The 55244-nt window shown below is 65.9% G+C and carries 54 protein-coding genes (2 of these 54 running past the window's edge); 26 read left to right on the top strand and 28 right to left on the bottom strand.

The features are described 5' to 3' along the window. On the bottom strand, positions 1 to 1456 hold the 5' portion of the coding sequence (locus AC3WON_RS04745) for an acyl-CoA synthetase (protein WP_492351239.1). The gene continues 98 nt to the left of window position 1, outside the view; 1456 of the gene's 1554 nt are visible here — the first part of the coding sequence; it begins with the start codon at positions 1454 to 1456; its stop codon lies beyond the left edge, outside the window. A 348-nt stretch (positions 1457 to 1804) separates the two neighbouring features. Between AC3WON_RS04745 and AC3WON_RS04740 the strand changes: the two genes are divergently transcribed. After that, positions 1805 to 4015, top strand: coding sequence for a penicillin-binding protein 1A (locus AC3WON_RS04740; protein ID WP_492351238.1), 2211 nt, complete (start codon positions 1805 to 1807; stop codon positions 4013 to 4015). Between the two features lie 107 nt (positions 4016 to 4122). Here AC3WON_RS04740 and AC3WON_RS04735 read toward each other — a convergent pair whose 3' ends face one another. From AC3WON_RS04735 to dsdA, 5 genes are all read right to left on the bottom strand, one after another. Then, the gene (locus AC3WON_RS04735) at positions 4123 to 4329 is read right to left on the bottom strand and encodes a helix-turn-helix domain-containing protein (RefSeq protein ID WP_492320337.1); all 207 of its coding nucleotides are present in this window, start codon (positions 4327 to 4329) and stop codon (positions 4123 to 4125) included. A gap of 80 nt (positions 4330 to 4409) precedes the next feature. After that, positions 4410 to 5594 carry an IQM protein middle domain-containing protein gene (locus tag AC3WON_RS04730; RefSeq protein ID WP_492351237.1) on the bottom strand — a complete coding sequence of 395 codons (1185 nt, stop codon included), beginning with the start codon at positions 5592 to 5594 and terminating at the stop codon, positions 4410 to 4412. Between the two features lie 328 nt (positions 5595 to 5922). Beyond that, complete coding sequence (locus AC3WON_RS04725) at positions 5923 to 7449, bottom strand: M81 family metallopeptidase (RefSeq protein ID WP_492351236.1); 1527 nt, start codon at positions 7447 to 7449, stop codon at positions 5923 to 5925. A 33-nt stretch (positions 7450 to 7482) separates the two neighbouring features. After that, positions 7483 to 8805: an MFS transporter gene (locus tag AC3WON_RS04720; RefSeq protein WP_492351235.1), complete on the bottom strand. Its 1323-nt coding sequence runs from the start codon at positions 8803 to 8805 to the stop codon at positions 7483 to 7485. A 42-nt stretch (positions 8806 to 8847) separates the two neighbouring features. Next, positions 8848 to 10188, bottom strand: coding sequence for a D-serine ammonia-lyase (gene dsdA, locus AC3WON_RS04715; RefSeq protein ID WP_492351265.1), 1341 nt, complete (start codon positions 10186 to 10188; stop codon positions 8848 to 8850). A 98-nt stretch (positions 10189 to 10286) separates the two neighbouring features. Here dsdA and AC3WON_RS04710 point away from each other — a divergent pair, with 98 nt between their 5' ends. The 12 genes from AC3WON_RS04710 (at position 10287) to AC3WON_RS04655 (ending at position 20535) form a co-directional block, all read left to right on the top strand. Beyond that, positions 10287 to 11261 (top strand): LysR substrate-binding domain-containing protein, encoded by a 975-nt coding sequence (locus AC3WON_RS04710; RefSeq protein ID WP_492351264.1) that lies wholly within the window; start codon positions 10287 to 10289, stop codon positions 11259 to 11261. 317 nt (positions 11262 to 11578) lie between these two features. After that, a complete protein-coding gene (dapA, locus tag AC3WON_RS04705; protein ID WP_492351234.1) occupies positions 11579 to 12475 on the top strand; it encodes a 4-hydroxy-tetrahydrodipicolinate synthase in 897 nt (298 codons plus the stop codon). 98 nt (positions 12476 to 12573) lie between these two features. Continuing rightward, positions 12574 to 13086 (top strand): lysozyme inhibitor LprI family protein, encoded by a 513-nt coding sequence (locus AC3WON_RS04700; RefSeq protein WP_492351233.1) that lies wholly within the window; start codon positions 12574 to 12576, stop codon positions 13084 to 13086. A 4-nt stretch (positions 13087 to 13090) separates the two neighbouring features. Continuing rightward, the gene (locus AC3WON_RS04695; protein ID WP_492351232.1) at positions 13091 to 13870 is read left to right on the top strand and encodes an N-acetylmuramoyl-L-alanine amidase family protein; all 780 of its coding nucleotides are present in this window, start codon (positions 13091 to 13093) and stop codon (positions 13868 to 13870) included. 232 nt (positions 13871 to 14102) lie between these two features. After that, positions 14103 to 15041 (top strand): LysR family transcriptional regulator, encoded by a 939-nt coding sequence (locus tag AC3WON_RS04690; protein WP_492351231.1) that lies wholly within the window; start codon positions 14103 to 14105, stop codon positions 15039 to 15041. A gap of 62 nt (positions 15042 to 15103) precedes the next feature. Beyond that, positions 15104 to 16069 (top strand): Bug family tripartite tricarboxylate transporter substrate binding protein, encoded by a 966-nt coding sequence (locus tag AC3WON_RS04685; protein WP_492351230.1) that lies wholly within the window; start codon positions 15104 to 15106, stop codon positions 16067 to 16069. Positions 16070 to 16145: 76 nt separating this feature from the next. Further along, positions 16146 to 17381 carry a CaiB/BaiF CoA transferase family protein gene (locus tag AC3WON_RS04680; protein ID WP_492320331.1) on the top strand — a complete coding sequence of 412 codons (1236 nt, stop codon included), beginning with the start codon at positions 16146 to 16148 and terminating at the stop codon, positions 17379 to 17381. Continuing rightward, positions 17378 to 18193, top strand: coding sequence for an enoyl-CoA hydratase/isomerase family protein (locus tag AC3WON_RS04675; RefSeq protein WP_492351229.1), 816 nt, complete (start codon positions 17378 to 17380; stop codon positions 18191 to 18193). Before AC3WON_RS04680 ends, AC3WON_RS04675 begins: the two co-directional genes overlap by 4 nt. A gap of 314 nt (positions 18194 to 18507) precedes the next feature. After that, a complete protein-coding gene (locus AC3WON_RS04670; protein ID WP_492351228.1) occupies positions 18508 to 18981 on the top strand; it encodes a cupin domain-containing protein in 474 nt (157 codons plus the stop codon). Positions 18982 to 19340: 359 nt separating this feature from the next. Continuing rightward, positions 19341 to 19625 carry a hypothetical protein gene (locus AC3WON_RS04665; RefSeq protein WP_492320328.1) on the top strand — a complete coding sequence of 95 codons (285 nt, stop codon included), beginning with the start codon at positions 19341 to 19343 and terminating at the stop codon, positions 19623 to 19625. A 2-nt stretch (positions 19626 to 19627) separates the two neighbouring features. Then, positions 19628 to 20149, top strand: a complete 522-nt coding sequence (locus tag AC3WON_RS04660) for a helix-turn-helix transcriptional regulator (RefSeq protein WP_492320327.1) — start codon at positions 19628 to 19630, stop codon at positions 20147 to 20149. 224 nt (positions 20150 to 20373) lie between these two features. Beyond that, the gene (locus AC3WON_RS04655) at positions 20374 to 20535 is read left to right on the top strand and encodes a hypothetical protein (protein WP_492320326.1); all 162 of its coding nucleotides are present in this window, start codon (positions 20374 to 20376) and stop codon (positions 20533 to 20535) included. A gap of 58 nt (positions 20536 to 20593) precedes the next feature. Here the strand turns inward: AC3WON_RS04655 and AC3WON_RS04650 are convergent, their stop codons facing one another. Continuing rightward, entirely contained in the window at positions 20594 to 21142 is a 549-nt protein-coding gene (locus tag AC3WON_RS04650) for an ureidoglycolate lyase (RefSeq protein ID WP_492320325.1), read from the bottom strand. A gap of 347 nt (positions 21143 to 21489) precedes the next feature. Here AC3WON_RS04650 and AC3WON_RS04645 point away from each other — a divergent pair, with 347 nt between their 5' ends. Further along, the gene (locus tag AC3WON_RS04645; RefSeq protein WP_492320324.1) at positions 21490 to 22824 is read left to right on the top strand and encodes an MFS transporter; all 1335 of its coding nucleotides are present in this window, start codon (positions 21490 to 21492) and stop codon (positions 22822 to 22824) included. Between the two features lie 91 nt (positions 22825 to 22915). After that, a complete protein-coding gene (locus AC3WON_RS04640; protein ID WP_492320323.1) occupies positions 22916 to 23623 on the top strand; it encodes a FadR/GntR family transcriptional regulator in 708 nt (235 codons plus the stop codon). Positions 23624 to 23635: 12 nt separating this feature from the next. Here AC3WON_RS04640 and AC3WON_RS04635 read toward each other — a convergent pair whose 3' ends face one another. The 4 genes from AC3WON_RS04635 to AC3WON_RS04620 form a co-directional block, all read right to left on the bottom strand. Continuing rightward, a complete protein-coding gene (locus AC3WON_RS04635; RefSeq protein ID WP_492351227.1) occupies positions 23636 to 25138 on the bottom strand; it encodes a methyl-accepting chemotaxis protein in 1503 nt (500 codons plus the stop codon). A 225-nt stretch (positions 25139 to 25363) separates the two neighbouring features. Beyond that, complete coding sequence (locus AC3WON_RS04630) at positions 25364 to 26413, bottom strand: TauD/TfdA family dioxygenase (protein WP_492351226.1); 1050 nt, start codon at positions 26411 to 26413, stop codon at positions 25364 to 25366. Between the two features lie 36 nt (positions 26414 to 26449). Continuing rightward, complete coding sequence (locus AC3WON_RS04625; protein ID WP_492320320.1) at positions 26450 to 27220, bottom strand: class II aldolase/adducin family protein; 771 nt, start codon at positions 27218 to 27220, stop codon at positions 26450 to 26452. A 27-nt stretch (positions 27221 to 27247) separates the two neighbouring features. Further along, positions 27248 to 27550, bottom strand: a complete 303-nt coding sequence (locus AC3WON_RS04620; RefSeq protein ID WP_492351225.1) for a tripartite tricarboxylate transporter substrate-binding protein — start codon at positions 27548 to 27550, stop codon at positions 27248 to 27250. Between the two features lie 313 nt (positions 27551 to 27863). Here AC3WON_RS04620 and AC3WON_RS04615 point away from each other — a divergent pair, with 313 nt between their 5' ends. Further along, positions 27864 to 28763, top strand: coding sequence for a LysR family transcriptional regulator (locus tag AC3WON_RS04615; protein ID WP_492351224.1), 900 nt, complete (start codon positions 27864 to 27866; stop codon positions 28761 to 28763). A 23-nt stretch (positions 28764 to 28786) separates the two neighbouring features. Here the strand turns inward: AC3WON_RS04615 and AC3WON_RS04610 are convergent, their stop codons facing one another. Next, on the bottom strand, positions 28787 to 29779 hold the full coding sequence (locus tag AC3WON_RS04610) for a Bug family tripartite tricarboxylate transporter substrate binding protein (RefSeq protein WP_492320317.1): 993 nt from the start codon (positions 29777 to 29779) through the stop codon (positions 28787 to 28789). Positions 29780 to 30063: 284 nt separating this feature from the next. Between AC3WON_RS04610 and AC3WON_RS04605 the strand changes: the two genes are divergently transcribed. Beyond that, positions 30064 to 30507 carry a thioesterase family protein gene (locus AC3WON_RS04605; RefSeq protein ID WP_492320316.1) on the top strand — a complete coding sequence of 148 codons (444 nt, stop codon included), beginning with the start codon at positions 30064 to 30066 and terminating at the stop codon, positions 30505 to 30507. Between the two features lie 55 nt (positions 30508 to 30562). Here the strand turns inward: AC3WON_RS04605 and AC3WON_RS04600 are convergent, their stop codons facing one another. Further along, positions 30563 to 31462, bottom strand: a complete 900-nt coding sequence (locus tag AC3WON_RS04600) for a recombination-associated protein RdgC (RefSeq protein ID WP_492351223.1) — start codon at positions 31460 to 31462, stop codon at positions 30563 to 30565. 108 nt (positions 31463 to 31570) lie between these two features. Beyond that, positions 31571 to 32149 carry a BPSL1445 family SYLF domain-containing lipoprotein gene (locus AC3WON_RS04595; protein WP_492320314.1) on the bottom strand — a complete coding sequence of 193 codons (579 nt, stop codon included), beginning with the start codon at positions 32147 to 32149 and terminating at the stop codon, positions 31571 to 31573. Between the two features lie 204 nt (positions 32150 to 32353). Here AC3WON_RS04595 and AC3WON_RS04590 point away from each other — a divergent pair, with 204 nt between their 5' ends. Next, positions 32354 to 32776, top strand: a complete 423-nt coding sequence (locus AC3WON_RS04590) for a hypothetical protein (RefSeq protein WP_492320313.1) — start codon at positions 32354 to 32356, stop codon at positions 32774 to 32776. A gap of 22 nt (positions 32777 to 32798) precedes the next feature. Here AC3WON_RS04590 and AC3WON_RS04585 read toward each other — a convergent pair whose 3' ends face one another. The 3 genes from AC3WON_RS04585 to AC3WON_RS04575 all read right to left on the bottom strand — a co-directional run bounded on the left by AC3WON_RS04585 (position 32799) and on the right by AC3WON_RS04575 (position 35721). Continuing rightward, a complete protein-coding gene (locus AC3WON_RS04585) occupies positions 32799 to 33632 on the bottom strand; it encodes an aldo/keto reductase (RefSeq protein WP_492351222.1) in 834 nt (277 codons plus the stop codon). Positions 33633 to 33731: 99 nt separating this feature from the next. Beyond that, entirely contained in the window at positions 33732 to 35123 is a 1392-nt protein-coding gene (locus tag AC3WON_RS04580) for a GntP family permease (RefSeq protein ID WP_010813171.1), read from the bottom strand. A gap of 205 nt (positions 35124 to 35328) precedes the next feature. Beyond that, positions 35329 to 35721: a tautomerase family protein gene (locus AC3WON_RS04575; protein ID WP_492351221.1), complete on the bottom strand. Its 393-nt coding sequence runs from the start codon at positions 35719 to 35721 to the stop codon at positions 35329 to 35331. Between the two features lie 130 nt (positions 35722 to 35851). Between AC3WON_RS04575 and AC3WON_RS04570 the strand changes: the two genes are divergently transcribed. Beyond that, a complete protein-coding gene (locus AC3WON_RS04570; RefSeq protein ID WP_492320310.1) occupies positions 35852 to 36724 on the top strand; it encodes a LysR family transcriptional regulator in 873 nt (290 codons plus the stop codon). Between the two features lie 193 nt (positions 36725 to 36917). Further along, on the top strand, positions 36918 to 39041 hold the full coding sequence (locus tag AC3WON_RS04565) for a TonB-dependent receptor (protein WP_492320309.1): 2124 nt from the start codon (positions 36918 to 36920) through the stop codon (positions 39039 to 39041). A gap of 135 nt (positions 39042 to 39176) precedes the next feature. Here the strand turns inward: AC3WON_RS04565 and AC3WON_RS04560 are convergent, their stop codons facing one another. Continuing rightward, positions 39177 to 39641, bottom strand: a complete 465-nt coding sequence (locus AC3WON_RS04560) for a DUF2147 domain-containing protein (RefSeq protein ID WP_492351220.1) — start codon at positions 39639 to 39641, stop codon at positions 39177 to 39179. Between the two features lie 1527 nt (positions 39642 to 41168). Between AC3WON_RS04560 and AC3WON_RS04555 the strand changes: the two genes are divergently transcribed. Beyond that, complete coding sequence (locus tag AC3WON_RS04555; RefSeq protein ID WP_492351219.1) at positions 41169 to 41738, top strand: histone H1-like DNA-binding protein; 570 nt, start codon at positions 41169 to 41171, stop codon at positions 41736 to 41738. 287 nt (positions 41739 to 42025) lie between these two features. Here AC3WON_RS04555 and AC3WON_RS04550 read toward each other — a convergent pair whose 3' ends face one another. The 10 genes from AC3WON_RS04550 to AC3WON_RS04505 all read right to left on the bottom strand — a co-directional run bounded on the left by AC3WON_RS04550 (position 42026) and on the right by AC3WON_RS04505 (position 50870). After that, entirely contained in the window at positions 42026 to 42493 is a 468-nt protein-coding gene (locus tag AC3WON_RS04550) for an outer membrane lipoprotein (RefSeq protein ID WP_492320305.1), read from the bottom strand. Positions 42494 to 42530: 37 nt separating this feature from the next. Beyond that, positions 42531 to 43478 carry a carbohydrate kinase family protein gene (locus tag AC3WON_RS04545; protein ID WP_035817163.1) on the bottom strand — a complete coding sequence of 316 codons (948 nt, stop codon included), beginning with the start codon at positions 43476 to 43478 and terminating at the stop codon, positions 42531 to 42533. A gap of 144 nt (positions 43479 to 43622) precedes the next feature. Then, positions 43623 to 44123: a thiol peroxidase gene (gene tpx / locus AC3WON_RS04540; RefSeq protein WP_010813180.1), complete on the bottom strand. Its 501-nt coding sequence runs from the start codon at positions 44121 to 44123 to the stop codon at positions 43623 to 43625. Positions 44124 to 44222: 99 nt separating this feature from the next. Next, on the bottom strand, positions 44223 to 45716 hold the full coding sequence (locus AC3WON_RS04535) for a DUF3426 domain-containing protein (protein WP_492351218.1): 1494 nt from the start codon (positions 45714 to 45716) through the stop codon (positions 44223 to 44225). 9 nt (positions 45717 to 45725) lie between these two features. After that, positions 45726 to 46628: a 50S ribosomal protein L11 methyltransferase gene (gene prmA, locus AC3WON_RS04530; protein WP_492320303.1), complete on the bottom strand. Its 903-nt coding sequence runs from the start codon at positions 46626 to 46628 to the stop codon at positions 45726 to 45728. 43 nt (positions 46629 to 46671) lie between these two features. After that, entirely contained in the window at positions 46672 to 48024 is a 1353-nt protein-coding gene (accC, locus tag AC3WON_RS04525) for an acetyl-CoA carboxylase biotin carboxylase subunit (protein WP_010813183.1), read from the bottom strand. Positions 48025 to 48270: 246 nt separating this feature from the next. Then, positions 48271 to 48735, bottom strand: coding sequence for an acetyl-CoA carboxylase biotin carboxyl carrier protein (gene accB, locus AC3WON_RS04520; RefSeq protein ID WP_492320302.1), 465 nt, complete (start codon positions 48733 to 48735; stop codon positions 48271 to 48273). A 165-nt stretch (positions 48736 to 48900) separates the two neighbouring features. After that, complete coding sequence (aroQ, locus tag AC3WON_RS04515; RefSeq protein ID WP_492320301.1) at positions 48901 to 49398, bottom strand: type II 3-dehydroquinate dehydratase; 498 nt, start codon at positions 49396 to 49398, stop codon at positions 48901 to 48903. A 197-nt stretch (positions 49399 to 49595) separates the two neighbouring features. Next, positions 49596 to 50144, bottom strand: a complete 549-nt coding sequence (locus tag AC3WON_RS04510; RefSeq protein ID WP_492320300.1) for a TlpA family protein disulfide reductase — start codon at positions 50142 to 50144, stop codon at positions 49596 to 49598. A gap of 36 nt (positions 50145 to 50180) precedes the next feature. Then, on the bottom strand, positions 50181 to 50870 hold the full coding sequence (locus AC3WON_RS04505) for a UDP-N-acetylmuramate--alanine ligase (RefSeq protein WP_492320299.1): 690 nt from the start codon (positions 50868 to 50870) through the stop codon (positions 50181 to 50183). A gap of 202 nt (positions 50871 to 51072) precedes the next feature. Here AC3WON_RS04505 and mpl point away from each other — a divergent pair, with 202 nt between their 5' ends. The 5 genes from mpl to AC3WON_RS04480 form a co-directional block, all read left to right on the top strand. Next, positions 51073 to 52458 (top strand): UDP-N-acetylmuramate:L-alanyl-gamma-D-glutamyl-meso-diaminopimelate ligase, encoded by a 1386-nt coding sequence (gene mpl, locus AC3WON_RS04500; protein ID WP_492351217.1) that lies wholly within the window; start codon positions 51073 to 51075, stop codon positions 52456 to 52458. An 18-nt stretch (positions 52459 to 52476) separates the two neighbouring features. Then, the gene (locus tag AC3WON_RS04495; RefSeq protein WP_492320297.1) at positions 52477 to 53091 is read left to right on the top strand and encodes a YqiA/YcfP family alpha/beta fold hydrolase; all 615 of its coding nucleotides are present in this window, start codon (positions 52477 to 52479) and stop codon (positions 53089 to 53091) included. Further along, entirely contained in the window at positions 53088 to 53750 is a 663-nt protein-coding gene (locus tag AC3WON_RS04490; protein ID WP_492351216.1) for a chorismate--pyruvate lyase family protein, read from the top strand. Before AC3WON_RS04495 ends, AC3WON_RS04490 begins: the two co-directional genes overlap by 4 nt. Continuing rightward, positions 53747 to 54487 (top strand): 3-oxoacyl-ACP reductase FabG, encoded by a 741-nt coding sequence (fabG, locus tag AC3WON_RS04485; protein ID WP_492320296.1) that lies wholly within the window; start codon positions 53747 to 53749, stop codon positions 54485 to 54487. Before AC3WON_RS04490 ends, fabG begins: the two co-directional genes overlap by 4 nt. A gap of 252 nt (positions 54488 to 54739) precedes the next feature. Continuing rightward, positions 54740 to 55244 carry the 5' end (the start) of a ribonuclease catalytic domain-containing protein gene (locus AC3WON_RS04480; RefSeq protein WP_492351215.1) on the top strand. The gene runs 1598 nt beyond the window's last position, so 505 of the gene's 2103 nt are visible here — the first part of the coding sequence; its start codon is at positions 54740 to 54742; its stop codon lies beyond the right edge, outside the window.

Genomic DNA, 55244 nt, shown 5'->3' with positions numbered 1-55244 from the left:
CCACCGACTTCGGGCATTTATAGCCCGCGATGAACTGCCGGCAGTGCTCCCTGATCTCGCCTTCGCTCACCGCTGCACCTGGCTTGGCAACAACGATCGCATGCACGGACTCGCCCCATACCGGATGGGGGATGCCAATGGCTGCGCACATTGCCACGTCGGGATGGCGGCCAATGGCATTCTCGACTTCTGCCGAGTACACGTTCTCGCCGCCGCTGACGATCATGTCCTTCAGGCGGTCGACAATGAAGATATGGCCCTCTTCATCCATGTATGCGCCATCCCCGGTGTGGAGCCAGCCGTCGCGCAGGGCGCGGGCAGTTTCCTCGGGCTTGTTCCAGTAGCCACGGGTGACGCTCGGCCCGCGAACGATCAGTTGGCCCACCGAGCCGCGGGGCAGTTCTGCGCCATCGGCATCGACAATCTTTACGGCGAGTCCGTATGCCGGCCTGCCGACCGAAAGATGCAAGCCGCGTGTGCGGGCGGCCTCGCCATGGTTCTCGGGCGGATTCGTGCAGACAATCATGGTCTCTGTCAGCCCGTATGAGTGCGCAAAGTCCACACCCGGCAGCTTTGCCAATGTCTGCTCAAGTACCGATGCAATGATCGGCGATGCGCCATAGCCGATCCGGCGCAGGGTGGAAAGGTTGCGCTTGCCGAAATCCGGGTGCTGGATCAGCATCTGGATCATTGTCGGCACGAGGCCGAGATCCGTGATGCCCTCGCGTTCGATGGTCTCGAGCGCCTCGCCTGCTTCGAACGACGGCACGATGACGTGAGTCTCGCCGGCGATGAATTGCATCAGCAGCCGGTTCATCGCTGCGATATGAAAGAAGGGGCCGGAGTGCAGCACGCGGCCGTTCCGGATTGGCGGCGTATCGGCCATGCGCTGGATGCAGCCAGTCCACAGGCTCATGTGGGTCATCATGACGCCCTTCGGGAAGCCGGTGGTGCCGCCTGTGTACATCACAATGGCGAGGTCTTCGTAGCCGCGATGGGCATCGTTGGCCGGCGCCGCTTCTCGAATCAGCGTGTCGAACGACAGCATGCCGGCGGGCGCCTCGCCATCGCCGGCATGGATCAGAATCGGTGAGCGCCGGGCGGTCGTGCGGATGCCATCCGCCATGTGCAGGAAGTTGTCGTCGACGATCAGGATGCCGGTGTCGCAGTCATCGAGGGAATAGACCACTTCCGGCACGCTCCACCGCGAGTTGACCGGATTCAGCACACCGCCGCCCCACCAGACGGCCATCGCATATTCGAGATAGCGGTCGGAGTTGAGCGCAAGCATTCCGACCCGGTCGCCGCGCCCCATGCCCAGGGTCTGGAGCGCACCCGCCAGTCTGGCAACGCGGTCACCGAACTCGCGGAATGTGCGCTGGCGCCCGCGGAAGATCGTGGCCACTTTCTCCGGCGATTGCTGAAGGGATCGGTGCAGGGTATCGGTCAGGTTCACGGGAGATGCTCCGTCATGTCATGCTGCAAAGAGAAGCGATTGAACCTTCGGGCACGGACTTGCGGCACAGGGTTATCCCGGTAACGAAGGCTGCCCCACCCGATCCGGGTTGGGCGAGCGTGGCATGCGTTCGTGCCGCGGGACGCAAGCAACTCTGTCCTGATCGTCGACACGCCGACGTAGGCATACGCAGGCTCTCCCAGCTCGATGCTGCGATATGTCCAGAACCTTAGCCACCCGAAACAAATGTAATCGTCTGTTAATGCCACGTGCCACCGCTCTGCTTTGGTATCAAAAGCGCGCTTCCCCTTTGGTACGATCCCGCTCTTTCCGCCAGCGCCCGCCATCGTGAATCGCCGCCATGTATCGTTGTTTCGTGAATATTGCGCACGGTGGCTCGCACGCATCCCACCGCTCTGCGCCGCCGGCAGCACCATAGCCAGACGCGGTTTCAACGGCGCGATGCGCCGCCTTCGTCACCCGACGCGACGCGGCATCGTGCTGACGCTCGCCGCATTGCCGGCGCTGTTCCTGCTATATGTGCTTGCGCTCGTGCCATTCACGCCGGGCATCGGAGACATTCGCAAAGCCCGTGTCGACCGGCCAGCGTTGATTGTGTCGGCCGACGGCAGGCTGATAGACGAATTCAAACCGGCCAATCGCGAGTGGGTGTCGCTCGGGCGGATATCGCGGTACATGGTGGAAGCGTTGATCGCAACTGAAGACCGGCGCTTCCGTGAGCATTTCGGCATCGACTGGATGCGTACTGCGTCGGCTGCGCTGCATACGTTTTCCGGTGACCGGCAGGGCGGCTCGACGATCACGCAGCAGCTCGCGCGCAACCTGTATCCCGAGGAGATCGGCCGCGCACCGACCCTCGCGCGCAAGCTCAGGGAAGCGATCACGGCGTTCAAGATCGAAGCCGTGTACAGCAAGGATCAGATCCTCGAGACGTACCTGAATACAGTGCCGTTCCTGTATAACGCCTACGGCGTGGAAATGGCCGCACGCACCTATTTTGGCAAATCGGCCCATCAGCTCGACATTCTCGAGAGCGCAACGCTAGTCGGCATGCTGAAGGCCAACAGCACTTACAACCCTGTGCTCAATCCCGATCGCGCGGTGCAGCGGCGCAATACCGTGCTCGGGCAGATGAATAAGTATGGGAAGCTCAATCCCGATGCCTATAACTGGTTGAAGCGACAACCGCTCAACGTCAATTTCGCATTGCAGACCGCGCAACCGGGCGCCGCACCGCATTTTTCGGCGCAGCTGCGCAAGTGGCTGATCGCGTGGGCCGATCGCAACGGCTACAACATCTATGCCGACGGGCTGGTCGTGCGCACTACCTTGGATTTCCGTCTGCAGGCGATGGCAACGCAGGCGGTGGACTGGCAGGCGAACCAGTTGCAATGGATCGCGAACGAAGCCTGGAACGAACGCACGGGCTGCTGGCCGGGCAACGAACTGTTCCAGGCATTCATCCGGCAAACGCCCGACTATCGCGCTGCACGCGATGCTGGCCGATCGGACCTGGCAGCACTCAGGAAGCTCGCCACGAACCCTGCCTTTGTCCGCGCGCTTTGCCGGAGCAAGACTCAGGTCCAGGCCGGCTTTGTCGCGATCGATCCACGCAACGGCGATATCAAGGCATGGGTCGGCAGTCGCAATTTCAGCGATGCACCGTTCGATCATGTGCAGCAGGCACGGCGTCAGCCGGGTTCGACATTCAAGCCGTTCGTCTATGGCGCGGCGTTCGCGGACGGGGCGCGGCCGAGCGATACGATCGTAGACCGGAACGTCGTCATTCCACTGGCCGGGGATGCGGTCTGGCGGCCTACCGATGCGGAACCGCCCACCGGCCGGCCGATGACGCTGCGCGACGCGCTGGCGTATTCGCGCAACCGCGTCACCGCGCAGCTCATGCAAAAGGAAGGCCCCGAGAAGGTCGCACGGCTCGCGCGCGCGATGGGCGTGCGCGAGAGTCCGCTCGAAGCGGTGCCGTCGCTAGCGCTCGGCACCAGCCCGGTCACGCTCAAGGAAATGGTCTCCGCGTATAGCACGATCGTGAACCGCGGAGCCTATATCGAACCGCGCATGGTCACTCGCATCGAGGATCACGACGGCAAGGTGCTCGCCGAGTTCGCGAAGGCAGCGCCAGAGCAGGCACTGCCCGCCGGTGCAGCGCAAACGCTCGTCGACGTGATGCGCGACGTCGTCAGCCGGGGCACCGGCGCGGGTATCCGGACGCGCTTCGGGATTCGCGCCGACGTGGCCGGGAAAACGGGCACGACGCAGGACAACACGGATGGCTGGTTCATCCTGATGCATCCGCAACTGGTCGCGGGCGCGTGGGTGGGTTTCGACGATGGACGTGTGACGCTCGGCAACCATTGGGGCCAGGGCGCGCACAGCGCCCTGCCGATGGTGGGCGCGTTCTACGACATGGCGTTGCGCGCGCGGGCGATCGATCCCGATGCGCGGCTCGGCCCCGAGAGCCGGCCGTCTCGCACGGTCCGTGCGCAACGGCATCGGCAGTTCCTCTTCTGGAGGTTCTGATGTCGGGCGTTCGCAACGCTCAGAGAATGCTCTTGAACGCTTGCCGTTCGCGACGCGATATACGCGATCTGACGCCTGGACCAGCGCATGGCGATGCGTAATCACGATTAGCGTTGGTACCCGTTGCCGGACGCGTGCGAAGATTCGCGCCTCGCGTTCTGGGCCACGTAGCGCAGCACGGCTGCCTCGAAGACTTCTGCCTTGCCGGCAGAGCGGGTGTAGTAGGTTTTCTTGGAAATGCCGGCGGCGGCAATGGCCTCCACGCTGGTGGCGCCAAAGCCATGCTCGATGAAGAGCCGGGCGGCGTGAACCATGCACTACACCTCTGGCTGTGGCCGATCGCAAGCGGCTGTCCAGGGGCTTAGCCAGCTCTCAGCCATTTGTAGGCTCAACCTTACAATGGCCCGCCGTTGTCCCATCCGCGGCTCGGCTCGGCGACGGGCTCTGATTGAGGAGCGGTCGCTGGCTTCCTGCCACTCTTCCATCCGCGACTTGGCTCGGCTGCAGGCTCAAGTCGAGGCGGCGGGGCGTGGCGGTTCGCTCGCGGCCTGCCAGGCGGCGGGGTCGGAGCGGTCGCTTGCCCCGGCGCGCAAAGGGCGGCGACAGAATCGCGCTCGTCCCCTGTAGCCGTATGGACGATCGCTGTTGCTTCGTCCATGTTCAGGTCATCATCCGCTAGTACGCGCAGACATTCGATTAGATTTTCTCTGGTAGGGCGATAGTGCCCACTGGCGTTGGAGATTTCGCGAAGGATGCCATTTTCGACCACAATCTCGCCAGCGCAGATCACATTATTGCCAGCATTGAGCGACGAGTGATTGAATTGCGAGCTGACGTTGCCGACCAGGCGCCCGTTTTCGGTGCTGTTCTGCACGAACAGGTTTCCGTAGAGATCCATGGCATAGATCGTGATGCCCCTGGGCGTCGAATACCAGGCACCGTTGCGGCTAAGCCGCCCATTTGACACGGTAAGCATCGTTCCAAGGCGCTCATGCTTGCGCATATAGTGGACATACATGCTTTGGCTTGAGATGGGAGCCAGCTTCTCGTAGGCAGTGAAGTCCTCTGGCCTGAACTGATCGAACTGTCGACCTTGGACCAACGGAGATGGCTGCCTTGTGTGAGCATCATGGGCGAAGCTTCCGCCAACCGGCGAAATCGTCTGGTCCAATCCATACGTTCCCGCACGGCGAAACTGGTCCCTGGCTTGATTGAACAGCACTCGCTCGACGGAGTAGCCAGCTTGAAGGGGAACTCCTGTGCGGGGGCCGGAGAGTTGCTTCTTGCGTTCGAACTGCTCGTAGCTCATAAGTAAGAGCACCTGCTTGCGAAGGTCCCGCACAGCAATGCTTCGCAACGCGCTGTTCGTCGATTCTTTCCCCGCCTTAATCTTTATCCACTCGTCACACGCACCCAAGAGGGTGCCAAGATGCTGCATACGCCCATCTGCTGTCGGCGGTGGATTGGTCACCCATGCTTCCAGCAGCATGTCGATTTTCAGTAGCTTCCTCCTGCCTCGGAAGCCGGAAAGTTTGGTCTTACTCTTAAATGCCTCCAGGCTGATCAGGGTGGGTTTCATGTGGTGCCTCTTGTGGACTGGAATGATGAGCAGTGCGAGCGTCGGCTTTCGCGCAGCGCTATTGGCTCAGCGAAGGTAGTCCATCATGAGTCCGCGCCATGCCGTGTGCAATACCTGGAAACTGGTAATACTGAATGCACCCATTACCAGTGAGAGGACGGCAAGGCCGGGGATCAGGAGTCCGATGGCAACAAAAAGGCCGCGAGGCGGCGGGCTTTGATGGATGGGGCGCGGGTAGGGGCGTAAAAAGGGTCCATCGAGGAATTCTGCATTTCATCTACCCGGACACCTACCCGATTTTCGACATTCGAACGCTGGAAGCGCTCCGTTATCTTGGCGCGTCGGCATCGCCGTCGAACCGCACCTCATCCCACAAGGGCCAAAACTCTCCGACGAGCCTTTCACGCGGAAACGACGCTATCGCAGCCGTACTCAAGCCTTCACTGTCGACAGAAATGATTTGCCTGGCCACCGTCCGATATCCGGCACGGAAGTGGTTGGCGCCCTTGATTGCAATGAGCTTGTATCCATTGACATCCAGCCCGTGCAGCGCAAACGGCTCGACATCATAGATCTGCTCGGCGCGCGAAGCCACGATGACATCGACACCATGGATGATCAGGCGACACATCGCGCCCAGGTCGAAGCGAACGCCTTCGAACATCGCGCCGGAGCGATTGACGAAACGACCGTCCGTGATGCATTTCACATAGGCATCGGCCTCGATCGGCGCGCCCTGGAAGCGGCCTTGCTTGCCACCCAGCGAGACCCTGACCGTAGTGCCGACACCCGCACGCTGCGCTTGTGCAACCACGGCAGCGTCGTTGATCGACGCGAAGCAGCACGTGCCAGCGGGCGGATTGGCGTCTAGTAACGCGCGAAGCAAATGCGTGCCGTCTCCGGGTGTGCCGCCGCCCGGGTTGTCTGCGTACTCGTTGACAACGACAGGCCCCTCTGCTGCCGACAGGGCAAGGGCGACGCCCTGTGCGGGGGTCGGAAACGTCGGACGGAATTCCTCGCGATGCGACCAGATCCATTGCGCGACTTCGTCAGCGCAACGCTGCGCGAGTGCAGCGTCTCCGGTCGTAGTACACACGACCATCGGGCAGGGTGCCGCGATATCCGCGTAGGGGAAGCCATGGAACCACGAGCAGTCGATCACGCCCGGCTGGGCGGCCAGCTTCTGGCAAACGTCATTGACCTCCGCCGGGACAAATCCGTCTTGTGTCGTCACGATGTACGGCAGCATCGGCAGGCGTCGCGTTGCGGTGACCGGTGTGAGCCTTCCCCGAATCACCTCAAGCAGCAGCTCGACGGCTTCGACGCCCCGCTCATGGAAGTCGGTATGCGGATACAGCTTGCACGGTAACGTCAGGTTGCAGGCATCCCGCATCGCGTCCGTCATGTTGCCGTGCAAATCGTAGACCGCGGCAATCGGAACACCTGGCCCGACCAGCGCGCGAACGGCAAGCGCCAGATCGCCTTCGACGTCTTCAGTGCCGTCGGCGACACCGGCGCCATGCAGGGCTAGTAGCACGCCGTCAACCGGCAGCGCAGCGCGGATGCCTTCGAGGATGTCTTGCTTCATGGCGGCATACGCGCCGGCTTCGATCGTGCCCGACGGTGTCGCCTGCCCGACATAGGTGGGGATGAGCGTGGCGCCGGTCCTGCGCGCGCCTTCGATAAAGCCGCCGACCTGATGATTCGATTTGTCGAACGCCGCCAGGATTTCGTCGCCCCGATACTGCTCGAACGCGCGCAGTGATGTCATGCCCGCGAATTCGGCGGCGTACGTGTTGGTCTCGTGGATGAGTCCGGCAACAGCCAGGCGGACGGGCGATTGGTCTGAAGTCACGGGAATGCTCCGGAATGTAGGTTTCGCACGCGATCAGCGGTTGACCTTCTTTGGATCAAAGCTTAGGGCGATCAGGGCGCCGGCGACAAGTGCGCCGGCGATGATAAAGATGGCCGGCGCGGTGCTGTGGTACGTATCGCGGATCCAGCCGATCAGGTACGGGCTGACAAAGCCCCCAAGATTCGCCAGGCTGTTGATCGCGCCGATGCACGCCGCGGCCGTCGCTCCGCCGAGGAATGCCGTCGGCAATGTCCACATGATCGGCGAGAAGCTGATGATCCCCGCCGCCGCGATCGACAGTGAGATCACGGCGAGTACAAGGTTCTGTCCCGCGAAGACGCTCGCCACGAGCCCAAAGGCACCCACCAGCATGATGCCGGCAAGGTGCCAGCGCCGCTCTCCGTGCCGATCCGAACTCCGCCCCACCAGCACCATGGCTACCACGGCCACGCAATACGGAATCGCGCTGAGCAGGCCGATCTGCACGCCACTGACCGCACCTGCATCGTTGATCAGCGTGGGCAGGTAAAAGCCGAGCGTGTACAACGCCATCATCGCCGGAAACGTCATCAGGATGATCTTGCAGATCCGCATGTCGCGCAGAATGCCGGTCAGCGGCATGTGCTCCCGGCCATGGTCATCCTGCGCGATATCGTTCTCGATCAATTGGCGTTGCGCCGGTGTCAGCCATTTGGCGTCCTTGACGCGATCCGTCAGGATCCACAGCACGCCGATGGCCAGCGGCAGCGTCGGCAGGGCTTCGAGCACAAACACCCATTGCCAGCCGGCGTGACCTCCTACCAGGTGAAAGCGCTCCAGAATCCAGCCCGACAAAGGGCTGCCGAGCAGGCCGGCGATGGGAATGCCCGCCTGAAAGATGGCCGTGACCTTGGCGCGGCGGCGATTCGGAAACCAGTAGGTCAGGTAGAGGATCACGCCGGGGTAGAAGCCGGCTTCGGCGACGCCGAGCAGGAAGCGCACCGTGTAGAACTGCCCCGGCGTCGTGACAAATGCCATGAGTCCCGAGAGCAGGCCCCATGAGATCATGATCCGGGCAATCCAGCGTCGCGCGCCGACGCGATGCATGATGAGGTTGCTCGGTACCTCGAACAGCATATAGCCGATGAAGAACAGCCCTGCGCCGAGCCCGTAGGCCGCCTCGCTGAATTGCAGGTCGGACAGCATGTTGAGCTTGGCGATGCCGATGTTCACGCGATCGAGATACGCGACGACGTAGCACAGCATCAGGAACGGGATGAAGCGCAGGGCGACCTTGCGGTAGGTGGCGTCTGCGAATGCGTAGGTGTCCTCAGGCCGCGTCTGAATATCGGGCGAAAGCGTGGCGTGATGCTCCATGAAAGTGTCTCCTTGTTTGTTATGGGCGCGACGACGAGAGGGTCAGACTACTTGTTGCATCGCGCCGGACTCATGGCCTGCCAGCGTCTCTGCGTAAGCCTGGAACTTGCGAAGCTCATCACTCGGAACCAGCGAGCCACCGGTGGCCCAGATCACATGCGTTGCATCGCGCATGTCGAGGCCGTGATCGCGCACATACGCCTGGCCTTCGGCTGAGCCGCCCAACCAGCCTGGGCCACCTATGCCGGCCGCCGCTGAAGGTTCGACTTCCACGCCCATCGACGTCTTGAGCGCGAGCAACTGAACGTAGAGTTGATCGTCGGCGACGGTGAACACGCCGGCGAGCTGGGACGCCATCAACGGGCTGACCAGATGGGATGCCTGTCCGACGGCGAGGCCATCGGCATCGGTCCGGTTATCGAGGCCGATGTCGTAGACGGATACGGGCGTGTCCGCACCTGAGGCCAACTGCACCAGTACGCACGGCGAGGCCACGGGCTCGGCAAAGAAGCAGTGCACATGTTCGCCGAACAGCGCCTTGAGCCCGTAAGTGATACCACCCGGTGCGCCACCGACACCGCAGGGCAGATAGACGAAGAGCGGATGCGCGGCATCCACGACGCGGCCGGCTTCGGCCAGCTGGCGCGCCAGGTGGCGTGCCGCGGCAGCGTATCCGAAGAAGAGTAGGGGGGAGCGCTCGTCATCAACAAAATGGCAGCGCGGCGCTGCCAGCGCCTGCTCCCGGCCAGCTGCCACGGCTTCAGCGTAGTCGCCTTCATGTTCCACGACGCGTACGCCGCGTTTGCGCAGGCGATCCTTCTTCCACGCCTTGGCGTCCGCGGACATATGTACAACCGCATCGAACCCGAGAGCAGCCGCCATCACGCCGATGCTCAAGCCGAGGTTGCCCGTGCTGCCGACCGTCACCGAGTATTGCGAGAACAGCGCGCGCGCTGCCGGCGTCGCCAGCAGGCGGCGATCACCCTCCGGTTCGAGGACACCGTGCTCGATTGCGATGGATTCGGCAATCGCCAGCACTTCATGAAAGCCGCCGCGAGCCTTGATGGAACCGGCAATCGGCAGTTCGTCGTCCCGCTTGATGAACCATGCCCCCTCGGCGCCATCGTTGCCGACGATCGCGTGTTGGAGTGCGGTGGCCGGCATCAACTGCGATTCCACTTGCCCATGGCTTGAACCCAGTTCGGGAAACAGCGTCGCCATGAGCGGTTCACAGCGCGCCAGGCGCGCCTCGGCCGATGCGATCAGTTCCGTCGATGGGGCGGAAGCCGGCAGGGGTTGCCCCAGCCTCGGATTCAGCCAAAGCAGCGGCTGTCTCGATTGAAGTATTGCTAATAGATCACGAGTGAGCGGCAGGGTGGCCATCACGTCCTTCTCCAAGGAATTCCTTATGAACCGTGATCGTAGACGCTGTAATCGTGTAAAAATAGCGATCGTTTCTAACGCATGCATTAGTCAGGCTAATACGAATGCAGCTCGATTCCTCTGTTCTCGGCGCGCTGCGGTGTTTCGAAGCCGCGGGGCGCTTGCTGAGCTTTACCAAGGCCGCCGAATCGCTGAGCCTCACCCAAAGCGCGGTGAGCCAGCAGATTCGCCATCTGGAAGAGCGTCTCGGCTACATGCTCTTCGTGCGCCAGCCGCGCAACTTGAAACTGACGCCAAAGGGTGAGGCTCTGTTCGAGACGACCACGCGCGCACTGCACGAGATTCAGCAGACGATCCATCGACTCGGCCTGCCAAATGCGCCCTTGCAGGTCAATTGCCTGCCGTCGTATGCGCTGCAATGGCTGATGCCGCGCCTGACTGAGTTCCACCGCGAGCAGCCGGACGTATCCGTGCGCCTGAAAGCCGAGTTCCAGGCCCTGGACAGGCAATCGATGGAGGCGGAAGACATTGACGTGGCGGTGCGTTACGACCCCGTCCGCTACAGCCAGTTGCAAGCTGACGTTTTGCTGGACGAGTATCTGATTCCGGTGGCCACACCCGAGTATCTCACCCAGCATCCTGGGCTATCTGACGGGGCTTCGCTCGACGGCGTCGTGTTGCTGCATGACGCATCACCATGGGTCGGCGCAGCCGAGTTTGTGGAGTGGCGGACATGGCTTGAGGACTTTCACCCGACATGGATTGCGCATCTGGAGGGGCCGCAATTCAATCTGTCGAGCCTTGCCATCAGCGCGGCGTTGAACCACCAGGGGGTGGCGATGGGGCGTACGGCCCTGGTCTATGACGAGATCAGGAGCGGACGGCTGGTGAATGTCTTCGGCAAGCACGTACGCGCGCCGGCGCGCTACATGCTGCTTTCTCGTAATCCTGAGGATCGGCGCGTGGCCATTTTCTCGACGTGGCTCAAGGCAGAGTGTGCGCGCTTCAATACCGCGCGAATGGAACTGCTTTCACTGGATGGAGTACCGCGAAGAGCCGGGTTGGGGCGTTGATTCGGTAGCCCCTTGGAAGAGAGCCCTTCCAGGCCAGGCTTGACGAGCTTGCCGAGAAGCGGATAGATTGACGCAACCATGAGCCGCCGCCCAGCCTCCCTCTCTCTTGATCTCACTGCGAACCAGCCGCAGTGGGGCGCGCGCGCCAAATCCAAAAAACAGTCGCTCATCTGACCGGAGCGTGCTGTTCCGTCAGTTGAGCGACGGAACAGCATCAGTGTAGAAGACGGTCTGCCAATCCCCCCTTACTGTCTCGAGCGCCTCTTGCTCTGTCGCTTGCCTGTGCGGTTTCCGAATCGGTCGATCCGGAGCATGCAATGCAAGAAATGGAGTATCTCTATCGTGGTATCTGGCTACCCTTGGTCACCCCTTTTCACAACCATGAGGTGGATCACGTCGCGCTGCGGCGGCTAGTGGCTCATTACCGCAGCAGCGGCTTGGCGGGGTTGGTCGTGTGCGGCAGCACCGGCGAAGCCGCCGCGCTCGATGAGGCGGAACAGTTGGCCGTTCTGGATACCGTGCTGGACGAGGCCGGGGAGCTGCCGGTCATGATGGGCTTGGCTGGCAACAATCTCCGGCATGTGCTGAGCCGTCTGGACAGGATTGGCGAACGTCCACTGGCGGGGGTCTTAGCGCCTGCACCGTATTACATAAGACCGTCGCAAGAAGGATTGAAGGGATACTTTCGCGAGCTGGCCGATAGATCTCGGGCACCACTGGTGCTGTATGACATCCCCTACCGAACCGGTGTAACGCTGAGCACCGAAACGCTGCTCTCGTTGGCGAACCACGGCAATATTCGAGGTATCAAGGACTGCGGCGGTAACGCAGAAACTACACAGGCGTTGATCGCCGATGGCCGCCTGGATGTCCTCGCGGGAGAGGACCACCAACTGCTTGCCACGCTGTGCATGGGCGGTCAGGGCGCAATCATTGCGTCCGCGCATATTCGGCCTGATCTCTTCTCGGCGTTGTGGCGCGCAGTGGCTGAGCAGCGCTTGACCATCGCACGCCAGCTTTTCCATGCCTTAATGCCCCTGATTCGACTCATGTTTGCAGAACCTAACCCAGGTCCGGTCAAGACATTACTGGCCAGGCATGGCTGGCTGTCTGATGAACTGCGTTTGCCAATGACGTCGGCTTCAACCGCGCTCGCCGAGCAATTGGTGATGACGTATGAGTCCTTGGACTCGGTACACGCGAATGCGTTGTAATTGCGCAGGTTAAAGATAGGCGTACGGCCACTGCCGTATGCCTGCCATATTCAAGGCAGCAGGTCGGCAGAGACGTGTCTGAGTTGAGAGCTGCGCGTATGAAAGGCACCACAGCACCAGATGCGGCGGCAAGTTGCCGCAGATACACTATGCGCACCCGTTCAGCCAGCCAGGCGGTATCGCTCGGGTGCATGCAGGAAATCCAACCTTTTCTCCATACGAAACCGATGAAAGCCATCCTTTCTGCTCTGACTCTTGCTCTGCTGGCCCCGGTCGCTGCCCAAGCCGCCAACGAATGCGACAAGTACCGCACCAGCTACGACAAGACCTACTGCTTCGCCAAGCTGTTTCTGGAATCCGACAAGGAACTGAACGGGAGCTACAACGAACTGCGTGGCATGGTTGGAGACAGCGTGAAACAGAAGCTGAAGGACACTCAACTGGATTGGATCAAGTACCGCGACGCGTCATGCGAGTCGGGCGGCGCGATTGACGTGGATTGCAACTACCGCGTGAACCGCGAGCGTGCTGAATACCTGCGCGACCGGGTGCGCGAATGCAAGGCGGGCACCTGCCGCAACGACATGATCGCCAAGAAGGCCTGGAACTGATCCGATGGCGCCGGTGATCTCCGCCAGGCGCCGCGCGGTGCTGGCATGGCTGGCAGCTTGCCTGCCCGCCCTCGCCATCGCTTCGCCGCCAGCCATCGGCACGCGTCCGGCCCGCATCGTCATCGATCCCGGCCACACACTGGCGCAGGGCGGCGCACTGGGCGTGCGTGGTATCCGCGAGGTCCGCTACAACGACGGCCTCGCTTCGCTGCTGGTACAGGCGTTCACACAGGCCGGGTTCGACGTGGCGCTGACCCGCGGGCCGGGCGACAACGTGTCGCTGGAAGAGCGCGCCCGCTTCGCCAACGAGCGGCAGGCCGACCTGTTCCTGTCGATCCACCACGACTCGGCGCAGTTGCAGTACCTCGAAAAGGTCGCAGTCGGCGACCACGATGCATATCGGACCACCCGGCCCATTTCCGGCTATTCGATCTTCGTGTCGCAACGCAATGCGCACTACGCGCAAAGCCTCGCCGTTGCGCAGATGCTGGGGGCGGAAATGCACAAGCTGGGCCGGCCACCGACGCTGCATCATGCGGAGCCAATCGAAGGCGAGTCACGGGAGTTACTGGTGCCAGATCTCGGCATCTACCGCTTCGACGATCTGGTTGTCCTCCGAAAAGCCGAGATGCCCGCCGTGCTGTTGGAAGCGGGTGTCATTGTTGATCCCGCTGACGAGGGTTACGTTAGTGATCCGGGAAATCAGGCCCGCATTGCCCATGCCATCGTCACGGCGGTGCGGGGGTATCTAGCGACGGCTCGGATCGGCTACTCACAACAGTGACAAGGCAGCGGCTGCGGTTTTGGGGGATTTGGGCAACGACTCCGTCTTCGGCCTTCCGAAATGCGGCATCACGCCGCGGCCCTCATGGCTGTAAGGCGCCTGGCGGGGCATCGATTCGATAGCCGTTTTTGCTCGCGAGGTTACGTGGGAAATCCATAATTGTCTGCGTCGTTGGATAAGTGGAGAATCGCCATTGCCCCCCGCCACGCCGCCCACCTAAGCGCCGACCATCGTGACGTCCACCGCTCCTTCGCGCACTACCCGCCTGCACTTCGACCTCACCACCGTCCAGCTCTTCATCGCCGTATCCGACTTCGGCAGCATCACCCGCGGCGCCGAACGCCTCCATCTGGCCCCTGCAGCTGCCTCCCGCCGCATCCTCGAACTGGAAGCCCAACTGGGCGTCTCCCTCTTCGAACGCCTGCCCCACGGCATGGCCCTGACCGAAGCCGGCCGCGCATTGCTGGCCCACGCCCGCGGCATCACCCACACCGTCCAGCGCATGCAGGACGACGCCGCCTCCTTTGTCGGCGGCGACCTGGGCGTAGTGCGGGTAGCCGCGCCCAAATCCGCCGTCATCCAGTTCCTCCCCTTCGACATCCAACGCTGCGCCACCGCCTGCCCCGGCGTGCGCATCGACCTGCAGGAAATGAACAGCGCGGAAGTCCAGCAGTCGCTGCGCCGCGGCACCGTGGACATCGGCATTTACGACGGCAGCCTGGGCGTGATCGACCTGCCGACCGCGCCCTATCGCAATGATGAACTGGTGCTGGTGGTGGCGCGCGGCCATGCGCTGGCGCGGCGCCGCAAGGTCACGCCGGACGACGTGCTGGACTGCGACCTGATCGTGCTCAGCGAGAGTTCGGCGATCTCGATCGTGCTGGAGCGGCTGGCGGAAGAGGCCGGCCGCGTGCTGCGCATGCGCATGCGCGTGGGCGGTTTCGACAGCATGGCCGCGCTGGTGGCGCAGAACCTGGGCGGCGGGGTGATGCCGGAGGCGATCGCGCGCGAGGTGGCGGCCGGCAGCCGCTTTGTGCGGCTGCCCATTGCCGCGCCCTGGGCGCAGCGGCAGTTTGTGCTGTGCCATCGGCCCCATGGGGCACTTTCCTCGGCGGCGCTCAGCGTGCTGGCGGTGCTTGCGCAAAACGCGAAACCAGAATCCCCCAAATAGCGATAGCCCGCGGCGGGTGCATTGCGGATGATGGCTCCATAACTACAGGACGGAGACACGCAATGCAGCGCAGACAATTCATTGTGGCGGCAGCGGCCGGGCTGGCGATACCCAGCCTGGTGCGCGCCGCCGACATCGCCGGCCCGGTGCGCATTGTGGTGGGCTTCGCCCCCGGGGGCGGCACCGATGTGCTGGCACGCGTGATCGGGCAGAAGCTGGGGGTCATGTGGAACACCAGCGTGCTGGTGGAGAACAAGCCCGGCGCTACCGGCGCCATCGCCGCCGCCTATGTGGCCAAGCAGCCGCCTGACGGCACCACCTTGCTGATGGCGCATGTGAACAGCCACGCGATCGCCCCGGCGCTGCTGGACGTCAAGTACGATCCGCGCACCGACTTCACGCCGATTTCGATGGTGGGCGTCACGCCCAATATGCTGACCTGCCGTCCGGAACAGAAGGTGCGCAGCGTTTCGGACATCGTGGCGCTGTGCCGGCAGAAGCCGGGGAAGATCTCCTTTGGTTCGTCCGGTATTGGTTCGGCGCAGCACCTGGCGCTGGAGATGTTCCGGTTGCAGGCCAGGCTCGATGTGGTGCACGTGCCTTACAAGGGCTCGGGCCCGCTGGTCGCGGACCTGATCGGCGGCCAGATCGACTATGCGTTCGACACCATGACCGCCGCCACGCCGTTTATCCAGCAGGGCAAGGTGATCGCGATTGCGCAGACCCGCCTGAAGCGCGCGGCCAGCCACCCCAATGTGCCGACGCTGGCGGAGTCCGGCTTCCCCGGCCTGGACGCGGCGTCGTGGTACGGCCTGGTGGGCCCCAAGAACATGCCGCCGGCGCTGGTGCAGCGCATGAACGCCGACGTCAACCGCGTGCTGGCCATGCCCGATGTTGCCGAGCGGCTCAAGAGCTTTGGCGCCGAGGACTCAGGCGGATCGAACCAGCAGTTCGCCGCCTTCATCGCCTCTGAGTCCACCAAGTGGGCCAAGGTCGTGAAGGACGCCGGCGTAAAGGCCGAGACCTGAGCGCCGCAAGCCAATGGCCGAGAGCCGGCGCACGCGCGCACGCTGCCCCATCCATCTATCCAGGAAGAAGCATCCCATGACAGATTTCCGCGACTCGGGCGCACAGGCGCCTGCCTCCACCTTGCCGCTGGCCGGCGTGCGCGTGCTCGACGTCAGCCAGGTCATGGCCGGGCCCTACGCCTGCATGCTGCTGGCTGATCTGGGCGCCGACGTGATCAAGATCGAACCGCCCGATGGCGGCGACCAGACGCGCGGCGCGATGGGTTTCAAGATGAAGGGCTCGGACAGCATGGGCTTCCTCAACATGAACCGCAACAAGCGCAGCGTCACGCTGGATCTGAAGACCGATTCCGGCCGGCAGGTGCTGTATCGCCTGGCGGAAACGGCCGACATCCTGGTGGAGAACTACCGCCCCGGCGTGATGAAGCGCCTGGGGATCGACTATGAGACCCTCGCCAGGATCAATCCGAAGCTGGTCTACTGCAGCATCTCGGGCTTTGGCCAGAGCGGGCCGTGGGCCGCGCGGCCGGGCTTTGACCTGATGGCGCAGGCGATGTCGGGCGTGATGAGCGTCACCGGCTACCCCGGCGGCGCGCCGGTGAAGGCGGGCGTGCCGGTGGCCGATATCGGCTGCGCGCTGTTCGCCACCTACGGCATGCTGTCTGCCTACATCGGCGCCAGGGAGACGGGCAAGGGGCAGTATGTCGATGCGTCGCTGTTCGATTCCGCGCTGGCGTTCTCGGTGTGGGACACCTGCGAATACTGGGGCACGGGCCGCGAGCCCGAGCCGCTGGGCACGGCCAACCGCATGAGCGCGCCTTACCAGGCGATGAAGTCCGCCGATGGCTACTTCGTCATGGGGGCCACCAACCAGAAGCTGTGGCAACTGCTGTGCAACACGCTCGACCGGCCCGACCTGCTGGCGGACGAGCGCTTTGCCACCGTGGCGCTGCGCCTGGCCAACCGGCAGGCACTGATCGCGATGCTGGAGGAGAGCTTCGTCAAGGAGAGCAGCGACTACTGGATCGAGCGCCTGCTCGGCGTCGGCATCCCGGCCGGGCCGATCCTGACCTACCCGCAGGCCTTCGACAGCGAGCACGGCCGCCACCGCCAGATGCGCATCGAAATCGATCATCCGATCGAGGGCAAGGTGCCCAATATCGGCTTCGCGGTGAAGATGGGCGGCACGCCCCAGCAGGTACGGCGCCCGCCGCCGCTGCTCGGCCAGCACACGGAAGAAATCCTGGCGGAGCTGGGTATCCCGAAGGACGAACAACAGTCGCTGGCTGTAGCCGGCGCATTCGGATCATGAAGCCCGCGCTGCCGCCGGAAGGCGGTTCCGGCAACGACGGACAGGTCACACTCACGATGCAGGGGCAGGTCGCAACGCTGACGTTCGACCGTCCCGCCGCCCGCAATGCGATGACGTGGGCCATGTACGAGCAACTTGCCACGCATTGCCGCGCGCTTGCAGCGCAAGGCAATGGGGGTGCGCGCGTGGTGGTGCTGCGCGGCGCGGGCGGAGAGGCCTTTGTCGCAGGTACTGACATTGCGCAGTTCCAGCAGTTCTCCAGCGGCGAGGACGGGGTGGCCTACGAAGCGCGCATCGACGAAGGCGTCCGCCTTGTCGAGCAACTGCCGATGCCAACGGTAGCGGTTATCGAAGGCTGGGCGGTGGGTGGCGGCCTGGCCATCGCTACGGCGTGCGACTTCCGTGTCGCGACGCCCAAGGCCCGCTTTGGCGTGCCGATTGCGCGCACGCTGGGCAATACGCTGTCGGCGCAGAACCTTGCCAAGCTGCGTGCGGCCTGGGGGCTGCAACCGGTGCGCCGCATGCTGCTGCTGGCGCAGATCCTCGACGCCGAGACCGCGCTCGCGTGCGGGTTTCTTGAGGGTGTGTACGCTGCCGACGCGCTGGAGGCCGAGGTCGTCTCGCTATGCGACCGGCTTGGCGCGCTGGCGCCTGTCACGCAGACGGTGGTCAAGGAGGCGTTGCGGCGCCAGACCGTGCAGTCGGTGGCCGACACGGATGACCTGGTGCGGTTGTGCTACGGCAGCGGTGACTTCCGGGAAGGGGTGGATGCGTTCGTGAACCGGCGCCCGCCGGTATGGAAAGGCAGTTGAACGTCCTGGCCTTGTACGCCAGCCGCCGGTGTTTCACAATTGAAACCATCCGGCTGATTTACCGTGCAACCGACACATCGCGCGAGCGTCACGCGCCCGCTCGTCAGCCTCCCGCCACGGGTGGCCCGCGATATGCATCACATTATTGCTATGGGCGATAAAGACGCTCGAGCCTGCATGCCTGAACCTGTGCCATGCAGTGGGTGTCACCAGCGCGGCTGGCGGTGGAATCGGTGCAAGATGGCATCTGTAAGGTCTGTGCCATCGCCGCGCCGCTTCTACCGTCTGGTTGCCCTCTCAGGAAGGAGCGCGCCATGAAGAACAAGCTTCCCCCGATTGCCACACTGGCCTTCGGCGTCTGCCTGACGATGTCTGTGGCATCGGCTGCCCCGCCGGGCGACATGGTCATGGTCACCGCCGACGAGGTCAAATGGGCGGACCTGCCACTGATACCGGGTGCCAAACTTGCCGTCCTCGAGGGGAAAATGGACAAGAAAGCGCCGTTCACGGCCCGGATCAAGCTGCCCGCGGATGCCAAGGTGCCGGCGCACTGGCACCCAGGCGTGGAGCGGGTGACCGTGCTTTCCGGGACGTTCAACTATGGCATGGGCGACAAGCTCGAACCGGAAAAGACCTCGCCGCTCGGCGCCGGCAGCCTGATTGTCATGCCACCCAAGATGCGCCACTTTGGCTGGACCAAGGAAGAAACCATTATCCAGATCAATGCGTCGGGGCCCTGGGCTTTCAACTTCGTCAACCCGGCTGATGATCCCAGGAAGAAGAAGTAATGCCATGTTGCATGGGCTATGGATGTCTCTGCCATGACATGTGCGCGATTCAACGGCTGGCGGTGAGCCTTGCACACCGCCAGCTACTCGCGCAAGTTTGTCGAAGGCGCGAAATCCGAAGGCCTGGTTGAGGCGGCGCTCGAACGCGCCGCGTTGCGCGGAGTCGTTGCCACTCCGCGTGAATAGTATGCCCTGACACCTGCATCACCCGGCTACGACTTCGTTTCCGCCGTTTCCAGAGTCCTCTCAATGCCCGCTCGGGCACGTCCAAAGACAATGCTCCGATCCACTCGGATTGTGCTTAATTTCTGGTTGTCACTTGACAACCAGTCATTGCGCATCTAGTCTCGGAGACACGAATGACCCGCGCCAGGCACCCAAAGAAGGAGATTGAGGCCGCACTCAGGCATGCAGAGCTGCATGGCTGGCGTGTCGAGCAGGCGAAGGGCAACGGTCATGCGTGGGGCCGTATCTACTGCCCCGACAACGACAAGGAATGCCGCTGCGGCGAGTTCTGTGTATCCAGCGTCTGGAGCACGCCGAAGAATCCGGGCAACCACGCCAACGCCATCCGGCGGATCGTGGACAACTGCTCGCATCAGCGGGAAGTGACAACGCTGCGCGTGCTGCAATTCAGGACATGACCATGGAATACGCCTTCACCCTCAAATTTCACCTGTCGCAGGCGGACGGCGATACCGATGCGCTGGTCGAACGCCTGGCCGAGGCGGGGTGTGATGATGCGCTGGTGGGCACTGGCCTGCCGGGCCGCGTGGCGCTGGCGTTTGTCCGCGAGGCGGAGTCGGCGCGGGCGGCCATGGTGAGTGCTCTTGCCGATGCCCGCCGCGCCATGCCATCGGCCACGCTGATCGAGGCGGCGCCGGACCTGGTCGGGCTGACGGATATTGCCGAGATGGTTGGCGTGTCTCGCCAGAACATGCGCAAGCTGATGCTTGGCTACCCGGATTCCTTCCCGGTGCCGGTGCATGAAGGCAGCAGTTCGCTGTGGCACTTGCTGGACGTGATCGTGTGGCTGGGGCAGCGCGGCTACGACATCAAGCCGGAGCTCCTTGAAATCGCGGCCACGGCGATGCAGGTGAACCTGGCCAAGTGCGCCAGCCAGGTGGCACCGGCGACGGCGCGGGAGTTCCGGTCGCTGGTGGCTTAGCGGTCGGCCGTCGACTCCGCTTCCCGGCCCATCCTTTTCGGGTGGTGGTACGAATCCCGGCCTTTGGCCGAGATGCCCGGACAACCGCCCTAGCCGGGCACCACAACCAGAAGTGGAGACAAGATGGCCGAATCAGACGTGAAAGCAGTGATGGGCGAGTTCTTCGCCGTGATGAGTCCGTCTGGACCCTGCCCACCGGCGAATCCGACCCGCATGGACGGGTTGTGCGCGGCAAGGCTGCCGCCACGGCATACCTGAGGCAGCGCTTCTTTGAAGACAAGGCCAATGCGCCGGTGCTGTCCGGGGTCAAGCTTGAGTACACCGGTGATCTGATCCGCTCGAAGGAGGCCTACTGGAAGCAGGTCTCCTGGCCGGACGCCAAGTAAGCGCGACGGGCTGCAACGGCCCTGCTGCAACCGCGGCCTGTCGCGGTCGCCTCCACACTCACGCGGCGTGTAGCGCCGACGGGAGTTCCAGTAGCAACGGCTGCGCCAGCGTGCACTCCTCGCAGTTGTTGCCATCCCCGCCGCGATCGATCACGGCAAAGCGCGCCGGCGCGCCCACGGCCAGCAGCATGTGGTGCCAGACCCCGCGGCGGTAGTTGACGCCCTGCCGCCCGTTGGTGATGAAGGCGCGCAGCGAAGCGGGATCCAGCACGTCACCAGCTGGCGCCACCACTATCACGAAGGGCTGCTCCGATAGCGGGATAAAGGCCTGGCTGCCGAGCGGATGGCGTTCCAGTATTGCGATCTCCAGCGGATACGCGTAGGGCTTGGCCTCGAACAGGTTGATCAGGGCCCGGCCACCTTCCAGTTCCACGGCAGCCAGGTCATGGTGCCGCGTGACCATGCCGCCGTTGATCGGAAAGGCGCCGGGGTCGCCGGCGGGGCGCGCCTCGATCACGTCACCGAACGGCGCAAAGGCGGCCGCGCTCAGCGGCTGCGCAAGCAGGCGCACCAGGACTGATTCCATGAGCGGGGGCGTCGTATCCATCAAAGTCTCCTGAACTGAAGGTCGGGGCCGGCAAGCGGTGGTCTGTGCTGTGGCACGCATCATGCGGTCCATCCGTAACTGGTCAGACCAGTTTGGCCGGATTTTGCAGCAAGTCACGTTTCCGCACAAGTAGCTGTTGTCGGCAGGAACTCAGCCCCAACCGTGGCTTCCGCCCGAATTGTCATGCAGATTCGGGCTTTCCCCAGTCCAATCGATCCTTGACACCGGCTTGGTGCCTCCCTACCATTCGGCATCAACTGGTCAGACCGGTATGACTATATGGCTTCATGCCGAACGCGATCCAGGCCGTGCCATGCCGATGACTCGAACAAACCAAGGAGACTTCCATGATTCCGACTGAAACCGCCCATGCCGGGCCGGATGCGATTTCCGTGCCGCAGGCGCAGGCACAGGCCAGGGAGGACGCGGTGTACCGCAAGGTTGCCTGGCGGCTCCTGCCGTTCCTGATGCTGTGCTACGTGGTGGCCTACCTGGACCGGGTCAACGTGGGCTTTGCCAAGCTGAGCATGCTGGCCGACCTGCAGTTCAGCGAGGCGGTCTACGGGCTGGGCGCCGGCCTGTTCTTCATCGGCTATTTCTTCTTCGAGGTGCCCAGCAACCTGCTGATGCACCGCATCGGCGCCAAGGCCACGATCTCGCGCATCATGATCCTGTGGAGCCTGATCTCCGCGGCGATGATGTTCGTGCAGACCAGCACGCAGTTCTACGTGCTGCGCTTCCTGCTGGGCGCGGCGGAGGCGGGCTTCTATCCCGGCATGATCCTGTACCTGACCTACTGGTTCCCGTCGCACCGGCGCGCGCGCATGGTGGCGCTGTTCATGGCGGCGATTCCCATCTCTGGCATCTTTGGCGGGCCGCTGTCGGGCTGGGTGATGGAGGCCATGCATGGTGTCAACGGCCTGCGCGGCTGGCAGTGGATGTTCGTGATCGAGGCCGTGCCGTCGTTGCTGGTGGGCGTGGCCGTGCTCTGGTACCTGGACAACAACATCCAGTCCGCACGCTGGCTGACGGCCGATGAAAAGGCGCTGCTGGAGCGCAATATCGCCGCCGAGAATGCGCAGAAGTCCGCCCATATGTCGCTGCGCACGGTGGTGACGGACCCGCGCGTGCTGAAGATGACGATGATCTGCTTCTGCACGGTGATGGGCCAGTACGGGCTGACCTTCTGGCTGCCCTCGCTGATCAAGCAGACCGGCGTGAAGAGCGTGCTGGACGTGGGTCTGCTGACCGCGATCCCGTTTGGCGTGGCGGTGTGTTCGATGATCCTGGTCAGCCGCAGCTCTGACCGCATGCGCGAGCGCCGCTGGCACCTGATCGTACCGTTCTGCTGCGCGGCCACGGGCCTGGTTCTGAGCGCCGTGTTCAGCCACAACACCGCGCTGTCGCTGGCCGCACTGGCGCTGGCCGCCGGTGGCAGCCTGGCCACCTCGCCGCTGTTCTGGAGCCTGCCGACCTCCATCCTGTCGGGCGTGGGCGCGGCGGCGGGCATTGCGCTGATCAACTCGTTCGCCAACCTGGCCGGCTTTATCAGCCCGTACATGATCGGCCTGATCAAGGATGCCACCCAGAGCACGGACGCCGCGATGTTCGTGCTGGCGGCCGTGCTGCTGTGCGGCGCGCTGCTGACCTATTCGGTGCCGGCGAAGCTGGTCAACAAGTAAGGGGCGGGGCAGGCCGGTTTGTCGGCTAGAATTTCCGGCAACTGGCTTCGCGCCCCTTGTGCGTCACCTCTTACTGGTCACCCCCTCACGTATGACAGGATCTTCCACCTCCGTCGCCAACCAGGCTGTCAGCCTTATCCAGCAATGGGTGCGCGACGGCACGTTCCCCGCGGGCACGCTGCTGCCGGCGCAGCGGGAACTGGCGGAGAAGGTCGGCATCAGCCGTGCGTCACTGCGTGAGGCGATCTCTACCTTGCAGGGGATGGGCGTGGTGGTGTCGCGCCCGGGCAAGGGCGTCTACGTGACGGCCGCCGGCGACAGCGCCGCGGCCACGCCGCCCTGGCGTTTTGCTGCCACGCATTCGCTGATCGATATCTACCAGCTGCGCTTTGCGCTGGAAGGGCTGACCGCACGCCTGGCAGCGCTGGCCATCTCTGAAAAAGAGATCGAACAGCTGCGCCAGAACGCGGCCACGATGCAGCGCGCGATCGAGGCGGATGCGTATGACGAAGCCTCGCAGCTCGACTACGAATTCCACACGCTGATCGTCACGGTGTCCGGCAACCAGGTCATCCGCGAGATCCTGCGCGAAAGCGCCGAGGTGATGCGCGAGAGCCAGCGCCTGCCGTACTATCGGCGCGGCGCGCGCAATGCCACCTTCACCGAGCATAGCGCCATCATCGAGGCGCTGGCCGCGCGCCAGCCGGAGCAGGCGCAGCGTGCGATGGAGCGCCACATCATGCTGGCGGCGCGCCGTGCCGGCGTGCATTTCCCCACGGGGGACGAGAAAGAGGATTGAGGCGAGCGGGCGCTAGCCCAGTCGGAATACGCCCACCGCCCGGTTCAACCCCTCTGTCTGCTCCCGCTGCACCCGCGCAGCTTCGGCCGCACCGGCCACCAGTTCCGCATTTTCTTCGAACGCCGCCTGGATCTCCGCCACGCGCCGTGCCATCCCCTCGATGCCGCTGCGCTGGTCGTCGCCCAGCGTCGCAAGTTCTTCCACCAGCGTGGCGAGCCTGCCGATGCTGGCCACCACCTCGTTCATGGTGTCGCCGGTATGGCCGACCAGCTCGGTGCCGGCGTGGGCGCGTTCGACCGAGGTATTGATCAGGCCGCGGATTTCCTTGGCCGCGGCGCCGCAGCGATGCGCCAGTTGGCGGACCTCGCCGGCCACCACCGCAAAGCCCTTGCCGTGCTCGCCCGCGCGCGCGGCCTCCACGGCGGCGTTCAGCGCCAGGATATTGGTCTGGAAGGCAATGCTGTCGATCACGCCGATGATCTCGGTGATGCGCCCGCAGGCCTCGTTGATCTCGCCCATGGTGTGGATCACCGACAGGATCTCGCCGCTGCCGCGCGCGACCACGGTGCTGGAGGCCCCGGCCAGTTCGCAGGCGCCGCGGGCCTGGTCGGCGCTGGCGCGGGCGGCCTGGGCCAGCGCCTGCATGTCCTGCATGGTGTGCGCGACGGTGCGCGCCTGTTCGTCGGCCCGACGGGCCACGGTGGCGCTGGTGTCCAGGATGTTGCCAGCCGCGTCGGCCACGGTGCCGGCGGTGTTGCGCACTTGCAGCAAGGTCTGGCGCACGGTGTCCAGCGTCTTGCGGAAGGCGCGGGCGAAGTCGCTGTCCGGGTGGGTGCCGTCGGCGGTCAGCGTCAGGTAGCCGGGTTCGCGCTCGATGCCCGCGGCCAGAGCGCTCAGCTCATCGGTGGAATGGGCATCGCGCTCAAGCCGCCACGCGATCACGCACAGCACGCCGGTCTGCACGATGACGAAGGCGGCGTGGAACAGCACCATATTGAAACTGGGGTCGGTGAAGCAGATAGTGTTCCAGCCCCACTGCTGGAAGAAGTTGAAGCTCAGGTGATGCAACGCGATCACCGCGGCCGCCAGCAGGATCACGCGGAAGTCGCGGTAGGCCAGCAGCAGCGACAGCGAGACGAACACCAGGAAGTGGAATTCCACCTGCCCGTGCGCCTGGTGGATCAGCAGTGCGACGAAGAGCATCAGCAGCACGGCCAGCGCCAGCCGCGTCGCCAGGCGGGCGGGCAGGGTGACCGCCATCAGCGTGCCGAGCAGCGCCATCGGCAAGCCCAGCGTCAGCGTCAGCGCGGTCGACCCATAGTGATTGCCGACGATCAGCGACAGCAGGCCCAGCACCCACAGCATGGCCGTCATCAGCTGGTCTGCGCGATGATGCACGCCTTGCAGCAGCGGGGTGTGCGGCGCGGCTGGCGCAGAAACGGAACTGCCCGCGGCACGGCGGGCAGGGATGGTCGCGGACAGCCGTCCGGACAGGGCGTGGTCAGCGCTGGTCATGGTTCCCTCGCAGCGTAAGTCGAGAAGACGCTGCACCCCGTCCCGCCTGATGGCTTATTGTTTTAATGTCTTAATTTATGGTGTTGCGCGGCAGATTATATCGACGCCTGCCGGCTGGGACAGGCCATGGCGCAGCCACGCAACACTGCGGGCAAATTGCTGCAATTGAGTGATGTTCGGGGCCGGCGCCAGGCGCTACGATGTCCCGGCGCGGCCCGCGGCGCTTTAATCCAGCAGCGCCACCTGGACGTCGCGCGTGCCCTGGTACGGGTTGCGGCCGTGCCAGACCTGCAGGTTGTCCAGCACCATCACGTCGCCATCGCGCCAGGGCCAGCAGTAGGTGGCCTGGTCGCACAGCTGGTCGATATGCGCGCGTTCGGCATCGGTCAGGCGTTCGCCATTGCCCAGCGTGGCGCCGGTCGGGTACTTCTGGCGCTTGCGCCGTTCCAGGTCCTGCTCGGGGTTCTCCACCTGCGGCACCATATGCAGGATCGACCGGTACAGCTTGCGGCCGGTCTGCGGATGCACCACGAACGGCTCCAGCGCATTGAGCACGGTCAGGCTGCCGTCTTCATGCCAGACCGGTTCCAGCCCGCGCTCGGCGCACAGCCGGTTCACCTCGGCCGGGTCCTCGGTATGGAAGGACTGGTTCCAGCCGCGCTCGTCCATATGCGCGTAAGAGGCATCGTCGGCATCGCGCCGCGGGCCGAAGTTGATCGCGGTGCGGCTGCCCAGCGTGGCGAGCCTGCCGGCCAGTTCCGGATCCATGCGCTCGGCCAGGTGGCGCACATCGGTGATCAGGGTTTCGCCGCCCACCTCGGCGGTCTTGCGCGAGAAGAAGGCGATGCGGCGCGGGTAGTCGCGGCGGTAAGCCATTTCGGAATGCACCGCCAGGCGCACGCTGGCCGACAGCCGCGTGGCTTCCATCACGCGGCCGCTGATGGCTTCGCGCGGGGCGCGGCCGCCGGCGTAGCCACCGTCGAAGGCCGGAAACTGCTCGATGAAGTCGGCAAAGTCCTCGGTGCCGGCGGTCGGGAAGCCGCGCAGCACGATCCCGCCATGTTCCAGGATCAGCGCGTCCAGCGCCGGGCGCACCGTGCGCGACCACTGGCGGAACTGCGCGCGGTCCAGCAGGCGTTCGCCGGCCGGTTCGATGAACAGCGGCGGGCGGCCGGGCTGCAGCACGTGGCAGCGCACATCGGGGCCAAGGGCGGGAACGGCTACTGCGAAGGTTGCCGAATCGGCGGCGGCGGCGGCGGCGGTGGCTTGGGTCATGTTGTCTCCAGTCTTGTGATCAGGTCGAAGGCGGGGTCAGTGCCGGTAGGACGGGTCGATGCGATCCAGCTCGCGCCGCACCGCCGCCCATTCGCGGTCGCCGCGGATGGCAACGCGGCCGAAGGCCTTGCGGCTGGCTTCCAGCGATGCCTGCGACGGCATCACCAGTTCACCGCCGGCCATGGCATCGACCTGGATCTTGCAGGCCGATTCCAGCCAGTAGATATTGAAGAAGGCTTCGGCGATGGTGCGCCCGCATACCAGCAGGCCGTGGTTGCGCAGGATCATCGCGTTGTGCTGGCCCAGGTCCTGCACCAGCTGGCCCTGCTGGGCCAGGTCGACCACCGGGCCGGAGAAGTCGTGGTACGCAATGCGCCCGTAGAACATATGCGCGTGCTGCGACACCGGCAGCAGGCCGCAGGCCATCGCCGATACCGCCGACGATGCGCGCGTATGCGTGTGCAGCACGCACAGCGCGTCATGGCGCGCGGCGTGCACGGCGGTGTGGATCACGTAGGCGGCGGGGTTCAGGCCCAGCTCTCCGGCATCGCCCTCGGGCTGGTGGACGATGTCGCCGTTCAGGTGGATCTTGTACAGGCTGGACGCGTTCACTTCCTGGTACAGCAGCCCGTAGGGGTTCAGCAGGATGTGCTCAGGCTCGCCCGGAACGCGCGCGGTGATGTGGTTGTAGATCAGGTCGGTCATGCCGTACCGGTGGATGGCGCGGTAGAGCGCGGCCAGCTCGATGCGGGTGGCCCATTCGGCGTCCGAAATGGCGGCGGGACGGATGGGATCGGCTTCGCTCATGCGATGGCTCCTTTGCGTGCGTAGGGCTCAGTCCAGCCGGATGCCGAGTTCGGCCACCAGCCGCTTGTCGCTGGCGAATTGCGAAGCGGCGTAGTGCTGGTAGTCGGCGGTATTCATATGGCGGTTGGGCATCGATTCGGATTCGAGCGCGCGCAGGTAGGCCGGGTCCGATGTGGCCTGGCGGAAGGCATCGTGCAGCGTGGCGACCACCGCGGGGTCCAGCGCGCGCGGGCCGGCGATGCCGACTTCGGACTGCACCGTGATGTCGTAGCCCAGCTCGCGCAGCGTGGGCACGGCCTGCCAGCGCTTCAGGCGCTGCGGCTCGGCCACGGCCCGCGAGCGCGGCGGCCGGCATGGCCTTGAGCAGCGTGCGCCGGCGGGCGTCGGGTTGGCGGGGCATGTGGTCTCCTTGTTGGTCTACGGCAGTACAGGTGCCGGCGTGGTTGCCGGATGCGTTCGAGGTGTCCCGTGTGTCCGGGCTCTGATCGATCGCCGACTTGTGCGGCCGCGGAAAAGTCTATGGCGCAAGCCCGCGCGCATTGATGCCGGCGCCCGGCAAATCGATTCCGAACGGGAATCGCGGACTAAAATGCTCCCGCCATCGCGGCAACATCGCGCTATATCGGCCAACCACTGGAATCGCATGAAGACCGAAGACCTCAGACTGTTCCTGGCGGTGGCCGAGCACGGCAACCTGCACAAGGCTGCCGGCACGCTTGGGCTGACCCAGTCGTCGCTGTCCAAGGTATTGGCGCGGCTGGAGGGCGAGGCCGGACTGCAGCTGTTCGAGCGCATGCCGCGCGGCGTCATGCTGACGCCGGTGGGCCACAAGCTGCTGGCGCACGCGCGGCGCATCGTGCTGGCCAATGACGATATGGAGAACGAGATCAACGACGAGCGCCAGGCGCGCGTCGGCCAGGTACGCGTGGCGACGCTGCCGCACGTGGTGCCGTCGCTGTTCTCGCCGCTGCTGGAGCAGTTCCTGGCCAGCTGGCCGCTGGCCAGGTTCTCGATCAGCACGCACCTGAGCCCGCAGCTGATGGCCGCGCTGCAGGGCGGCGAGGTGGACCTGGTCTGCGCCGCCATGCCGGACGGCGAAACCGATGGCGTCGAGTACCTGCCGCTGGGCGCGCTGACGCTGCAGGTGGTGGCGCGCACGGGGCATCCGCGGCGGGCGCGCTTCCGCTCGCTGGCCGATCTGGTTGACGAGCACTGGGTGGCGCCCGCCACCTCGCTCTATGTGCGCAGCGGCTTCGAGGGGCGCTTCACCAGCCGGGGCTTGCCGCCGCCGCGCGTGACCGTGGAAAGCACCAGTTCGTCAGTGTCATTCGCGGACCTGCTGCGCAACACCGACCTGCTCGGCATCATGCCGCAGCGGCTGCTGGGCCAGGCGGTGGCGCAGGGCCTGGAAGCCGTGGAGGGCGACGGCATGTGCTGGCAGTATGAGCTGGCCGTGTTCTGGCGATCCAGCGCCTACCTGTCGCCGCTGTGCCGCGACTTCCGCGACGCGCTGGTGCGCTGGTGCGGGGAAGCCGGCATCTGAGCCGATGCCGGCAGCACCATGCCTCAATCCAGCCGGATATTGTTCTCCTTGATCACGTTGCCCCAGTAAGCCTGGTCCGCTCTGGCCGTTGCCGCGAACGCCGCCGGCTGCGTCGTCTTGACGATCAGCCCCAGCTCGGCCAGGCGCTGGCGGATGTCCGGCGCGGCCATCACCGTTTCCACATCGGCCGAGACCTTGTCGACGATGGCCTGCGGCGTGCCGGCGGTGGTGAACAGGCCCAGCCAGGCCGGGCCGTCCAGCCCCTTGTAGCCGAGTTCCTGGAAGGTCGGCACATCCGGCAGCATCGGCGCGCGGGTATTGCCGGTGACCGCCAGCGGCTGGAGCTTGCCGGTGCGCGCATGCTGGCGCACCGTCATCGGCGACAGCGTTCCCAGCGAGATCTGGCCGCCGATCAGGTCGGTGGCGATGGGGGCTTCGCCCTTGTACGGGACATGGACCAGTTCGGCGCCCGCTCCCTTTAGGAAGACCTGCATGTAGAGATGGGCGCCGGTGCCAATGCCATAGGTGCCATAGGAATACTTGTCGGGCTGGGACTTGGCCAGGCTGACCATCTGCGGCAGCGTGCGCGGCATGGCGCTGCTGGCGGTCAGCACCAGGCTCGAGGTGCACAGCTGGCAGATGGCGGTCAGGTCGCGCAGCGGATCGAACGGCGGCTTGGCCACCATATAGGGCGTCTGCACCAGGCTGGGCAGGCCCAGCAGCAGCGTGTAGCCGTCCGCCGGCGCCTTGGCGACCACGTCGGCGCCGATCATGCCACCCACGCCGGGGCGATTCTCGACGATCACCGGGCGCTGCCACAGCTTGCTGAGCGGATCCCCCAGCGCGCGCGCCAGCACGTCGGTGGCACCGCCGGGCGGGTAGGGCACCACCAGCCGCACCGGGCGCGACGGGTAAGCCTGCTGGGCCCACGCCCGGCTGATTCCAAGAGTCGAGGCGGTGGCTGCCAGGGAACCTGCTCCCAGCCAGTGCAGGGCTTTGCGGCGGTCGGCTTGCATGGTGTTTCCTCCAGTCGTTGACATCGTGTCGGTGCGCGGTACGGGTGCGCCAGGGCGCCAGTGACCACGGCAACCCGCAGCCTACGAGGCAGCGCCATGGCGGGGCATCGGCGGGATGGACGAAAAGAGTGGGGAGTACTTACCCGGGGACATGTGCGGGAGGGTTTATGCGGCAGTGCCGCAATCCGAGCCGGCATTTCCCTTATGATGGGCGCCGCCGCCGTCTCTGCCGCTTGCCTGCCTGATCCCGTGCGGCGTCCGATCCATTTCTTGCTTGATCCATCATGGCCCGCCTCAAACTCGACCTGCCTGCCGACCAGTTCTGCTACGCCACGCACCTGACCGTGCGCGTGACCGACATCAACTCGGCCAACCACCTTGCCAACGATTCGATGATCTCGATGATCTCCGAGGCGCGGGCGCGCTTCCTGTATGAATTCGGCAGCGAGGACGTGCGGCAGGAAGGCGTCGGCATCATCGTGACCGACCTGGCCACGATGTACCGCAACGAGGCGCATGCGCGCGACCAGCTGCAGTTCGAGGTGGGGGTGATGGACTTCAACAAGTACGGCGGCGACATCATCTTCCGCATCACGCGGCCGGCCGACGGCACGCTGATCGCGATGGCCAAGTCGGGCTTTGTCTTTTTCGACTACGTGGGGAAGAAAGTGGTGGCGATGCCGGCGGGGTTTGCCGGGCGGTTCCCGAAGGTGAACTGGGTGGAGTAAGCGCCTGCGTGGCGCTGTCCTTCAACAGCGCCACGGTTCCTGCAAGAGATTCGGCTTACGCCTTGCGCTCGCCGCCCAGCGCCTCGGTGAGGTCGCCGAGCATGCCGGAGAGTTCGCCGGCCATCATGGTGAAATCGGCGTCGAAGCGCTCGTCTTCATCGTGCGCCGTGCCGTCGGCCTGTTCCTTGATCACGTCCAGCGGCGCCACTTTCTTCACCACCAGCCCGTCCGTCAGCACGAACGAGACCCGGTCGTTCCACGTCATCGCCAGGCGCGTGCAGCGCTTGCCGGCGGCGATATGGCGGCGCAGGTCTTCCGGGTCCAGCGGATGGCGCACGTAACGCACGGTGGCCTTGCTTTCCGCGCCGGACTGCAGCTCGATTTCCTGGTCGACAGTGAAGCCGCCCGGTGCCGCATCGCCGGCCAGCCATTCGGTCATGGCCGCCACCGGCGACTGGTTGACGTGCAGGTTGATCAGCGGCAGCGGATCCAGTGCCTTGAACAGCATGCCGCGCACTTCATCGGCCTTGGCCGTGGCGGCGGCGTCGATGGCAAGCCAGCCGTTGTCCGGGTCGATCCACACACGCGTGTCGCGGCGGATGCTGAAGGCGCGCGGCAGCAGTTCTTCGGTGACCTGCTCCTTCAGTTCCTTCATTTGCTTGCGGCCCGGCTTGTAGCCTTGCTGCTCTTCGATTTCCGCGGCGCGGGCGCGCGTGACCTGGTTGACCACGGTGGTGGGCAGCAGCTTCTTTTCCGTGCGCAGCGTCAGCAGCATCTGGCGGCCGACGGTATGGACCAGCGGGCCGTTGTCACGCGGCGAGGCCCAGCCCTGGGTTTGCATTTCGAGGCTGGTACCGGGGAAGAAGGCGTGCTTCGCCAGGCTGGCTTCAACCTCGTCGGCGCTCAGCGACCACGGGGCGGAGAAGCGATGGACCTGCAGATTCTTGAACCACATGGGAATTCGGCCAAAGGGACGAATTCTATCCTCTCGCGGCGCACGGCCGCAAAAAAGGAGGGCGCCGCGCAGCACGCCGGCCGCGCGACGGTCACCGAGAGCCCGCCCTTACAGGTCGAGCTTGCTGATCTTGCTGCCCTCGAAGCTCAGGCCCGCCATCAGGCCGGCATTGGTCATGACGAAGCCGACGATGGGCTGCTGGCCGGTGTTGGTGTCCAGCACGCCGTTGGCGCCGACTGTCGCCAGGGCCACGGTGGCATCGACGCCGGCGGTCCAGCCGCTGCTGCGCACGAACTTGTCGTAGGCATCCGGCGTCAGGAACATCAGGATCACGGACTTGGACTGCGCACCGATCTGCCAGCCGACCGAGCCGGAAATCAGGCGGTAGTAACCGCGCGTGGCGCCGCCCGAGCGCAGGGCACCGTCGCCATACTCGCCGCCGACGATAAAGCCGGCCGACAGCGTCTTCGGGAACACCAGGATGCCGCGCGCGCGGTTGCCTAGCTCGCGCGAGCCCTGGACCGAGCCGTACAGGCGCGACAGCGTGGCGTCCACGCCGGAGTCCAGCTCGCGCCGGCGTGCGGCCTTGTCGGTGGGAGCATCGGGCTTGGTGGTGGTGCAGGCACCCATGGCCAGGCTGCCGAGGGCCAGACCCGCGCTGGCCGAAAGGAAGGTTCGACGTTTCATCTCGTCTCCTTGGTGTTGTTGTCGTCTTTGAAGCATAGGCGCCGGAAGCACCCGGGCAAATACCGGACCGCGCAGAGACGTTTCCATTTGTGACGAAGGTGGTGCCGGGAGGCCATTCGCGGCAAGAATAGCCAGTCTTGCGCCCGGAACGTCCCATGGCTACACATGGGACGGCCCAATGCGCCGTGACAGCATCATCCAGCCATGAAAAAACTCCTGACCGCCCTGCCGCTGGCCTTCCTGGCCGCGTGCGCTTCACATCCTTCGGGTTCTTCCAATGACGCCGGCGCCGCGGGTGCCGGATCGGCGTCGGCCGTCGACAGCAGCGGCTGGCAGGCGCTGCGCGCCAAATACATGGATTGCGCGCAGAAGAAGGCCAACGATAACCTGTCGGCCAAGGGCCAGCCCAAGGACGTGGCCAACCTGGCGCTGGCCGCGTGCGAGCCTGAGCTGGGCGCCATGCATGATTCCTTCCGCACCTACCTGGATGGGCAGATGTCGTCGTCGCACGGCAAGACCAGCGCGCGCCAGGCAGCGGCGCGCGTGACCACCGACACCCGCGAGAAGGCGCGCAGCTACCTGGTGCGCTACGTCGAGCGCGAGCGCTACGTGGCCCGCGTGCCCTGAGCGCACGCGCCCGGCAGCCTGCTCAGAGCATTTCCAGCGGGCCCGGGCCGTCGGGCGGCGGGAAGATGCGGTCGAGCTCGGCCAGCTGGGCGGCCGACAGCGTCTGCGACAGCGCCCCCAGGTTCTCCTGCAGGCGCTCGCGCCGGCTGGTCTTGGGGATGGCGATGACGCCGTCCTGCGCCAGCAGCCAGGCCAGCGCCGCCTGTGCCGCCGTCATGCCGTGGTCGCGCGCAAAGCGCTTCAGACCGGGGTTGCCAAGCAGGCGTGACTGCTCGATCGGCGAATAGGCCATCACCGGCACGCCGCGCTGGCGCAGCCACGGCAGCAGGTCCCATTCGATGCCGCGCCGGCCCAGGTTGTACAGCAGCTGGTTGGTGGCCAGCCGGTCGCCGCCCGGCGCGTCCCACAACGCCTGCATATCGGACAGGTCCAGGTTGCTCACGCCCCAGCGGCGGATCTTGCCGTCGCGCTGCAGTGCCTCCATGGCCTGCACGGTCTCTTCCAGCGGCACGCCGCCGCGCCAGTGCAATAAATAGAGGTCGATGCGGTCGGTGCGCAGCCGCTTCAGGCTGCGCTCGCAGGCCTGCACGGTGCCGCGCCGGCTGGCGTTGAAGGGATAGACCTTGCTGACGAGGAAGGCCTCGTCGCGGCGCCCGGCGATGGCCTCGCCGATCATCTCCTCGGACTGGCCCTCTCCATACATCTCGGCGGTATCGATCAGCCGCAGGCCAAGGTCCAGGCCCAGGCGCAGCGTGGCGATTTCTTCGGCGCGCGCGGCGCGCGACTCGCCCATATTCCACGTTCCCATGCCGAGCGCCGGGACGCGCTCGCCGTCGGGCAGGGTGACTTGCTTCATGTGTCGGCTTCCTGGTTTGCCGGGCCAGGTGCCGGGCGGCACCCAACCACACTAGTTAACAACACCTGGAATGTACAAGCCGCGCGGGCCGGGATTGCTTCAGACCAGTCCGGTCAGAAAATACACCGAGATGACGAAGAACACCGCGGCGGTCTTGATCATTGTGACGGCGAAGATATCGCGGTAGGACTCGCGGTGGGTCAGGCCGGTCACCGCCAGCAGCGTGATCACGGCGCCGTTGTGCGGCAGCGTGTCCATGCCGCCGCTGGCCATCGACACCACGCGGTGCAGTACTTCCAGCGGGATCTGCATGGCCTGCGCGCCCGCGATAAAGGTCTGCGACATCGCAGCCAGCGCAATGCTCATGCCGCCCGAGGCCGAGCCGGTGATGCCGGCCAGCGTGCTGACCGAGACCGCGGCATTGACCAGCGGGTTGGGAATCGCGCGCAGCGCGTCGCTGACCACCAGGAAGCCGGGCAGGGCGGCGATGACCCCGCCGAAGCCGTATTCCGATGCGGTATTCATCGACGCCAGCAGCGCGCCGCCGACGGCGCCCTTGGTGCCCTCGGCAAAGCGCTCGCGCAGGGCGCCGAAGGCGGTCACCAGCACCACGGCGATGCCCAGCAGCAGCGCGCCTTCCACCGCCCAGATCGCGGTCACGCTGGCGATCTTGGTTTCCACCGGCTTGGGCAGGCCCGGCAGCGCCACGCTGTTGGAAGGGCCATACCAGAGCGGGATCATCCGCGTCAGCCAGAAGTTGGCCACGCCCACCACCACCAGCGGCAGCAGCGCCAGCAGCGGGTGCGGCAGCTTACCGGACTGGCTGCGCTCCGGCTCGTTGCGCAGGTTGGTGCCGTAGCCTTCGCCACGCGCCGCGGCGGCGCGACGGCGCCATTCCAGGTAGCTCAGGCCCACCACCAGGATAAACAGCGAGCCGGCCACGCCCAGCACCGGTGCGGCCCAGGACGTGGTGTTGAAGAAGTTGGTGGGGATGATGTTCTGGATTTGCGGCGTGCCCGGCAGCGAATCCATGGTGAACGAAAACGCGCCCAGCGCGATCGCGCCCGGCATCAGCCGCTTGGGGATGTTGCTCTGGCGGTACAGCTCGGCCGCAAACGGATAGACCGCGAACACCACCACGAACAGCGACACGCCGCCATAGGTCAGCAGCGCGCACACCGTGACGATCACCGCGTTGGCGCGCGAGCGGCCGATATAGCGGATCGCCGCGGCGACGATGGACTCGGAAAAGCCGGACAGCTCGACCACCTTGCCGAACACCGCGCCTAATAGGAACACAGGGAAATACAGCTTCACGAAGCCGACCATCTTCTCCATGAAGATGCCGGTGAAAACCGGCGCAACCGCGGACGGGTCGGTCAGCAGCACCGCGCCCAGCGCGGCGATGGGCGCGAACAGGATCACGCTGTAGCCGCGGTACGCGGCGAACATCAGAAAGGCAAGGGCTGCCAGCACGATCAGAAACGACATCGGATCTCCTTCAGGGTTGCCTTGTCCTGAGGTGCGGTCCGTTGCCGCGCGGGGGCTGGCGCTTGTGGCGCCTTGTCTTGCGTCAGTCCATCAGGAAAAGGGATCAGCCGGCGACTGTGCCACAGCTTGGCCCGCGGCGAAACCTCCGGTCTCGCCGCGGGGGGCACTGGGATGACAGCGGCCTGCATGAAGGAGATACGCCGTTTCAGCCGTGCTGGTGGCGATACTCCTGCGTGCGCCCGCCGTAGCCATAGGCCGCGGCGCGGGCGTCGATCACGTGCACGTACGACACCGGATGCAGCTTGCCCAGCAGCCCCGACATGGTCTCGAACACGGCCTCGATGAACTGCGCCTTCTCCGCCTTGGTATTGGTTTCATCGGTCACGCTGATGTCCAGGTGGAAGGCGTTGCGGCCCTGCTCCGACAGCGGCACGTCGGCGATGATCCAGCTGTCGTGCGGGATGTACTGGACCGTGACGGCAATCACGTCGCGCTTCTTGCCGAGCACGCGCTCGGTCAGGTCGGCGATCGCCCTGGCGCTGCGGCGGGTGAGGGCGGCATCGGGTAGGCCGGACAGGTGCAGGACGATGTGGGGCATGGCTGGCTCCTTGGCTTTGCGTGGGTGGGTGATGCCATGGTAGGGGGTGGTGTAGTATCGGAAAAGCGGGAATATCCGATGCGGACCATCGAGTTATCCGAAGTAACGCCACCCTTGCCGGAGCCTTGCCATGCGTGGATTCGAAACCGACCAGTTGCGCACCTTTGTCACGGTCGCGGACAGCGGCAGCTTGTCGGCGGCGGCGCCCAGGCTGTTCTTGTCGCAGTCCTCGGTCAGCGAGCAGCTGCGCAAGCTGGAGGAGCGCGCCGGGGTGCCGCTGCTGTCGCGCGGCCGGCATGGCGCGGTGCCGACGCCGGCGGGCGAGCGGCTGCTGGAACACGCGCGGCGGATCCTGGCGCTGAACGAGCTGGCCCTGCAGGAGCTGCGCGGCCACGCGCTGGCGGGCGAACTGCGGCTGGCCGTGACCGACTACTTCCGCCCGGGCGAGATCGCCGGCATGCTGCGGCGCCTGCGCGAGCGCTACCCGTACCTGCGCCTGCACGTGACGGTGATGAAGAGCGCGGCGATCGATGCCGCCGCGGAGATGGACACCTTCGATATCGGCCTCAGCATGCGCCTGCCGGGCACGCGCGGGCAGCGCACGCGTGGCACGGTGCTGCGGCGCGAGCCGCTGGCCTGGGTGGCCGCGCCGGCCGAGGCCGACAGCCTGTCCGCGACGCTGCCGCTGGTGCTGCTGCCCGATACCTGCTCGCTGCATCAGTACGTGGTGCAGCTGCTGCTGCGCAAGCGCCTTCCGTTCGAGATTGCGCACTCCGCGTCGGGCGTGGCGGGGCTGCATCTGGCACTGGCGGCGGGGCTTGGGATGTCGTGCCTGAACGCCTCGGCGATCGGCCCCGGCGTGGCGCCGCTGGACGCGGCCACCATTGCACGGCTGGGGCTGCCGCGGCTGCCTGAGGCGGAGTTTTTCCTGCTGCCCGCGCGGCGCGGGGAGTCAGCGTTTGTAGCCGAGGCGCGCGATGCGCTTGCCGGGCAACTGGGCTAAGGGACGGGCATCCAGTACGACACCTCAAGTCGAGGGAATCGATCACAAGACGCACTGTGGTAACCGCCACTTGTGTCGAAAGCAACATATATTGACCGCGAATAGGAATAATTCGCAATCTCGTTGACCCTGACAATCCTGTAATCGATAATGCGCCCGCGTTTTCAAAACTATTACAGCCGATTACAGTGAAATGAGAATAAAACTTCACCCGATCTGTGCCGCGGTGGCGGGGAGCTTCGTATTTCAACCGATGCTGACGTGGGCCCAGGCCGCGCCAGACGCTTCGGCGCAGTTGCCTGAGGTCACGGTCAGGGCCGATGTCAGCCGCGAGCTTGGCACCGGCTATAACCCGCCCAATGCGGTCAGCGCGACCAAGACCGAGGCGCCGCTGCGCGACATCCCGCAGACCGTCAACGTGGTCACCGCCGATGTCATGCGCGACCAGCACGCCACTTCGATGCAGGATGCACTGAAGAACGTGCCGGGCGTGTCGTTCTCCCACGGCGACGGCCAGCGCGACCAGGTGTCGATCCGCGGCTTTTCCGCCATTGCCGACCAGTTCGTCGACGGCATCCGCGACGATGCGCTGTACTTCCGCGACATGTCCAATGTCGACCGCGTCGAAGTCATCAAGGGTCCCGCGGCGGTGCTGTACGGGCGCGGCTCGTCGGGCGGCCTGATCAACCGCGTGACCAAGAAGCCGGGCATCGACGTCACCGACTTCGCGCTCAGCTACGGCATGTGGGCCGACCGCCGCGCCGAAGCCGACGTGGGCCGCGTGTTTGCCGACGGCGCCGCCGCCTTCCGCGTGACCGGCGCGGTGGAGAAGGCCAACAGCTACCGCTCGCAGCAGTTCCTGGACCGCTCGGCGATCGCGCCGTCGCTGGAGCTGCGCATCGCTCCCGAAACCACCGTGCTGTTCCAGGCAGACTACCTGGAAGACCGCCGCGTGACCGACTTCGGCATCCCGGCCTACAAGGGACGCCCGGTGGACGTGCCGGCCTCGCGCTACTACGGCGCGGCCAATGCGCGCGATGCCGATTACTCGCAGTCGCGCGTGTTCTCCGGCACCGCCACGGTCAACCATCGCTTCAATGAGAACTGGTCGATCCGCAACGCCACGCGCTACTACCACTACTCGCTGGACCGCAACAACACGCTGACCAACACGGTGAACGAGGCGGCGCGCACCCTCACCATGAACCACGGCAATGTCCGCCGCGAGGAACATGGCTGGTTCAACCAGACCGACCTGACCCAGAAGGCCACCTTCCTGGGCATGAAGCACGAGATCCTGTACGGCATGGAGATCGGCCAGCAGAACAAGGACCAGGTCAACAACACCAAGCCGGTGGTCGGCGCAAACGGCCTGCCGATCGCTTTCGACCTGTTCAACCCGGTGTTGGTGGCGCTGCCGCGCCAGGCACCCGGCACGCCGGGCACGTCGAACCTTGGCGTGTTCAATACCCTCGCGTTCTACACCCAGGACATGATCACCTTCAGCGAGCAGTGGAAGGCGCTGCTGGGCGTGCGCTACGACAACTTCCAGCAGGAGACGCAGAACCGCATCGCCGGCCAGCGCAACCTGTCGCGCACCGACACCGCCTGGAGCCCGCGCGCCGGCCTGGTGTGGCAGCCGTCGAAGTCGCAGTCGTACTACGTGTCCTGGAGCAAGTCGTTCCAGCCCTCCGGCGAGGCTTTCGCGCTGGCGGCCAACAATGCCGACCTGGCACCGGAGACCACCAACAACACCGAGGTGGGCGCCAAGTACGACTGGCTGAACGGCAAGGCGAGCACGACGATCTCGGTGTTCAGGCTGGAGCGCAGCAATATCAAGATCGCCAACGCCACCAACACGGCGCTGCTGCCGATCGGCGAGCAGCGCACCGACGGCATCGAGATCTCCGGCGCGGCTGAACTCGGCGGCGGCTGGCGCATGCTGGCCGGCTACGCCTACCTGGATGCCACCGTCACCAAGTCCACCGCCGCGCTGCAGGGCAAGCGCGCCACCATCACGCCGCGCCACTCGGGCAACGCATGGCTGACCAAGGACCTGGGCCACGGCTTCGGCGTTGGCGCCGGCCTGAACCTGGTGGGCGCGCGCTATGCCGACCCGCTGAACACCGTGACGCTGCCCGGCTATGTCACCGCCGATGCGATGGCCTGGTACCGCCGCGGCGCCTTCGAGGCACAGCTGAACCTGTACAACCTGTTCGACAAGGGCTACATCGTGTCCGCGCATGGCACCAGCCCCAACCTGAACATGCCGGGTGCCCCGCGCAGCGTGATGGCCACCCTGCGCTACCGGATGTAAAGCGCAGCATCGTGGACAAAAAAACCGGACGGTGATGAACCGCCCGGTTTTTTTTTCGACTGCCTTTCTCCTTCGGCGGGGACACGCAACGGCATGCCCCGGAGAAACCCTGAGTCCCGCGTCGTGCCAGCAGGGTCAGTGGTCGCGTTCCCAGGTCTGGGTGCGGCCGATCAGGCTGATGCCGATGAACCCGCGCACGTTGAGCTTGTTGCCGTCCTCGGCCAGCGACATCTTGCTCTTGTAGACCTTGCCGTTCTCCGGATCCAGGATCTCGCCGCCGCTCCACTCGTTGTCGCCGGTCTTGCGCAGGCCAGAGAGGATGGTCATGCCGATGACGGGCTGGTCCTTGCGTGCGTCGGTGCACTTGTCGCACACGCGCGGCTTGCCATCGCTCTCGACGAAGGTCTTGACCAGGCGTCCGCTGAAGACGCCGTTCTTCTCGGTGATCTCCACCAGCCCGCGCGGCTTGCCGGTGTTGTCGTCGATGGTCTTCCACATGCCGCTGGGCGTGGCCTGCGCCATCGCCGCGGCGCTGCCGAGCAGGGTGGCGGCAAGCACGGCGGCGCGCAGGGTCGAAGCAAGGGGGGAATGGATGCGCATGATGTCTCCTTTGAGGTTCGTAGCCACGCCAATCTACTGGCGCCGGGAGCGCGCCGCAATCCGGCGCGGCGCGGCACTCGCCTTTCCGCCGCCATCGCCTGCTACCCGGAAAACCGCATGCAGCCGCCGTTTGCAGGTTATTGTGATGCAGCAAAAGGTGCCGGCGGGCGGGCGCTGAAGCAATCCTCTAAGCGGACGTACGACGCGCTGCCGGCAGGGCGAGGCGAGTGGTGCGGAGAGTCGTGAGGGTGAGAGCGCGAACACGCGAGGCACGGCGCGCGCGATCCGGATCGCTCGGCAAGCGCGCGGATCGAACACCCATGCCGATGGCTTGATCGAAGCGACTGCCGAAGTGTTGCCGCGATGCTTCGCGAGCGTCGCGGCTTGGCTCGATCGCAACGCTTTGATGACCTCGCGATGCCTTCGCGCTGTTGCGTCGATGCAAACCGTTGCGTGCACGCATCACTCTTGGACGGTGTGTGCGACGGTGCCGCGCGAAGCGCGAAGCGAGCATGGCCGCGGCTTGCTCGCATGGCGGCGCGTGCGTGCGCTGCCGACTGTGCAAAGCATGCAGGGCGAGTGTCGCGCAGCGCGGCGCGCGCGCGATCAGGAACGCGTCCGCACCAGTCGGCGGCCGCCGCGCGCGTATCGGTGCATCGCCCGCAAAGCCTTTGTCCATGCGGCTTTTCGGAAAACGCGATGACGCGCGCAGCGGCGTTGCGCAGTGGTCAGGCGCGCGTTGCGATGCGGGTCGTCGGGGTTTGTCGCGGTGTGCAAAAGCTGCGATGCGCGGTGTGTGCGATGGGGCGTCGCGCTGTGTGTGCGAGCGTGCGAAACGAACATCCGCACCAGCGTGCGAGCGACGCGTTGCGATGCTATCGGCAACGTCTTCGTGACACCGCGCGTGAGAACTAGTTCGAGCGATACATGCAGGCAAGTTTTTTTGCACTTTTTTCTTAACATCATCGTGCAAACGAATTATGATTCGCCTTGACAAGAGTCTCACTTCATTGCAGAGAAGCAGGAAGCAAGATGGAACGACGAGCGCGATGCGCGCTTCGATGCAGTGACGAAGGTAGTAGCTGAGGAGCACGAGAACTTTGACGCAGACCAGGCCGGACCGGCTTCTTAAAACGCGTGCAGTCTCCCTTGGTCCATTAACGGGTTGGACCCGCTACCACCGAATGAATGCCGCCTGCCGTGCGCGAGGCCAAGCCCGCACCGCAGGCCAGCTGTCCGATATCTCCTCATTTCTGGCCGTGCGCCGGCTCAACGGGCGGTGCGGGCTGATCGAATATTCCAGGGCGCGGCACGTGCCCGAGACCCGCTTGCGGGCTCGCTCCGGCCGCCAAGTCACCGCCAGGGGCGGTGCGCCTGCAACCAAATTCATTAGCGTGCAGCAGTGGTCGGGCCGCACGCCGATGAATCGCTCGCTCGACTGGGGCCGCGCTGCTGTAATGCGCCTCGGGTCGGTCGGGTCGCCAACTTAGGTCATTCGATATTCACTCTCTAGTGAAGGAGTTATCCATGGCAACTGCTGCAAAGAAAAAGCCGGCGGCTAAGAAGGCCGCCAAGCCGGCCGCCAAGAAGGCTGCTGTGAAGAAGGTAGCCGCCAAGAAGGCAGCACCGGCCGCCAAGAAGGCACCGGCCAAGAAGGCCGCTGTGAAGAAGGTCGCCGCCAAGAAGGCACCGGCCAAGAAGGCCGCGGTGAAGAAGGTAGCCGCCAAGAAGGTAGCGACCAAGAAGGTTGCAGCCAAGAAGGCTCCGGCCAAGAAGGCCGCAGTGAAGAAGGTAGCCGCTAAGAAGGTCGTGGCCAAGAAGGCTGTCGCCAAGAAGGCTCCGGCCAAGAAGGCTGCAGTGAAGAAGGTTGCTGCCAAGAAGGCTGCACCGGCCAAGAAGGCTGCCGCCAAGAAGCCGGCTGCCAAGAAGGCTGCCGCCAAGAAGCCGGCTGCCAAGAAGGCTGCTGCCAAGAAGCCGGCTGCCAAGAAGGCTGCCGCCAAGCCTGCCGCGGCCCCTGCCGTTGCTCCCGCTTCGGCTGCCAAGACCGCGCTGAACCCGGCTGCTGCCTGGCCGTTCCCGACGGGCAACCGTCCGTAAGCTGCTCCGCCACGGAGTGGACCTTACACGTTCCGCAAGGAACCGCACCGGCACGCAGCGCGTGCCCGCATGACCGGATACTGCGTATCCGGTCCGCAAGACACCAGGTCTTGCCGACCCGCCGATGGCATCCGCCCGGCGGGTTTTTTCATGGGCGCGCGCCCGCGCGCGGAGCGGTCCGCCGCAATGTTACGGAATTGCAAAGCCGAAAAGAAAAAGCGCCGCGACCCTTGCGGGTGCGGCGCGCTTTGCTGCGCTCTGGCGCGGCCCTGCGGGGCCGCGAGGGCTCAGTGCGTGACCCGGGTCACGCCGCCCGAGGACAGCAACCGCACGCGTTCGCCAGGGCGGAAGGCTTCGTCGGCCTCCTGCGTGATCGCGCGCATCTCGCCGTTGTCCAGGCGCACGGTGATTTCCAGCCCGCGGCGCTGGTTGATCTTGTTCTCGGCCGCGCTGCCGGCAATGCCGCCGAGCACCGCGCCAAGGATCCCGGCCGCCACCGCGCCGTTGCCGCCGCCGATGGTGCTGCCGGCGGCAATGCCGCCGATGGCACCGCCCGCAAGCGTGCCGGCGCCGCTCTGGCCACCCTGGATGGTGACCTCGCGGATGCCTTCGACCACGCCGTAGCGCACGGTCTGTTCGCGCTGCGCCTGGCCGGTGCCATAGACGCTGCTGGAGTTGGATTGCGTAGCGCAGCCGGCAACCAGGGCGGTGACGGCAAGGACGGCAACGGCACCGCCACGTAGCTTGTTGTTCATGTCGTTTCCCGAGAAGAAGCCACGCGCTGGCCGCAGGTCAGGCGTAGCGGTACCCGAATGCAGACTGGAACCGGTTGCCGATTTCCTCGCGCGACAACCAGTGATTCTGCGGACCCTGTTGCGCGATCTTGACCGAACCCATCAGCGATGCCAGGCGGCCAGTCGTTTCCCAGTCTAATCCGTTTTCAATGCCGTAGAGCAGGCCGCCACGGAAGGCGTCGCCACACCCGGTCGGGTCCACGATGCGCTCGGCCGCAACCGCCGGAATCGCGTACTGGCGACCATCGGCAAAGATGCTGGCGCCGCGCTCGCCGTGCGTGACGATGAAGGCACGAACCTTGGCGGCAACCTCGGCGCTGGTCCATGCGGTGCGGGACAGCAGGACCTGCGCCTCGTAGTCATTGACTGTCACGTAACTGGCGAGTTCAACGAACTCGCGCAGGTCTTCCCCGTTGAACAGGGGCATCGCCTGACCCAGGTCAAAGATGAATGGCACGCCGGCTTCGGCGAACTGGCGCGCGTGGTGCAGCATGCCCTCGCGGCTGTCGGGCGCGACGATGCCCAGGCCCGGCGCGCTGGCGCCGCCGAGCGCATCCTTGACGTGGTTCAGCTGCGACTGGCTCATTGCGCCAGGGTGGAAGGCGGTGATCTGGTTGTTGTCCAGGTCGGTGGTGATCATGGCCTGCGCCGTGAAGGTCTCCGGCAGCACGCGGATGTGGCCGGTGGCGATCTCCAGCTTGCGCAGGTAGTCCAGGTAGGGTTCGGCATCGGCGCCGACGGTGGCCATCACCACGGGATCGCCGCCCAGCATCTTCAGCGTGTAGGCGATGTTGCCGGCGCAGCCGCCGAACTCGCGGCGCATGCCGGGCACCAGGAACGAGACGTTCAGCATGTGGATCTGGTCCGGCAGGATGTGTTCACGGAAGCGTCCGTCGAACGTCATGATGGTGTCGTAGGCGACGGAGCCGCAGATCAGGCTGGCCATGCTCTCTCCAGGTGTTGGGGTGATTGGGTGGAACGGAGCCCTTGCGGGCAGTATCGGTCGGGCAGAAAACAAAAAGCGGCCGCCCCGGGATGCGGGCGGCCGCTGCCGTCCGGGAACCCGCGGGTTCCCGGGCGTGCCGCTGATTTACTTCAGCGCGGCCAGGGCGGCGTCGTAGTCCGGCTCGGTCTTGATTTCCGGCACCAGCTGGCTGTACTTGACGGTGTCGTTCTCGTCGAGCACCACCACGGCACGTGCGGTCACGCCGGCCAGCGGGCCGGACTTGATGTCCACGCCGTAGTTGCCCTTGAACTCGGCGCCGCGCATGGTCGACAGCGGCACCACGTTGGCCAGGCCTTCAGCGGTGCAGAAGCGGCCCATGGCGAACGGCAGGTCGGCCGAGATCGTCAGCACCACGGTGTTGGCGAGGCCGCTGGCGGCTTCATTGAACTTGCGCGCAGAGGCCTGGCACACCGGGGTATCCAGGCTCGGCACGATGTTCAGCACCTTGCGCTTGCCGGCGAAGTCGGCCAGCGTGACGTCCTTCAGGTCCTTGCCGACCAGCGAGAAGGCGGGGGCCTTGTCGCCGGCTTGCGGGAACTTGCCTGCGACTTCGATGGCGTTGCCGCCGAGGGTGACGTTGCTCATGTCTACTCCTTGTTGTCTGATGGATTTCCGGTTCGTGTCCGGAGCGGGGGGCGCGGCCTGCCGCCGGACTCGGATTCGGCCCGGCGGCGGGCCAGGGATTCAGGGGTAAAAAATCAGCACGCGATAGTTGGCTGGCGCCTGCTGCGTCCGGAATCGTACCCGAACCGGCAGCTCCATGCCCGCGCGAAGACCCTGCGCGGCAAAGGCCTTTTGCGACGGCTCCAGGTACTCCGCGGGTTGCAGCACGCGGCGCAGCAGCAGCTGGTCCTGCAGGTCGGTCATCACCAGCTCGATCGCGGGCAGGGCGGTGCTGGCGCGGCCCAGGTTGCGCAGCGTGACCGCCAGCAGGTAGGTGTCGCCGTCTTCATCCTGGCGCTGCAGCTGCGAGGTCTCGATGCGCAGCGCATCGATGTCGCGCCACGGCGGCACGTCGCAGCCCAGCGGCGCGCAGGCGGCCTCGAGTGCCGGGCGCAGCATCGGGAACTGGCCGGCCAGCTGGCTGCGTGCCAGGTAGACCACTTGCACGGCCGCGGCGATGGCAAGCACGACGGCGGCCACGCGCCAGGCGGAGCGGGGCACCGTCACGGGCTTGCGGGGCTGCCGTTCGCGTTCGCGCTCACGCGCGTGGCGCAGGAAGTCGGGGGCGAAGACCGGGCCGGCCGGTGCTTCGGTGCGTGCCCAGCGGCGCGTGGTCTGCTCGCGCGCGACGGCGCCGCCGGTGACGCTGGAGGGCTGTCCGGTGTCGGGGGCGTTGCCGTCGTCGCCAACGGTGGGTGAGGCGGGCGCGGCAGGCGAGGCGGCACGGCGGGCCGATGCCTCATCCGGCCATGCGGTCGGCTCGGACCCGGCATCGGCTGACGCCGCGCGCAGGAACTCGCTTGCGCTGGGGATGTTGGCCGCGGGTGTCACCGGCGCGGGTCCGGCGTCAGCATCAGCGGGTTGCGGTGCTGCCGGTGCCGCCGCAGCGGCCGGGGAGGGGGCCGCTGCGGCCGGGGTATCGAGCGCGCCGTGATCGAGTGCCGGCCAGGCGGACGCGGACGCCGCTTGTGCCCGCTGTGCCGGCGCATCCTCGGCGGGTTCCGGTGCCGTGACGGGGGCGGGCTCGGCCGCCTCCGGGCCGGCAGCCTGGCGTTCCGCCTCGCGTGCATCGCGATGGGCGACGGCTTCGTTGGCTTCGCGCAGCGCCTGTTCGATCTCGGCGTCTTCCATGCCAGTGGGTGCCGGCATGGCCATGTCCTCCGGCGACGACATCAGCATCGTCGGCGCATCCAGCGCCGGCACGTCATAGCCGGGGTCGATGGTCGGGGTGAAGGCAGGCTGCGGCGCAGGCGCGGCTTCCGCCGATGCGGGCGGCGCCGGGGGAGCGGGAGGGGCGGCCGGCGAAGCTGCCGCAGACGGCGCCGACGACGCCGACGACGCCGATGATGCAGCGCCGGCCGGCAGCGGAATCTCGATCAGGTGCTCGCGCGCGTCGAACACCGTTTCGCACTGGCCGCAGCGCACCAGCCCCTGGCGCAGGCGCAACTGGTCGGCGACCAGCCGGAAGGCGGTGCGGCAGGCCGGGCAGCGCGTGACTAGCTTGACGGCGGCCATCGGTGTGAATCAGGGTCGGGCGCCGCGGGTGCCATGCAGGCACACCCAGCCTTCCTCGCTGCGCCACACCGTCAGCGGCAGCCAGGGCGCGTAGGCCGCGGCGACTTCATCGGCCTGGCGCTCCAGCACGCCGGACAGCACCAGCCGTCCGCCGGCGCGCACGCGCGCGCTCAGCATGGCGGCCATCAGCTTGAGCGGATTGGACAGGATATTGGCGACCACCAGGTCGTAGCTGGCCTCGGACACCGATTCGGGCAGCGCGAACGAGGCTTCCACGCGGTTGCGCTCGGCGTTGTAGCGCGACGCTTCCACCGCGTTGGGATCGATGTCGATGCCGACGGTATCGCCAGCGCCCAGCTTGCGCGCCACGATGGCCAGGATGCCGGAGCCGCAGCCGTAGTCGAGCACGGTTTCGCCCGGCTTCAGGTTCTGCTCCAGCCACTGCATGCACAGCCGCGTGGTGGGATGGCTGCCGGTGCCGAAGGCCAGGCCGGGGTCCAGCTCCAGCACCACGGCATCGGGCTCGGGTGCGTCGTGCCACGACGGCACCACCCAGATGCGCTCGCCGATGCGGATCGGCTCGAACTGGGATTGCGTCAGCCGCACCCAGTCCTGGTCCTCGACCGCGCGCAGCTGGTAGGCCGGCACCGGGTCGATGCCCAGCTGGTTGGCGGCTGCCGCCACCACCACGGCCGGATCGGCATCGTCGCCGAACAGCGCCACCACGCGCGAGCGGTTCCACGCGAGTTGCTTCGGTTCCAGCCCGGGCTCGCCAAAGAGCGGCTGCTCGTCGGGCGTGTCGGCATCGGCGTCTTCCACCGAGACCGACAGTGCGCCGAGGTCGAACAGGGCATCGGACCAGGCTTCGGCCTGGTCCTGCGCCACTTCGATCACACATTCCTGAAATGCCACGGGCTTCCTTGCTTGCTGCTTGTGTATTGCGGGTAACGTTGCGTCAGGCCTTCGCGCGCTCCGCCAGGCGATGCTCGAGATAGTGGATGCTGGTGCCGCCTTCAACGAAGTTGGCATCCATCATCAGCTCGCGGTGCAGCGGCACGTTGGTCTGGATCCCGTCCACCACCATTTCCGACAGCGCGATGCGCATGCGGGCAATGGCCTGCTCGCGCGTGGCGCCGTAAGTGATGATCTTGCCGATCATCGAATCGTAGTTGGGCGGGACGAAGTAACCATCATACGCGTGCGAGTCGACCCGCACACCCGGGCCGCCGGGCATGTGCCAGGCGGTGATGCGGCCCGGCGACGGCGTGAACTTGAACGGATCCTCGGCGTTCACGCGGCATTCGATCGCGTGGCCACGGAACTGCACATCCTTCTGGCGCAAGCGCAGCTTCTCGCCGAAGGCGATGCGGATCTGCTCCTGCACGATGTCGATGCCGGTGATCATCTCGGTGACCGGGTGCTCGACCTGCACGCGCGTGTTCATCTCGATGAAGTAGAATTCGTTGTTCTCGTACAGGAACTCGAACGTGCCGGCGCCGCGGTAGCCCATCTTCTTGCAGGCCTCGGCGCAGCGGTCGCCGATGCGCTCGATCAGGCGGCGCGGAATGTGCGGTGCGGGAGCTTCCTCGATCACCTTCTGGTGGCGGCGCTGCATCGAGCAGTCGCGCTCGCCCAGCCAGATCGCCTGGCGGTGCTGGTCGGCGAGGATCTGGATTTCCACATGGCGCGGGTTCTCGAGGAACTTCTCCATGTAGACCTCGGGATTGCCGAAGGCGCGGCCGGCTTCTTCACGCGTCATGTTGACGGCGTTGATCAGCGCGGCTTCCGTGTGCACCACGCGCATGCCGCGGCCACCGCCGCCGCCGGCGGCCTTGATGATCACCGGGTAGCCCACGCGGCGCGCGGTGGCCAGGATTTCCTTGGGGTCGTCGGGCAGGGCGCCGTCCGAGCCGGGCACGCACGGCACGCCGGCCTTGATCATGGCTTGCTTGGCCGACACCTTGTCGCCCATCAGGCGGATGCTGTCGGCGGTCGGGCCGATAAAGACGAAGCCGGATTTCTCCACGCGCTCGGCAAAATCGGCGTTCTCGGACAGGAAGCCGTAGCCGGGGTGGATGGCCTGCGCGTCGGTCACTTCGGCGGCCGAGATAATGGCCGGCATGTTCAGGTACGACAGCGGCGACGGGGCCGGGCCGATGCAGACGGCTTCGTCTGCCAGGCGTACGTACTTGGCCTCTTTGTCGGCCTCGGAGTACACCACGACCGTCTTGATGCCCAGTTCGCGGCAGGCGCGCTGGATGCGAAGAGCGATTTCGCCGCGGTTCGCGATCAGAATTTTTTCAAACATGGTCTCTCTCTGCGAGAACAGTAGCGGTCCCGCTGCGCGCCGCAATGGCACGCCGGGCGCACGGCCCGGGGGCTGTTGCCGCCGCGGCCGCCATACTGCGCGGAACTGCATGGAACTGCACGGAACGGGCCGCGAAGCCCACAACGTCCCTGGCGCCAAACAACGCCATGGCTTGCCGCGCGGGCGCTGCTGCGGGGGCCACTTGCGTGGCCGGTGGCAGCGTGCGGCGTGGCATGCCGGTCAGGATCAGCCGATCACGAACAGAGGCTGGCCGTATTCGACGGCCTGGCCGTTCTCGACCAGAATTTCCTTGATGACACCGGCCTTGTCGCACTCGATTTCGTTGAGCAGCTTCATGGCTTCGATGATGCAGACGGTCTGGCCTTCCTTGACCGAGTCGCCGACGTTGACGAACGGCGCGGCGCCCGGCGACGGCGCACGGTAGAACGTGCCCACCATCGGCGAGGTCACCACATGGCCGGCGGGCAGCTGGGCGGCGGGCTCTGCAGCCGGAGCCACGGCACCGGCCGCCGGTGCGGCGGCCGCGGCGGGCGGCAGCGCCTGCATCTGCGGCATGGCCATCGGCGCCGCGACGATTTGCGGCGGTTGCTTGACGATGCGTACCTTGCCGTCGCCTTCGGTGACTTCCAGCTCGGAGATGCCGGATTCGGCCACCAGGTCGATAAGCGTCTTCAGCTTGCGCAGGTCCATCTTTTTATCCTCCTGAATCGGGTTATCCGGCCGCTGCCCGGGACGGGCCGCGGCGGAAGAATCGTGTTGCCGGCCACCGGAAATCCACGCCCGCCGTGCCGAGGCACGCCAACGGGCGCAGGCCGCCGGGCGGCGCGCGCAGGTTGTCGAAAAAATCTTGGGAGTTCAGCTCCCCGAACTCTCGGGTGGCGGCTGCTCCTGGCCCAGCACATAGTCCAGCGCCAGCAGGTAACCCTGCCAGCCAAGCCCGCAGATCACTCCGACCGCCACCTCGGAGAAATAGGAGTGGTGGCGAAAGCTTTCGCGCCGGTGCACGTTGGACAGGTGCACCTCGACGAACGGGATCGCCACGCCGGCCAGGGCATCGCGCAGTGCCACGCTGGTATGCGTGTAGGCAGCCGGGTTGATGATGATGAACTCGACCCCTTCCGCGCGTGCGGCGTGGATGCGGTCGACCAGTGCCCCCTCATGGTTGGACTGGAACGTATCCAGCGAAATGCCGGCTTTTGCCGCGCGTTCGGCCAGGGCCGCGTCGATATCGGCAAGCGTCGTGTGTCCGTAGGTTTCCGGCTCGCGCGTGCCCAGCAGGTTCAGGTTTGGCCCATGCAGGACCAGCACCTTGCGGTAGCGGGCTGAGCGACGGATAGAGCGGGTTGCAGTCACGGCGGCTCGACCAGATCAACGAAATTGCGCGGAGATTACCGTAGCTTAGAGGGATTTGTCTAGCGCGCGATACAAGGCTTGACGACCTTGCGCGGCGCTTTGGCGGCCCTTTAAGCACTTTCTGGCCGTTTTGGCGCCCCGGCGAAACAAATCGCTGAAGAAAAACGAAATTCAGCGAATTTGGCGGAAGAATACGCTCAGGCTCGTGGCAGCACAGCCCGCAGTTCCTCGGCCGTCACCCGTCCCATCTTGCGGTACTTGACCGATCCGTCCGGGTTGATCACCACCGTGTAGGGCAGGCCGCCGGCGCTGTTGCCGAAGTTGCGCGACAGCTCGGTGCCGGCAAAACCGGCCACGGCGAGCGGGTAGGCCACCGGGACCTTGGTGGTGAACTGTTGGATATTGGCGGCTGAATCGATGCCGATGCCGACAAACTCCACCTGGCGATTCTTGTATTCCTCATGCAGCGCGGTCAGCTCCGGCATTTCCTCGACACACGGCCCGCACCAGGGCGCCCAGAAGTTGATCACCACGGTCTTGCCGCGCAGCTTGCCCAGGTCCAGGTCGGCGCCGGCGGCGTCGGGCAGGCGTGTCTGGAAGAAGGTTTCCACCGCCTGGTCGCTGGCGGGCTTGGGCGAGAACACGAAATGGCCGGCCAGTGCGCCGGCGGCGCAGGCGACCACGGCCACGGCGATCCACAGCCAGAGGCGGGAGCGGCGGGCGGGCGAGGAAACGGTTTCAGTCATGGGGATGGCTTGGACCAGTGAAGTGGGGGCAGGCCGTCAGGCCGGGTCGGCATCGCCGGGCGCGTCCATCAGCGCCCGTACCGCCTGCACGTCGGCGCGGGCCGGGCGGCCCGAGGCGTCGGCACGCACGGCGCCGCGTTCGTCGACGGCATCATACAGTGCAATATGAATGCCGACTGGGGCACCCAGTTCCGCGCGCACCTCGCCGGCGAGCAGCCGGGCCTCGCGGCGGTCGGGCCACTGGCCCTTCCACAGGAAGCTGAGGGTCTCGACCTCGCCGCGGCCGCCGAAATGCCGGCTCTCGCTGGTCTCGAAGTCCACGCCGGCGTTGATCAGGTGCAGTGCCGCGTCCTTGGCGCTGTCGCAGAAGCACTGCAGATAGATATCGGAGTGCTCGGTGGCGGTGCCGTTGAGCACGGCGCCGACCAGGTAAGGCCGGAACGGCGCCAGGTCTTCCATGGCCAGCACCGCCAGCCGGCGCAGCAGCGCCAGCACGCGGGGCTGGCTGTCGGCGTGGAACAGCGCCTGGTAGGCGCGCACTTCGGCTTCGACCTGTTCGTTGTCGGGCAGCCATTCGCCGGGCACGCGCTGCTCGCCCAGCACCTGGCGGGCGGCCTTGCGCTTGGCGGTGGCGTAGTCGGCACCGTCCTCGGCGATCATCCGGGCGGCAGCCTGGGCGATTTCCTCGCGCAGGCGGGTGGGGTCGGGGGTGGTGCGTCGGGTCATGCCCCATGATACCGGACGCTCCCGCGCAACCGGTGCGCGCGCTGCCGCAGTGCAGCGAAGGCCGCGGGCGCTCGGGTACAATCGGAGGCTTCCTGCCCGGCCACCGCACCGCAAGACTCGGCCTGAAACAGCCGCCATGCCGCCGCGCCACGCCGGGTGCCGAATCCCCACGCCTGCGGGCTTCAAGTCTTTCCGGGAACCCATGCATATTCATATCCTTGGCATCTGCGGCACCTTCATGGGCGGCCTGGCGGTGCTGGCCAAAGAGGCCGGCCACCGCGTCACCGGCTGCGATGCCAATGTCTACCCGCCGATGAGCACCCAGCTCGAGGCCCAGGGGATCGAGCTGATCGAAGGCTTCGACCCCGCGCAACTGTCGCTGGAGCCGGACCTGTTCGTGATCGGCAACGTGGTCTCGCGCGGCAATGCGCTGATGGAGGCCATCCTCGACCGCAACCTGCCCTATGTGTCGGGTCCGCAATGGCTGGGCGAGCACGTGCTGGCGCGCAAGTGGGTGCTGGCGGTGGCCGGCACGCACGGCAAGACCACCACCACGTCGATGCTGGCCTGGATCTTGGAGGATGCCGGCTACAACCCCGGCTTCCTGGTGGGCGGGGTGCCGCAGAACTTCGGCATCTCGGCGCGCGTGAGCGAATCGGACTTTTTCGTGATCGAGGCCGACGAGTACGACACCGCCTTCTTCGACAAGCGCAGCAAGTTTGTCCACTATCGCCCGCGCACTGCGATCCTGAACAACCTGGAATACGATCACGCCGACATCTTCCCGGATCTGGCGGCGATCGAGACCCAGTTCCACCACCTGGTGCGCACCGTGCCCGGCCAGGGCCGGGTTGTCGTCAACGGCCTGGAGGAAAGCCTGGCACGCGTGCTGGAGCGCGGCTGCTGGAGCGAGGTCGAGCAGTTTGGCGTGGGCGACTGGCGCGAGAGCGATGCTGCCGCCACTGCGGCGCCCGGCAAGGACGCCTTCGACGTCTGGTTTGGCGATACCGTCCAGGGTACCGTGGTGTGGGACTTGCAGGGCACCCATAACCGCATGAATGCGCTGGCCGCGATCGCCGCCGCGCGCCATGTGGGCGTGCCGGCCGCGCAGGCGATCGAATCGCTGTCCCGCTTTGCCAACGTCAAGCGCCGCATGGAAGTGCGCGGCGTGGCGGGCGGCGTGACCGTCTATGACGACTTCGCCCACCATCCGACCGCGATCCAGACCACGCTGGACGGGCTGCGCCGCCGCGTCGGCGATGCCCGCATCCTGGCGGTGCTGGAGCCGCGCTCCAACACCATGAAGCTGGGCGTGATGAAGGCGCAACTGCCGGCCAGCCTGGAGCAGGCCGACCTGGTGTTCGGCTACGGCGCCCCGGCCGGCAAGGACGCGCTGGGCTGGGACCTGGCCGGATCGCTGGCGCCGCTGGGCGACAAGGCCGCCGCCTTCCAGGACCTGGGCACGCTGGTGCAGGCCGTGCGTGCCGCGGCGCAGCCGGGCGACCACGTGCTGGTGATGAGCAACGGCGGCTTCGGCGGCGTGCACCAGAAGCTGCTGGACGCCCTGAGCCAGGGCGCCGCAAGCTGACCGGCGGGAAGGACCACCATGCTGCTGTACCTGCACGGATTCCGCTCCTCGCCCCAGTCGTTCAAGGCCCGGCTGGTGCAGGAGCGCATGCGCGAGTGGGGCGTGGGCCGCTACTACGCCTGCCCCACGCTCAATGTCTCGCCCGAAATGGCCATTGCCCAGGCGCAGGCCGCGATCCGCGCCGCGCAGGCCGGCGGCGACCAGGAGATCGCCATCGTCGGCTCGTCGCTGGGTGGCTTCTATGCCCGCTGGCTGGGCGAGCGCCATGGCTGCAGGACCGTGCTGCTCAATCCGGCCATCCATCCCTGGACCGACCTGGAAGCGTACCTGGGCGAGCAGCCGCTGTGGCACGGCGGCGGCTCGGTCACGGTCGAGCGCCGCCATCTGCAGGAACTGCTGGACCTGCGCGTGGACACCATCACCGATCCCGGACGCTATTACCTGCTCGCCGCCACCGGCGACGAAGTGCTGGACTACCGTGAGATGGTCGCGGCCTGCCCGGGCGCAAACATCCGCGTGATCGAGGGCAGCGACCACGGCATCAGCGAATTTGCCGACTACGTCGACGATGTGCTCGCCTTCTGCGGCTACGGCCCCGGCGGCAAGGTGCCGGCAGGCGCAGGCCCGGCATGAGCGCGCAGTCCGCGCGCCGCTGCAGCTGGAGCCCGCACCTGGCCTTTGATGCGGCCATCACGCCCAACCTGCGGCGCTGGGTGACCGGTGACGACGGCTCGCTGACCGCGCGCCTGGTGGCAGCATCGGAGCGCTTTCACGTGGCGCGCCTGCTGCAGCGCCCGCAGCGCCCGCTCGCCGATGAATGGCAGGTGCTGGGCCAGCACGACCGCACCCCCGCGCTGACGCGCGAGGTGCTGCTGATCTGCGACGATATTCCCGCCATATTTGCCCATACTGTGGTGCGCCAGCGCCATGCGCGCCGCGACTGGCCGTTCCTGCGCGGGCTGGGCGAGCGCCCGCTGGGCGGCCGGCTGTTTGTCGACCCGGCGGTGGCGCGCGAGCCGTTCCAGTTTGCGCGGCTGCTGCCGCACCATCCTCTGCGCCAGGCCTTGCAGCGAGTGCTGCCGGCCATGGCGCCACTGCCCATGCTGCCGGCGCGGCGCTCGGTGTTCCGGCGCGGCGACGGCGTCATGCTCGTGACAGAAGTGTTCCTGCCGGACCTGCTGTCGCGGCCATCCCCGGGGACCGAGGCGATTCCGCATCCCAGGTATTTGCGGACGACAGACCGAAGCCCCTCTACACACACTACCGAAACCAAGAAAGAGACCACGAGATGAAACTGCAGGGTCGGGTTGCCATCATCACCGGTGCCGCCGCCGGCATCGGGTTTGCCACCGCGCAGCGCTTTGCCGCGGACGGCGCCATCGTCGTCCTGTGCGACGTGCAGGAAGAGCGCGTGCGCGAGGCCGCCGACAAGCTGGCCGCCACCGGCGCCACCGTGTCGGCCTACCGCGTCGACGTGACCCGGCGCGACGAAGTCGATGCCATGGTGGCCGCCGTGCTGGCCGCGCACGAACGCGTAGACATCCTCGTCAATAACGCCGGCATCACCAAGGATGCACGCCTGGCCAAGATGACCGAGGCCCAGTTCGATGCCGTCATCGACGTCAACCTGAAGGGCGTGTTCAACTGCGCGCAGGCCGTGGCCGGCCTGATGAGCGAGCAGGGCAAGGGCGTGATCCTGAACGCTTCCAGCGTGGTCGGCCTGTACGGCAACTTCGGCCAGACCAACTACGCCGCCAGCAAGTTCGGCGTGATCGGCTTCACCAAGACCTGGGCGCGCGAGCTGGGCCCCAAGGGCGTGCGCGTGAACGCGGTGTGCCCGGGCTTCGTCAATACCGAGATCCTGCAGACCGTGCCGGAAAAGGTGCTGGACGGCATGAAATCGTCGTGCTGGCTGCGCCGCCTGGCCGAGCCGGCCGAGATCGCCAGCATCTACGCCTTCCTGGCCAGCGACGACGCCAGCTACGTCAACGGCGTGGCGATCGAGGCCAGCGGCGGCATGTCGCTCTGAACTGCGTGGGTGCACGCACCCCGCCGGGGCGCCGGCCCCCGCAGGCGCCGGAGCGGGGTGCGGTATCATTCCAGGTCTCAGGCCGTATCGATACGGCGTGGCCCGCGGCCAGCGATTTGCACCCCGCGCGCCGCACTCGCTTCCGTTCGCACGCATTTGCGCCCGGTTGCACCATTTCTCCCACAGGACCCGCCCCGGCGCTGCCTCTTGGCGGCCAGACGCGGTTCCGCGCATTTCTGAAAGTACCGATCGATGCAGTTGCTGTTCGAAGAAGGCGGCGAAATCCGCGCCGGCACCGTGCTGAACCAGCAGGGCGAGGCTTACCAGGTGGAGCTGCCAGCCGGCAAGCGTACCAAGGTCAAGTCGCGCGACGTGCTGCTGCAGTTCGCGCAGCCGTCGGCAATCGAGCTGGTGCGCCAGACCGGCGACATGATGGCCGAGATCGACCTGGACTTCCTGTGGGAATGCGCGCCCGAGGCTGAATTCGGCTTCGCCGAGCTGGCCGCCGAATACTACGGCGCCGAGCCCGGCCCGGTGCAGCAGGCGGCGCTGGCGATGGCGCTGCACGGCAACCCGGTGTACTTCCGCCGCAAGGGGCGCGGCCGCTACCAGCGCGCGCCCGAAGACCAGCTCAAGGCGGCGCTGGCCGCGCTCGAGCGCAAGCGCCAGCAGGCGCTGGTGCAGGCCGAGTACGAAGAGCAGCTCAAGGCGCTGACGCTGCCGGAGACGTTCCGCAACAAGGTGCTGCAACTGCTGT

It is taken from the genome of Cupriavidus sp. FW305-46 (assembly GCF_058787075.1).
This window is presented reverse-complemented; position numbering and strand designations above follow the sequence as displayed.

What these genes read in the sequence shown, in the direction of transcription:
- AC3WON_RS04605 (WP_492320316.1), top strand. Translation starts at nt 30,064, where the DNA reads ATGGCCCGCCTCAAACTCGACCTGCCTGCCGACCAGTTCTGCTACGCC.
- AC3WON_RS04640 (WP_492320323.1), top strand. Translation starts at nt 22,916, where the DNA reads ATGACAGGATCTTCCACCTCCGTCGCCAACCAGGCTGTCAGCCTTATC.
- AC3WON_RS04550 (WP_492320305.1), bottom strand. Translation starts at nt 42,493, where the DNA reads ATGAACAACAAGCTACGTGGCGGTGCCGTTGCCGTCCTTGCCGTCACC.
- AC3WON_RS04650 (WP_492320325.1), bottom strand. Translation starts at nt 21,142, where the DNA reads ATGGATACGACGCCCCCGCTCATGGAATCAGTCCTGGTGCGCCTGCTT.
- AC3WON_RS04555 (WP_492351219.1), top strand. Translation starts at nt 41,169, where the DNA reads ATGGCAACTGCTGCAAAGAAAAAGCCGGCGGCTAAGAAGGCCGCCAAG.
- dapA (WP_492351234.1), top strand. Translation starts at nt 11,579, where the DNA reads ATGCAAGAAATGGAGTATCTCTATCGTGGTATCTGGCTACCCTTGGTC.
- AC3WON_RS04595 (WP_492320314.1), bottom strand. Translation starts at nt 32,149, where the DNA reads ATGAAACGTCGAACCTTCCTTTCGGCCAGCGCGGGTCTGGCCCTCGGC.
- AC3WON_RS04590 (WP_492320313.1), top strand. Translation starts at nt 32,354, where the DNA reads ATGAAAAAACTCCTGACCGCCCTGCCGCTGGCCTTCCTGGCCGCGTGC.
- AC3WON_RS04600 (WP_492351223.1), bottom strand. Translation starts at nt 31,462, where the DNA reads ATGTGGTTCAAGAATCTGCAGGTCCATCGCTTCTCCGCCCCGTGGTCG.
- AC3WON_RS04675 (WP_492351229.1), top strand. Translation starts at nt 17,378, where the DNA reads ATGAAGCCCGCGCTGCCGCCGGAAGGCGGTTCCGGCAACGACGGACAG.
- AC3WON_RS04730 (WP_492351237.1), bottom strand. Translation starts at nt 5,594, where the DNA reads ATGAAACCCACCCTGATCAGCCTGGAGGCATTTAAGAGTAAGACCAAA.
- AC3WON_RS04720 (WP_492351235.1), bottom strand. Translation starts at nt 8,805, where the DNA reads ATGGAGCATCACGCCACGCTTTCGCCCGATATTCAGACGCGGCCTGAG.
- AC3WON_RS04610 (WP_492320317.1), bottom strand. Translation starts at nt 29,779, where the DNA reads ATGCAAGCCGACCGCCGCAAAGCCCTGCACTGGCTGGGAGCAGGTTCC.
- fabG (WP_492320296.1), top strand. Translation starts at nt 53,747, where the DNA reads ATGAAACTGCAGGGTCGGGTTGCCATCATCACCGGTGCCGCCGCCGGC.
- AC3WON_RS04700 (WP_492351233.1), top strand. Translation starts at nt 12,574, where the DNA reads ATGAAAGGCACCACAGCACCAGATGCGGCGGCAAGTTGCCGCAGATAC.
- AC3WON_RS04670 (WP_492351228.1), top strand. Translation starts at nt 18,508, where the DNA reads ATGAAGAACAAGCTTCCCCCGATTGCCACACTGGCCTTCGGCGTCTGC.
- AC3WON_RS04660 (WP_492320327.1), top strand. Translation starts at nt 19,628, where the DNA reads ATGGAATACGCCTTCACCCTCAAATTTCACCTGTCGCAGGCGGACGGC.
- AC3WON_RS04560 (WP_492351220.1), bottom strand. Translation starts at nt 39,641, where the DNA reads ATGCGCATCCATTCCCCCCTTGCTTCGACCCTGCGCGCCGCCGTGCTT.
- AC3WON_RS04585 (WP_492351222.1), bottom strand. Translation starts at nt 33,632, where the DNA reads ATGAAGCAAGTCACCCTGCCCGACGGCGAGCGCGTCCCGGCGCTCGGC.
- AC3WON_RS04635 (WP_492351227.1), bottom strand. Translation starts at nt 25,138, where the DNA reads ATGACCAGCGCTGACCACGCCCTGTCCGGACGGCTGTCCGCGACCATC.
- AC3WON_RS04535 (WP_492351218.1), bottom strand. Translation starts at nt 45,716, where the DNA reads ATGGCCGCCGTCAAGCTAGTCACGCGCTGCCCGGCCTGCCGCACCGCC.
- AC3WON_RS04735 (WP_492320337.1), bottom strand. Translation starts at nt 4,329, where the DNA reads ATGGTTCACGCCGCCCGGCTCTTCATCGAGCATGGCTTTGGCGCCACC.
- AC3WON_RS04645 (WP_492320324.1), top strand. Translation starts at nt 21,490, where the DNA reads ATGATTCCGACTGAAACCGCCCATGCCGGGCCGGATGCGATTTCCGTG.
- accC (WP_010813183.1), bottom strand. Translation starts at nt 48,024, where the DNA reads ATGTTTGAAAAAATTCTGATCGCGAACCGCGGCGAAATCGCTCTTCGC.
- AC3WON_RS04570 (WP_492320310.1), top strand. Translation starts at nt 35,852, where the DNA reads ATGCGTGGATTCGAAACCGACCAGTTGCGCACCTTTGTCACGGTCGCG.
- AC3WON_RS04490 (WP_492351216.1), top strand. Translation starts at nt 53,088, where the DNA reads ATGAGCGCGCAGTCCGCGCGCCGCTGCAGCTGGAGCCCGCACCTGGCC.
- accB (WP_492320302.1), bottom strand. Translation starts at nt 48,735, where the DNA reads ATGGACCTGCGCAAGCTGAAGACGCTTATCGACCTGGTGGCCGAATCC.
- dsdA (WP_492351265.1), bottom strand. Translation starts at nt 10,188, where the DNA reads ATGGCCACCCTGCCGCTCACTCGTGATCTATTAGCAATACTTCAATCG.
- AC3WON_RS04630 (WP_492351226.1), bottom strand. Translation starts at nt 26,413, where the DNA reads ATGACCCAAGCCACCGCCGCCGCCGCCGCCGCCGATTCGGCAACCTTC.
- AC3WON_RS04545 (WP_035817163.1), bottom strand. Translation starts at nt 43,478, where the DNA reads ATGGCCAGCCTGATCTGCGGCTCCGTCGCCTACGACACCATCATGACG.
- AC3WON_RS04680 (WP_492320331.1), top strand. Translation starts at nt 16,146, where the DNA reads ATGACAGATTTCCGCGACTCGGGCGCACAGGCGCCTGCCTCCACCTTG.
- AC3WON_RS04665 (WP_492320328.1), top strand. Translation starts at nt 19,341, where the DNA reads ATGACCCGCGCCAGGCACCCAAAGAAGGAGATTGAGGCCGCACTCAGG.
- AC3WON_RS04695 (WP_492351232.1), top strand. Translation starts at nt 13,091, where the DNA reads ATGGCGCCGGTGATCTCCGCCAGGCGCCGCGCGGTGCTGGCATGGCTG.
- mpl (WP_492351217.1), top strand. Translation starts at nt 51,073, where the DNA reads ATGCATATTCATATCCTTGGCATCTGCGGCACCTTCATGGGCGGCCTG.
- AC3WON_RS04510 (WP_492320300.1), bottom strand. Translation starts at nt 50,144, where the DNA reads ATGACTGAAACCGTTTCCTCGCCCGCCCGCCGCTCCCGCCTCTGGCTG.
- tpx (WP_010813180.1), bottom strand. Translation starts at nt 44,123, where the DNA reads ATGAGCAACGTCACCCTCGGCGGCAACGCCATCGAAGTCGCAGGCAAG.
- AC3WON_RS04505 (WP_492320299.1), bottom strand. Translation starts at nt 50,870, where the DNA reads ATGACCCGACGCACCACCCCCGACCCCACCCGCCTGCGCGAGGAAATC.
- AC3WON_RS04575 (WP_492351221.1), bottom strand. Translation starts at nt 35,721, where the DNA reads ATGCCCCACATCGTCCTGCACCTGTCCGGCCTACCCGATGCCGCCCTC.
- AC3WON_RS04565 (WP_492320309.1), top strand. Translation starts at nt 36,918, where the DNA reads ATGAGAATAAAACTTCACCCGATCTGTGCCGCGGTGGCGGGGAGCTTC.
- AC3WON_RS04615 (WP_492351224.1), top strand. Translation starts at nt 27,864, where the DNA reads ATGAAGACCGAAGACCTCAGACTGTTCCTGGCGGTGGCCGAGCACGGC.
- AC3WON_RS04625 (WP_492320320.1), bottom strand. Translation starts at nt 27,220, where the DNA reads ATGAGCGAAGCCGATCCCATCCGTCCCGCCGCCATTTCGGACGCCGAA.
- AC3WON_RS04495 (WP_492320297.1), top strand. Translation starts at nt 52,477, where the DNA reads ATGCTGCTGTACCTGCACGGATTCCGCTCCTCGCCCCAGTCGTTCAAG.
- AC3WON_RS04685 (WP_492351230.1), top strand. Translation starts at nt 15,104, where the DNA reads ATGCAGCGCAGACAATTCATTGTGGCGGCAGCGGCCGGGCTGGCGATA.
- AC3WON_RS04580 (WP_010813171.1), bottom strand. Translation starts at nt 35,123, where the DNA reads ATGTCGTTTCTGATCGTGCTGGCAGCCCTTGCCTTTCTGATGTTCGCC.